This window comes from Bradyrhizobium sp. UFLA05-153, from assembly GCF_054185185.1.
Genome location: NZ_JBBIAM010000002.1, coordinates 57,388 through 115,058, shown reverse-complemented (window position 1 = coordinate 115,058; position 57,671 = coordinate 57,388). Strand labels below are relative to the sequence as shown.

51 protein-coding genes and 3 pseudogenes (2 of these 54 only partly in view) are annotated in these 57,671 nt (G+C 60.6%); 34 read left to right on the top strand and 20 right to left on the bottom strand.

Annotated elements, in window-relative coordinates; translation table 11 throughout:
• Positions 1–1,383, bottom strand: the beginning of a protein-coding gene (locus Q2941_RS01855; RefSeq protein ID WP_458191423.1) for a response regulator. The gene continues 3,036 nt to the left of window position 1, outside the view; the window shows 1,383 of its 4,419 coding nt (coding positions 1–1,383); its start codon is at positions 1,381–1,383; the stop codon falls past the left edge of the window.
• Positions 1,384–1,709: 326 nt separating this feature from the next.
• Here Q2941_RS01855 and Q2941_RS01850 point away from each other — a divergent pair, with 326 nt between their 5' ends.
• The 13 genes and pseudogenes from Q2941_RS01850 to Q2941_RS01790 all read left to right on the top strand — a co-directional run bounded on the left by Q2941_RS01850 (position 1,710) and on the right by Q2941_RS01790 (position 13,552).
• On the top strand, positions 1,710–2,690 hold the full coding sequence (locus tag Q2941_RS01850) for a ribose-phosphate diphosphokinase (protein ID WP_458191422.1): 981 nt from the start codon (positions 1,710–1,712) through the stop codon (positions 2,688–2,690).
• Entirely contained in the window at positions 2,687–4,693 is a 2,007-nt protein-coding gene (locus Q2941_RS01845) for an erythromycin esterase family protein (RefSeq protein ID WP_458191421.1), read from the top strand. The genes Q2941_RS01850 and Q2941_RS01845 overlap by 4 nt, the downstream gene beginning before the upstream one ends.
• 36 nt (positions 4,694–4,729) lie before the next feature.
• Positions 4,730–5,407 (top strand): dienelactone hydrolase family protein, encoded by a 678-nt coding sequence (locus tag Q2941_RS01840; RefSeq protein WP_458191420.1) that lies wholly within the window; start codon positions 4,730–4,732, stop codon positions 5,405–5,407.
• 221 nt (positions 5,408–5,628) lie between these two features.
• A complete protein-coding gene (locus Q2941_RS01835; RefSeq protein ID WP_458191419.1) occupies positions 5,629–6,198 on the top strand; it encodes a hypothetical protein in 570 nt (189 codons plus the stop codon).
• A 344-nt stretch (positions 6,199–6,542) separates the two neighbouring features.
• Entirely contained in the window at positions 6,543–7,145 is a 603-nt protein-coding gene (fdh3B, locus tag Q2941_RS01830) for a formate dehydrogenase FDH3 subunit beta (RefSeq protein WP_458191418.1), read from the top strand.
• 57 nt (positions 7,146–7,202) lie between these two features.
• Positions 7,203–8,210, top strand: a complete 1,008-nt coding sequence (locus tag Q2941_RS01825) for a formate dehydrogenase subunit gamma (protein WP_458191417.1) — start codon at positions 7,203–7,205, stop codon at positions 8,208–8,210.
• Between the two features lie 105 nt (positions 8,211–8,315).
• A complete protein-coding gene (locus Q2941_RS01820) occupies positions 8,316–8,822 on the top strand; it encodes a DUF3305 domain-containing protein (RefSeq protein WP_458191416.1) in 507 nt (168 codons plus the stop codon).
• Positions 8,823–8,877: 55 nt separating this feature from the next.
• Positions 8,878–9,003: a hypothetical protein gene (locus Q2941_RS01815; RefSeq protein WP_458191415.1), complete on the top strand. Its 126-nt coding sequence runs from the start codon at positions 8,878–8,880 to the stop codon at positions 9,001–9,003.
• Between the two features lie 128 nt (positions 9,004–9,131).
• Positions 9,132–9,407, top strand: a pseudogene (locus tag Q2941_RS01810) (CYTH domain-containing protein); the annotation flags it as partial.
• An 8-nt stretch (positions 9,408–9,415) separates the two neighbouring features.
• Positions 9,416–10,630, top strand: coding sequence for a CYTH and CHAD domain-containing protein (locus tag Q2941_RS01805; RefSeq protein WP_458191414.1), 1,215 nt, complete (start codon positions 9,416–9,418; stop codon positions 10,628–10,630).
• A gap of 160 nt (positions 10,631–10,790) precedes the next feature.
• Positions 10,791–11,708, top strand: a complete 918-nt coding sequence (gene ligD / locus Q2941_RS01800; protein ID WP_458191413.1) for a non-homologous end-joining DNA ligase — start codon at positions 10,791–10,793, stop codon at positions 11,706–11,708.
• 63 nt (positions 11,709–11,771) lie between these two features.
• Positions 11,772–12,386: a DNA polymerase ligase N-terminal domain-containing protein gene (locus Q2941_RS01795; RefSeq protein ID WP_458191412.1), complete on the top strand. Its 615-nt coding sequence runs from the start codon at positions 11,772–11,774 to the stop codon at positions 12,384–12,386.
• A 377-nt stretch (positions 12,387–12,763) separates the two neighbouring features.
• Positions 12,764–13,552, top strand: a complete 789-nt coding sequence (locus tag Q2941_RS01790; RefSeq protein WP_458191411.1) for a TerC/Alx family metal homeostasis membrane protein — start codon at positions 12,764–12,766, stop codon at positions 13,550–13,552.
• Positions 13,553–13,656: 104 nt separating this feature from the next.
• On the opposite strand, the gene Q2941_RS01785 is transcribed toward Q2941_RS01790, so the two are convergent.
• Positions 13,657–15,369, bottom strand: a complete 1,713-nt coding sequence (locus Q2941_RS01785; protein WP_458191410.1) for a cation:proton antiporter domain-containing protein — start codon at positions 15,367–15,369, stop codon at positions 13,657–13,659.
• Between the two features lie 222 nt (positions 15,370–15,591).
• Between Q2941_RS01785 and Q2941_RS01780 the strand changes: the two genes are divergently transcribed.
• The 8 genes from Q2941_RS01780 to Q2941_RS01745 all read left to right on the top strand — a co-directional run bounded on the left by Q2941_RS01780 (position 15,592) and on the right by Q2941_RS01745 (position 21,161).
• Complete coding sequence (locus Q2941_RS01780; protein ID WP_458191409.1) at positions 15,592–15,831, top strand: hypothetical protein; 240 nt, start codon at positions 15,592–15,594, stop codon at positions 15,829–15,831.
• A 409-nt stretch (positions 15,832–16,240) separates the two neighbouring features.
• On the top strand, positions 16,241–16,771 hold the full coding sequence (locus Q2941_RS01775; protein ID WP_458191408.1) for a hypothetical protein: 531 nt from the start codon (positions 16,241–16,243) through the stop codon (positions 16,769–16,771).
• 66 nt (positions 16,772–16,837) lie between these two features.
• A complete protein-coding gene (locus Q2941_RS01770; protein WP_458191407.1) occupies positions 16,838–17,566 on the top strand; it encodes a Bax inhibitor-1/YccA family protein in 729 nt (242 codons plus the stop codon).
• A gap of 21 nt (positions 17,567–17,587) precedes the next feature.
• On the top strand, positions 17,588–17,788 hold the full coding sequence (locus Q2941_RS01765) for a DUF2905 domain-containing protein (RefSeq protein WP_458191406.1): 201 nt from the start codon (positions 17,588–17,590) through the stop codon (positions 17,786–17,788).
• A gap of 298 nt (positions 17,789–18,086) precedes the next feature.
• On the top strand, positions 18,087–18,377 hold the full coding sequence (locus tag Q2941_RS01760; RefSeq protein WP_458191405.1) for a hypothetical protein: 291 nt from the start codon (positions 18,087–18,089) through the stop codon (positions 18,375–18,377).
• 205 nt (positions 18,378–18,582) lie between these two features.
• On the top strand, positions 18,583–19,416 hold the full coding sequence (locus Q2941_RS01755) for a universal stress protein (RefSeq protein ID WP_458191404.1): 834 nt from the start codon (positions 18,583–18,585) through the stop codon (positions 19,414–19,416).
• Between the two features lie 33 nt (positions 19,417–19,449).
• The gene (locus Q2941_RS01750) at positions 19,450–19,887 is read left to right on the top strand and encodes an anthrone oxygenase family protein (RefSeq protein WP_458191403.1); all 438 of its coding nucleotides are present in this window, start codon (positions 19,450–19,452) and stop codon (positions 19,885–19,887) included.
• 47 nt (positions 19,888–19,934) lie between these two features.
• Complete coding sequence (locus Q2941_RS01745; protein ID WP_458191402.1) at positions 19,935–21,161, top strand: baeRF11 domain-containing protein; 1,227 nt, start codon at positions 19,935–19,937, stop codon at positions 21,159–21,161.
• Between the two features lie 230 nt (positions 21,162–21,391).
• Here Q2941_RS01745 and Q2941_RS01740 read toward each other — a convergent pair whose 3' ends face one another.
• Positions 21,392–21,838: an Hsp20/alpha crystallin family protein gene (locus tag Q2941_RS01740; RefSeq protein WP_458191401.1), complete on the bottom strand. Its 447-nt coding sequence runs from the start codon at positions 21,836–21,838 to the stop codon at positions 21,392–21,394.
• Between the two features lie 99 nt (positions 21,839–21,937).
• A complete protein-coding gene (locus Q2941_RS01735; RefSeq protein ID WP_458191400.1) occupies positions 21,938–22,591 on the bottom strand; it encodes a BON domain-containing protein in 654 nt (217 codons plus the stop codon).
• On the opposite strand from Q2941_RS01735, the gene Q2941_RS01730 reads away from it, so the two are divergent.
• Complete coding sequence (locus tag Q2941_RS01730; protein ID WP_458191399.1) at positions 22,590–22,775, top strand: hypothetical protein; 186 nt, start codon at positions 22,590–22,592, stop codon at positions 22,773–22,775. The genes Q2941_RS01735 and Q2941_RS01730 overlap by 2 nt on opposite strands.
• A gap of 530 nt (positions 22,776–23,305) precedes the next feature.
• Here Q2941_RS01730 and Q2941_RS01725 read toward each other — a convergent pair.
• A complete protein-coding gene (locus Q2941_RS01725; protein WP_458191398.1) occupies positions 23,306–23,923 on the bottom strand; it encodes an HdeD family acid-resistance protein in 618 nt (205 codons plus the stop codon).
• Between the two features lie 187 nt (positions 23,924–24,110).
• Between Q2941_RS01725 and Q2941_RS01720 the strand changes: the two genes are divergently transcribed.
• The gene (locus Q2941_RS01720; protein WP_458191397.1) at positions 24,111–24,326 is read left to right on the top strand and encodes a hypothetical protein; all 216 of its coding nucleotides are present in this window, start codon (positions 24,111–24,113) and stop codon (positions 24,324–24,326) included.
• A 181-nt stretch (positions 24,327–24,507) separates the two neighbouring features.
• On the opposite strand, the gene Q2941_RS01715 is transcribed toward Q2941_RS01720, so the two are convergent.
• Both Q2941_RS01715 and Q2941_RS01710 read right to left on the bottom strand, forming a co-directional pair.
• Positions 24,508–24,738, bottom strand: a complete 231-nt coding sequence (locus tag Q2941_RS01715) for a DUF6894 family protein (RefSeq protein ID WP_458191396.1) — start codon at positions 24,736–24,738, stop codon at positions 24,508–24,510.
• A gap of 163 nt (positions 24,739–24,901) precedes the next feature.
• On the bottom strand, positions 24,902–25,915 hold the full coding sequence (locus Q2941_RS01710) for an NADP-dependent oxidoreductase (protein WP_458191395.1): 1,014 nt from the start codon (positions 25,913–25,915) through the stop codon (positions 24,902–24,904).
• Between the two features lie 322 nt (positions 25,916–26,237).
• Here Q2941_RS01710 and Q2941_RS01705 point away from each other — a divergent pair, with 322 nt between their 5' ends.
• The 4 genes from Q2941_RS01705 to Q2941_RS01690 all read left to right on the top strand — a co-directional run bounded on the left by Q2941_RS01705 (position 26,238) and on the right by Q2941_RS01690 (position 30,892).
• Positions 26,238–27,347 carry an AI-2E family transporter gene (locus tag Q2941_RS01705; protein ID WP_458191394.1) on the top strand — a complete coding sequence of 370 codons (1,110 nt, stop codon included), beginning with the start codon at positions 26,238–26,240 and terminating at the stop codon, positions 27,345–27,347.
• 292 nt (positions 27,348–27,639) lie between these two features.
• On the top strand, positions 27,640–28,833 hold the full coding sequence (locus Q2941_RS01700) for an efflux RND transporter periplasmic adaptor subunit (RefSeq protein ID WP_458191393.1): 1,194 nt from the start codon (positions 27,640–27,642) through the stop codon (positions 28,831–28,833).
• A 31-nt stretch (positions 28,834–28,864) separates the two neighbouring features.
• Positions 28,865–30,379: a DHA2 family efflux MFS transporter permease subunit gene (locus Q2941_RS01695; protein WP_458191392.1), complete on the top strand. Its 1,515-nt coding sequence runs from the start codon at positions 28,865–28,867 to the stop codon at positions 30,377–30,379.
• Positions 30,380–30,418: 39 nt separating this feature from the next.
• Positions 30,419–30,892 carry a phosphate-starvation-inducible PsiE family protein gene (locus Q2941_RS01690; RefSeq protein ID WP_458191391.1) on the top strand — a complete coding sequence of 158 codons (474 nt, stop codon included), beginning with the start codon at positions 30,419–30,421 and terminating at the stop codon, positions 30,890–30,892.
• Between the two features lie 497 nt (positions 30,893–31,389).
• On the opposite strand, the gene Q2941_RS01685 is transcribed toward Q2941_RS01690, so the two are convergent.
• From Q2941_RS01685 to Q2941_RS01675, 3 genes are all read right to left on the bottom strand, one after another.
• On the bottom strand, positions 31,390–31,812 hold the full coding sequence (locus Q2941_RS01685; RefSeq protein WP_458191390.1) for a hypothetical protein: 423 nt from the start codon (positions 31,810–31,812) through the stop codon (positions 31,390–31,392).
• Between the two features lie 208 nt (positions 31,813–32,020).
• Positions 32,021–32,935 (bottom strand): SDH family Clp fold serine proteinase, encoded by a 915-nt coding sequence (locus Q2941_RS01680; protein ID WP_458191389.1) that lies wholly within the window; start codon positions 32,933–32,935, stop codon positions 32,021–32,023.
• 248 nt (positions 32,936–33,183) lie between these two features.
• Positions 33,184–33,411 (bottom strand): DUF2188 domain-containing protein, encoded by a 228-nt coding sequence (locus tag Q2941_RS01675; RefSeq protein ID WP_458191388.1) that lies wholly within the window; start codon positions 33,409–33,411, stop codon positions 33,184–33,186.
• 513 nt (positions 33,412–33,924) lie between these two features.
• Between Q2941_RS01675 and Q2941_RS01670 the strand changes: the two genes are divergently transcribed.
• Together Q2941_RS01670 and Q2941_RS01665 are read left to right on the top strand one after the other, a co-directional pair.
• Positions 33,925–34,617, top strand: coding sequence for a dienelactone hydrolase family protein (locus Q2941_RS01670; RefSeq protein WP_458191387.1), 693 nt, complete (start codon positions 33,925–33,927; stop codon positions 34,615–34,617).
• A 312-nt stretch (positions 34,618–34,929) separates the two neighbouring features.
• Positions 34,930–35,460: a DedA family protein gene (locus tag Q2941_RS01665; protein WP_458191567.1), complete on the top strand. Its 531-nt coding sequence runs from the start codon at positions 34,930–34,932 to the stop codon at positions 35,458–35,460.
• A 166-nt stretch (positions 35,461–35,626) separates the two neighbouring features.
• On the opposite strand, the gene Q2941_RS01660 is transcribed toward Q2941_RS01665, so the two are convergent.
• From Q2941_RS01660 to Q2941_RS01650, 3 genes are all read right to left on the bottom strand, one after another.
• Positions 35,627–36,652: a site-2 protease family protein gene (locus tag Q2941_RS01660; RefSeq protein WP_458191386.1), complete on the bottom strand. Its 1,026-nt coding sequence runs from the start codon at positions 36,650–36,652 to the stop codon at positions 35,627–35,629.
• A 501-nt stretch (positions 36,653–37,153) separates the two neighbouring features.
• Positions 37,154–37,828, bottom strand: coding sequence for an HAD family hydrolase (locus Q2941_RS01655; RefSeq protein WP_458191385.1), 675 nt, complete (start codon positions 37,826–37,828; stop codon positions 37,154–37,156).
• A 103-nt stretch (positions 37,829–37,931) separates the two neighbouring features.
• Positions 37,932–39,251 carry an MgtC/SapB family protein gene (locus Q2941_RS01650; RefSeq protein WP_458191384.1) on the bottom strand — a complete coding sequence of 440 codons (1,320 nt, stop codon included), beginning with the start codon at positions 39,249–39,251 and terminating at the stop codon, positions 37,932–37,934.
• A gap of 712 nt (positions 39,252–39,963) precedes the next feature.
• Here Q2941_RS01650 and Q2941_RS01645 point away from each other — a divergent pair.
• The 3 genes and pseudogenes from Q2941_RS01645 to Q2941_RS01635 all read left to right on the top strand — a co-directional run bounded on the left by Q2941_RS01645 (position 39,964) and on the right by Q2941_RS01635 (position 44,857).
• The gene (locus Q2941_RS01645) at positions 39,964–40,617 is read left to right on the top strand and encodes a hypothetical protein (protein WP_458191383.1); all 654 of its coding nucleotides are present in this window, start codon (positions 39,964–39,966) and stop codon (positions 40,615–40,617) included.
• Between the two features lie 480 nt (positions 40,618–41,097).
• Positions 41,098–43,737 (top strand): ATP-dependent chaperone ClpB, encoded by a 2,640-nt coding sequence (gene clpB, locus Q2941_RS01640; protein ID WP_458191382.1) that lies wholly within the window; start codon positions 41,098–41,100, stop codon positions 43,735–43,737.
• Between the two features lie 609 nt (positions 43,738–44,346).
• Positions 44,347–44,857: pseudogene (locus Q2941_RS01635) on the top strand (metallophosphoesterase family protein).
• An 856-nt stretch (positions 44,858–45,713) separates the two neighbouring features.
• Here Q2941_RS01635 and Q2941_RS01630 read toward each other — a convergent pair.
• The gene (locus Q2941_RS01630) at positions 45,714–46,931 is read right to left on the bottom strand and encodes a DUF1236 domain-containing protein (protein ID WP_458191381.1); all 1,218 of its coding nucleotides are present in this window, start codon (positions 46,929–46,931) and stop codon (positions 45,714–45,716) included.
• 563 nt (positions 46,932–47,494) lie between these two features.
• On the opposite strand from Q2941_RS01630, the pseudogene Q2941_RS01625 reads away from it, so the two are divergent.
• A pseudogene (locus Q2941_RS01625) lies at positions 47,495–47,629 on the top strand (DNA starvation/stationary phase protection protein); the annotation flags it as partial.
• A gap of 41 nt (positions 47,630–47,670) precedes the next feature.
• Here the strand turns inward: Q2941_RS01625 and ligD (Q2941_RS01620) are convergent.
• The 3 genes from ligD (Q2941_RS01620) to Q2941_RS01610 form a co-directional block, all read right to left on the bottom strand.
• Positions 47,671–48,606: a non-homologous end-joining DNA ligase gene (gene ligD, locus Q2941_RS01620; protein WP_458191380.1), complete on the bottom strand. Its 936-nt coding sequence runs from the start codon at positions 48,604–48,606 to the stop codon at positions 47,671–47,673.
• Positions 48,607–49,719: 1,113 nt separating this feature from the next.
• A complete protein-coding gene (locus Q2941_RS01615; protein ID WP_458191379.1) occupies positions 49,720–52,200 on the bottom strand; it encodes a response regulator in 2,481 nt (826 codons plus the stop codon).
• An 866-nt stretch (positions 52,201–53,066) separates the two neighbouring features.
• Positions 53,067–54,221 (bottom strand): tyrosine-type recombinase/integrase, encoded by a 1,155-nt coding sequence (locus tag Q2941_RS01610; protein WP_458191378.1) that lies wholly within the window; start codon positions 54,219–54,221, stop codon positions 53,067–53,069.
• A 134-nt stretch (positions 54,222–54,355) separates the two neighbouring features.
• Here Q2941_RS01610 and dusA point away from each other — a divergent pair, with 134 nt between their 5' ends.
• Complete coding sequence (gene dusA / locus Q2941_RS01605) at positions 54,356–55,366, top strand: tRNA dihydrouridine(20/20a) synthase DusA (protein ID WP_458191377.1); 1,011 nt, start codon at positions 54,356–54,358, stop codon at positions 55,364–55,366.
• A gap of 114 nt (positions 55,367–55,480) precedes the next feature.
• On the opposite strand, the gene Q2941_RS01600 is transcribed toward dusA, so the two are convergent.
• The 3 genes in view from Q2941_RS01600 to Q2941_RS01590 are tightly spaced (at most 43 nt apart) and all read right to left on the bottom strand, a layout consistent with a single transcriptional unit that may run on beyond the window.
• Complete coding sequence (locus tag Q2941_RS01600; RefSeq protein ID WP_283042172.1) at positions 55,481–55,993, bottom strand: TIGR02281 family clan AA aspartic protease; 513 nt, start codon at positions 55,991–55,993, stop codon at positions 55,481–55,483.
• A 22-nt stretch (positions 55,994–56,015) separates the two neighbouring features.
• Positions 56,016–56,219 (bottom strand): DUF1289 domain-containing protein, encoded by a 204-nt coding sequence (locus Q2941_RS01595; RefSeq protein ID WP_254112961.1) that lies wholly within the window; start codon positions 56,217–56,219, stop codon positions 56,016–56,018.
• A gap of 43 nt (positions 56,220–56,262) precedes the next feature.
• Positions 56,263–57,671 carry the 3' portion of a sensor histidine kinase gene (locus Q2941_RS01590; protein ID WP_458191376.1) on the bottom strand. Its footprint extends 187 nt past the window's final position, so only the last 1,409 of its 1,596 coding nucleotides appear in the window; the start codon falls outside the window, past its right edge; its stop codon occupies positions 56,263–56,265.

Genomic DNA, 57,671 nt, shown 5'->3' with positions numbered 1-57,671 from the left:
CCCCAGCGGCTGGCATTCTATGCCGAGCGCCAGTCCTGCTCGCTCACATGCGGACCGAAAGTTGGATGCCAGCTCCGCCGTCAAGTCAGAGAGCTCGACGGGCTGGTAGTTTGCCTGCATGCGCCCGGCTTCCACGCGCGAGAAGTCAAGTAGTGTATTGACCAATCGAAGGAGACGGAGGGAATTGCGATGAGCAACGTCCAACTGAGCGCGGTGCTCAGGCGAAAGCGCAGTATCAGGCTCCGCCAAAAGTTCTTCAATCGGACCCATCATGAGTGTTAGTGGCGTGCGAAACTCGTGACTGACATTGGAAAAGAACGCTGCCTTGGCGCGGTCGATTTCTGCCAGCGCCTCAGCACGCTTTCGTTCCACTTCGAACGCACGCGCATCCGCAATGCTCGTTGCGATGTGACCGGCGACAAGATCGAAAAAGCTGCGGTAGTCGGCATCCATAATGCGTCGCGGGCTTGCACCGACGATCAGGAAGCCTGCAGGTCGCGTCTGGGGCGGTGCGGCCAGCGGGAGGATGATGGCTGTCTCGACGGGTTCCGACCACTGCCCCGCGCGCAAGATACCGATAGTGCCAGGAAGATCAAATAATTCGCAAGGCCGGCCAGTCTCAGCGACGCGGCTCAGCGGCCAGGGCCCGTCTGTGGAACTGCCACCAATGACCGAAATGGTCTCGGGGAATATCGGCCAACCGCCGTCCAATCCAGTGCCAGCAAGACGACGCGCGTGCGTTCCCTCTTCTTCGAGCACATAGATCGCAGCAAATGGAATATCGAGAGGATTGCCTCGCAGAACATCGACCGCATCAACACAGGCGATCTCAGCAGTTCGCTGTCGCGACGAATGGGCGGCGAGATCGCGTAGCGTCGCTAGCCGCCTCTCTCCAATCACCTTTGCGGTAGTCTCGGTGCAGGCGCAAAAGACACCTTCGACCATGATCCCGTCCGGTGCCAGGATCGGGCTGTAGCCGAAGGTGACGTAGACCTCCTCTCGTGGCAGCTGGCGGGCGAAAAACATCTGCTGGTCTTCGACCGAGGTAGCCCGTCCAGCCGCGACCTCCTCGTGCATCGGGCCGATCGACGTCCAGATCTCTCCCCAGACCTCAAGTCCGGGAGCGCCGAGCGCCGCCGGATGTTTCGTCACTCCGAGGAACGGAATGTACGTGTCGTTGTAGAAAATTCTTAATTCGGGCCCAATCCAGAGCACGATGGGGAAGCGCGAGTTGAGACATATGCTGACCGCCGCTTGAACGCTTTGTGACCAAGTCTCGGGCGGCCCGAGCGGCGTCGCTGTCCAATCCTTAGCGCGCATCCGCGCGCCCATCTCGCCGCCGCCGGCGAGCCATGCCGGGCTTGTGGAAACACTGCCAACCATCGACGTCGGGCCCGTTTCAGCGTTGGGCAGACCTCATAGAACAAGTATGGCTTACCGGTCGTCCAGAGCAAGATGCCCGCAAGGGTCATTACGATAAGTTTGCCGCCAACTACCTCGCATTCGTCCAGCTTGCATCTATCACACTAGGGCTGCGCGCTAATTATTCCAAGCCCTAGTCATTTTGCCCCTGTGGCGTTGCGCGGAGTTGACGACCATCAAGGCGGTCGAAATCGGTTCGACGTTACCATAATGCTTACTTGTGGAATGCTTACTTGTGGAAAGAGGACTCGTGAGCCGGGTTCACACGCGAATTGGTCGAGGCTGCTGTGATCAACCGCTTCATTGTATTTAGCGGGACAGCCAATCCGGCGTTGGCCCATTTGATTGCGCGCGAGCTGGGTAGTCAGCCCGGCAACTGCGTCCTGAAACGATATCCGGGCGGCGAAGTTTCCGTGCAGATACGTGAGTCTGTGCGGCGCAAGGAGGTCTTCCTGGTACAACCGACGTCGCCGCCGGCCAACGATCATCTGATCGAATTGCTCGCCCTTGCAGATGCCTGTCGCCGCGCCGGGGCCGCACGCATTGCAGCAGTGGTGCCATTTTTCGGCTACGGCCGCTCAGACAAGCGGCATGGCCGGCGAGAGCCGATCATGGCGCGGATGGTCGCTGATCTTCTGGAAGCCGTTGGGGTCGATCAGGTCGTCACCGTCGATCCGCACACCCCGCAGATCGAAGGCTTTTTTCATGTGCCGGTGGAGAGTCTGACGGCTGTGCCGACGCTTTGCGGGGCATTGCGAGGCCGTCTGCCTGCAAGGATAGTTATCGTCGCGCCGGACGCGGGCCGTGTCGCGATGGCGAACCACTATGCGCGGTGCCTCGACGCGCCAGTTGTCGTGTTACACAAGCGTCGGATAGACGGCACTCAGACCGAAGTGACCCACATGGCCGGAGGGGTGTCCGGCAGGCTGTGCCTGATCGTTGACGATATGATCTCGACGGGAGGGACCGTCGCCGAGAGCATCCGGGCTCTTCTAGCGGCTGGCGCACAACCCGAATTCATCCTGGCGGCCACGCATGGACAGCTGGTTGCGAATGCGCGTGAGAAACTGAGCCATCCAGCCGTTCGCGAGGTATTGGTGACGGATTCGGTGGACGTGCACGAGGAGAACTGGCCTGAGCTGCGAATGGTCTCCATTGCGCCGCTGCTGGCCTCCGCCTTGGAGCGACTTGCGGCCGACGGCCCGCGCGGCGAGCTTCATTCGAAAAGCCTGCGCCGAATGGCTGCGCAGGCAAGGGAGGAGACATGATGCCAGGACTGTTTCTCGATCGTCGAGACGCGGGCAGACGGCTCGCCGAGAAAATTGCAGGCTACTCCCATCGCCCGGACGTGCTCGTGCTGGCGCTGCCGCGCGGCGGCGTGCCCGTCGCCTTTGAGGTAGCCCGCGCGCTCAACGCACCTCTGGACGTCTTTGTGGTTCGCAAGCTCGGCGTCCCCGGCTATGAGGAACTGGCGATGGGCGCGGTCGCGACAGGTGGCGTGCGCGTGCTCAACCACGAGATCGTCGAAGGCCTCGGCATTCCCGCGCCTATGATCGATGCGGTTGCGGCGCGCGAACGGCAGGCACTGGCACGGCGCGAGCGCCTTTACCGTGACGGCCGTCCGCAGCCCGACGTGCGGGGCCGCACGGTGATCCTGGTTGACGACGGGTTGGCTACGGGTGCCACCATGCACGCCGCGATCGAAGCGTTACGGCAACAGGAGCCTGCGCGCATTGTCGTTGCGGTTCCGACGGCATCGCCCGACACCTGCGAGGAAATGAAGAGAAGGGCCGACGAGGTCATTTGCGCAATCACGCCGGAGCCATTCCACGCGGTCGGTCGCTGGTATCGGGAGTTTACTCAGACGACGGACGAAGAGGTGCGCGAGCTGTTGGCAAGCCAAAACAGGTCCGACGGTCAAGCGGCACAATCTCCGGCACCAGATGATGTGGTAGTCAATGCCTTGCGCGAGACTGCGTATCCGTTGGTCGGATCCGTACGCGACTATGATCCGCTGATCGGGCGGATCGGTGAGGCGCGCTTTGCTCTGCTCGGTGAAGCGTCCCACGGTACCCATGAGTTCTACCGCGAGCGGGCCGAAATCACGAAGCGGCTCATCACCGAAAGGAAATTCACGGCGGTGGCGGTGGAGGCAGATTGGCCCGACGCTTATCGTCTCAATCGCTATGTGCGCGGCGCCGGCGACGACGTCGATGCGGTAGAGGCGCTAGCCGATTTTCGTCGTTTTCCGACCTGGATGTGGCGTAACGCGGTGGTGGTCGAGTTCATTGAGTGGCTTCGGGCGCACAATGATGGGCTTCCGCCGGGTGTCGAAAAGGTCGGTTTCTACGGGCTCGATCTCTACAGCCTGCACGCATCGATGAAAGCCGTGCTCCACTACCTGGAGAAGGTCGATCCCGGGGCGGCGATCCAGGCGCGCGAACGTTACGCCTGCTTCGATCATGTCGGCGAGGATACCCAGGCCTACGGCCTGATGACGCGCCTGAACCTTTCCAAATCGTGCGAGGAGGAGGTTGTCAACCAGTTGCTCGAGTTGCAGCGCCGGGCGGCCGACCGTATGCGCCGTGGCGGCGCCTTGGATGATCATCTCTTCTATGCCGAACAGAATGCCCGCCTGGTGAAGAACGCCGAGGCCTATTACCGCTCGGTGTTCCTCGAGGCAGTGTCATCGTGGAATTTGCGCGACCGACATATGGCTGAAACGCTCGACGCGCTGGTCGGCTACCTTGATCGAAAAGCCGGTTGCGCCAAAATTGCCGTCTGGGAGCACAATTCGCATCTCGGCGACGCTCGCGCGACGGAAATGGGTCGGCGCGGCGAACTGAATGTAGGCCAGCTCACACGTGAGAAATATGCCGACGACGCGGTTCTGATCGGCTTTACAACGAATCGAGGCACAGTAACGGCCGCTTCAGATTGGGGCGGTTCGGCCGAGCGCAAGCGCGTCCGGCCAGCGCTGGCCGGCAGCTACGAGGCGCTGTTCCATGCTTCGGGGCGCGACCGATTCCTGCTGATCATGGACGACAGTGGTGTAGTGGTGCGGCAATTGGGCGTGCCTCGGCTCGAGCGCGCGATCGGCGTGATCTACCGTCCCGAAACCGAGCGGCAGAGCCACTATTTCCAGGCGCGGCTACCGGACCAATTCGATGCAGTGGTGCATTTCGATGAGACCTGTGCGGTCAAGCCGCTCGAAATCACTGAAGCGTGGGAAGCCGGCGAACTTCCGGAAACATTCCCATTCGCGGTATGAGCGTCGTGCCATCGCAAGCGAAAAAGGAAGCATGCCATGAACAGTCTCGCAGCTCAAATGATTGAGGGGCAATTGGTCAGCGTCCCTGCTGGTTCCGTGACGCTTAACGGCAATCTGACCATCCCGGAGGACGCATGTGCGGCAGTGCTTTTCGCCCACGGGAGCGGCAGCAGCCGCCACAGCCCCCGCAACCGGTATGTGGCCCGTGTGCTCAACGACGCGAAACTGGCAACTCTGCTGATCGACCTGTTAACGGTGCACGAGGAGGTGGTCGATGCGCGCACGGCGCACTTGCGCTTCGACATCGACCTGCTCGCCGAAAGGCTCGTCGATATAACCGACTGGCTCATCCAGTTCCCCGATACCAAGAACTTTCCGATAGGCTATTTCGGCGCCAGCACCGGGGCCGCAGCCGCGCTGGCGGCCGCGGCGATCCGCCCCGATCCAGTAGGGGCAGTTGTTTCGCGCGGCGGCCGTCCAGACCTGGCCGGTGCGGCCTTGACGCGCGTTCGGGCTCCAACGCTATTGATCGTCGGAGAAGACGACAAGCAAGTCCTTGAGCTAAATCAGGCTGCACTCGCGCAACTCCGCTGCGAAAAGCAATTGGCGATCGTGACGCAAGCAACGCATTTGTTTGAAGAACCGGGAGCGTTGGATGAAGTGGCGCGCTTGGCGCGCGATTGGTTCAAGCGCAACCTCATCGTGGCGGCGTAAGCCACTGCGACCGGGTAGGCCGTCCCGACGTACTCCGTCGCAGGGGGATGGCGCTGACGGCCCTCAAGCCGAAGCTCCGAACAAGCGAACAGCGACGATGAACTAAAAATCGAAATCGATCGCCTAGGGCATGGATTTGATGCCCGTCGTGGTTGCGGCGCGGGCACGGTCGTAGACTTGAGAGCGTAACCGAAAACTCGCGGCAAAGCCCGGCTTGCCGCGTGGATGCTCATCTCGCAGGCGAAAGAACATGGATACGTCGCGATATATACAGCCTGAGCCCAAACTCGCGTCCATCCAGCGCCTCGCGAAGCATCGCATACGGTCTCGAGCGCATCGGTCGGGTCTCGCTACGGTTTCCATCGCTCGTTGGGCTTGCCACTGTCGTGCTGTTGGTAGTGGGAGCATTAGGGATAGCGCGTATCAAGGTCGATGATTCCCTGAGCCAGCTGTTCCGGTCCGAGACACCAGAGTTCAGGACGTTCGAAGAAGTGATGCGGCGCTTCCCGTCGAACGAATTCGACGTCCTCCTCGTGATCGAGGGCAAAGACCTGCTTGTGCACCATTCGGTCGAAAAGCTGCGCGATCCGGCCACCGACCTTCAACTGATTGAAGGCACGAGGGGCATTATCTCGTTGTTTTCGGCACGCGAGCCGCCAAAGGGCACCGAGTTGCCCGCGCCGCTGTTTCCGGATCAACTCCGCTTTGCTAACCGTCGCCGCTGCCAAAGTGGTCTCCGCCACATGCTATGCAACGGCCGTCGTCGTCGAGATCTGTTTGATCTTTCGTAATTGACGTCCGTCATTTTCAGACCCTTTGCCAAGACACTACACAAGACGGAAAGCCGAAACTCAGTTAACTTGGCGCTTCAATCTTTGGATAGGGTACTTACGTTATGACGACCGTGGACCGGCGCGATCTGCTTCGCTTTGCGATTGGCGGTGCGGGAGTCGCGGCCGGTTGCACTTGGTACGGGAGCCGGCGACCGCCAGGGCTGTTGAATGTCCCAAAGGCAGCGATCCAATCGCGCTCGGCGAGATCGTGAACACGACCTGCGGCTACGATCCAGCGACCGGCATGCAGGAGCCGAAGGCGACCCTTTGCCAGATCCGGGCGGAATGAAAGGACGAAAACGATGGTGCGCATGAAATTTCTTTGCGACGCGGATCGATGCATCGACTGCAACGCCTGCGTCACCGCATGCAAAAATGAGAACGAGGTGCCTTGGGGAATCAACCGCCGGCGGGTCGTCACCATCAACGATGGCAAGCCCGGCGAGCGCTCGGTGTCTATGGCCTGCATGCACTGCACCGATGCGCCTTGCGCGGCCGTCTGTCCGGTCAGCTGCATCTATCCGACCGAAGACGGCGTCGTGTTGCATTCGAAGGATCTGTGCATCGGCTGCGGTTATTGCTTCTATGCTTGCCCATTCGGCGCGCCGCAATATCCGCAGATCGGCAATTTCGGCTCGCGCGGCAAGATGGATAAATGCACCTACTGCGCCGGCGGCGGCGGACCGGAAGCGCCCGGCAGTGCCGAGGAGTTCGCAAAATACGGATCGAACCGGTTCGGCGAGGGCAAGCTGCCGATGTGCGCCGAGATGTGCTCGACCAAGTCGTTGCTGGCAGGCGACGGCGAAGTCATTGCTCAGATTTACAAGGAACGAGTATTCAAGCGGGGTTACGGCTCTGGCTCATGGGGTTGGATGACTGCTTATGGTGAGGGAGTTCGAGTTTGAACCGCAGCGCGGAGTGGCGATAAAGAGTTAGGTGGAAATGCGGAGAGGTTGATCATCATGGCGTTTCCCGTGCGTATTCGCCTTGTTGTCGTCGCGGTGGCGCTCCTTTCGATTGCCGCGGCGGTTCCGGCCCAAGCGCAAAAACGCGGCCCGGATGGCGCCCCTAACCCAACAGCCAGCGTCATCGATGAGCAAACGCTTCTGAAGCAGGCCCCCCGTGTCGAAGGGCGGGTAGATATTCCCGATCCCAAGGCCGGTGTTCTGATCGAACCGGCTGGACGAACGTGGCAGTATGTCCATGAGGTGCTGCTGCATCGGGCCAGCGCGGTCATAATCCTCGGCACCATCGTGATCCTCGGATTGGCGTACTTGATTGTGGGACAGATCCGGATTGCCGAGGGGCGCTCGGGAAAGACGATCCTCCGCTTCAAGGCGTTTGAGAGATTTGCACATTGGCTGACGGCGGTGTCGTTCGTCGTTCTTGCCCTGACCGGCCTTAACATCACGTTTGGCAAGGTTTTGCTGTTGCCGGTGATCGGCCCGGACGCGTTCACGCTCGTCTCTCAGGCGGCAAAATACGTGCACGACTTCACAGGCTTCTCGTTTGCGATCGGCCTCGTCCTCATTGTCGTGATCTTCTTCAGGGACAACCTTTTCGAAAAAATTGACCTCGACTGGATCAAGCAGGGAGGTGGTTTCATCAAGAACAAACATGCCCCGGCCGGACGCTTTAACTTTGGCGAGAAGCTTGTCTATTGGCTTTCGGTGGCGGCTGGCGCTGCGGTCTCCGTATCAGGGTTCCTGATGCTGTTTCCATTTTATGGTTTGAGCATCGCTGGGATGCAACTCGCGCAGATCGTTCATGCTGTCGTGGCCGTTCTGCTCATCGCCTTAATCCTGGCTCACATCTATATCGGTACGATCGGAATGGAGGGTGCATTCGAGGCCATGGGTACCGGCGAGGTCGATCTCAACTGGGCTAAAGAACACCACGATCATTGGATCGCTCAACAACTCGCAAACGAAGACCGGTTGAGACAGCCTTCGGCGACTGCGGCGGAATGAGCGTTGGCCGGACAGCGCGCTTCAATCCCAGCCGGCGCGCTGCATCTGGCGCATCGTTGCCCTGCATAAAGAGAAATTTCCGGCGGTCCGAAAGGAGACGCTTCATTGAGATCAACAGCTCTTGCGGTGATTCCGGTTGCCGTCCTGGTTGAACGGCGCAAGGCGAAAAGCGTCTGGGCCGACTTTCTGTGGGGGCCGGTTTCGGTGCTGCCCGGAACACCAACGGCCGCTCCTTGGACACCACTCGACACGCGAGAGGACACGACCTTGTTTTTTGTAGGTCAAGCCGTGATCGAACTGCACCGAACCGAAACTGCGAACTATCGCGACAATCTCGCGTCGGGAACACCGGCATTATGGACAGCCTTGCGTCCAGTTGCCTCGGAGCGAGGGCCGCATGAAATCCTCGCCGTAACGGCCGATCCAGCCGAGGGAGAGGCGTTCGCCAATGCCGGTACCAACCTTGTCGAAGCCGCGCCAATGCCGCCCGACGTCGTGGAAATTGTCGCTCAGTTCATCGCCGAGCATCATGTTGATCGGCCTTTCGCCAAGCGCCAACGTGATCAGCAGACGTCCTCGTATCGGAAAGTAAGACGAGAGCGCGAACAATAGCGGAACCGGATAGTGTCATCTAGCGTTCGATGTAACCGGAAACAGGAGAAATAGAATGCGCGCGTTCATCGTCGCATGCTTTGTCGCCGGCATTGTTGCTGCGGGGGCGGCTGCTGTTCTCGACAATTGTGTGCAGGAATCCTCTGCGGCAGCACTGACGGAACCGGGCGTGAGAATTTAGCGCGGGTTCTTCGGCCCCTTGGAGGCCCCGGTCCAAGTGCGCATGATCCCTAACTGCGTGCAAGGAGAAGTCCCATTTCAACCGAGTTCGAACTGAAACTCGCCGCACCGCCGGAGAAGTTGGAAGAGGTGAAGCGCGTGCTCCTCGGGATGCCCACCGCAAAATCGGAGGCCCGGTCGACGCTAGTCAGTACGTACTACGACACACCTACGCTTGCGCTCCATCGCGAGCGGTTATCGCTTCGGGTGCGCAAGCAGGGCTCGGAGTTCGTCCAGACCGTCAAGGTCGAAGGTCCAGCTCGGTTGGATATTGTGGAGAGGGGCGAGTGGGAAGACCATATCCGGGGCAAATGGCCGGTTCTCGATGCGCCGAAGACTGGCAGGTGGCTGCGCGATTTGGTCCGCGATGAAGAGTGGCGTCCCGTCTTCACGACGACAGTCACGCGAACAACGATCGAAATTGGTCGGGACCCGCGGATCGAGGCGGCATTGACGAGGGAGAGATCCGCACTTGCAACTGCGGCGCAGGCACGCCGATCAGCGAAATTGAACTCGAGCTCAAGGAGGGCGATCCGCCGGTGATCTTCGATGTAGCGTTGCAACTGCTCGAAATTGAGCCAATCCGCATCGAGCCGTGCAGCAAGGCCGAGCGAGGCTATCGACTGGTTGGGGCCGACAGGTTGATGCCGCAGGCGGTGCGTGTGGGACCCATCTCGCTCGATCCTGACATGAGCGTCGAGGCCGCGCTGCAACACATCGGGCGACGCTGCCTTACCCACGTTCTTAGCAACGAACAGGCCGTTCTCGCGGGTGATCCAGAAGGCATCAACCAGATGCGGGTCGCCGTTCGCCGTCTTCGCTCCGCGCTTTTGGCGTTGAAGCGGCTCCTACTGGAGAAGCATTACCATTGGGCCTCGGAGGAATTGAGATGGCTCGCTCACTCCCTCGCTCCGGTGCGCAATTTGGACAGTTTTGCCGCCTCCCTGGTCGGCGCGGTCACCCATGCATTCCCTGTCAGCTCTGACTTCGACCATCTCATCGACGCCACGGAGCGCCAGCGGGAGGCAGCGCTTGAGCATGTTAAGCAGGCGATCATGTTCGAAAGATACGCTGCGTCGATGTTGCGGCTGTTGCGATGGTTTGCGGCCAGTGGGTGGCGTGATCAGGAGATATCAGAACATGCGGTCGTTCTTTTAGCACCTAGCGTCGATGTTGCTCCCGACCTGATCGATCGGCATCACCGCAAGGCTTGCAAACGTAGCAAGAAGTGCGAAGAGTTGACGGCAGCTCAGCGGCACAGGCTGCGTATTGCGCTGAAGCATTTGCACTACATCGTTGAATTTCTGGGAAGCCTGTTTAGCAAGCCCAGAATTCGAACGTTCGTCAGGTGCTTGAAGTCTTTGCAGGACGATCTCGGCTATACAAATGACGTCCGCGTCGCCCACGATCTCGTTGATCAGATCGGCGACGCAACAAATCAGGATGTTCGCGCGATCAATCTTGCGGGAGGGATCGTGCTAGGTTGGCACGAGCGGGTTCTTGCGGAACGCTATCCGGGAATCAGAAAGCGTAGTCGTCGCTTTAGACGATTGGAGCCCTTCTGGGTGAGGCAAAACGATGGTGTCTAGCGACTTCTTGCGAGGTCCGAGTGGTACTGACGCCGGGGCTTTCGCTTGCGCTCCGGTTGGTAGGTGAGAGCCCATGTTTGGCCGCGATTTATTCGATCGACTACCCACTGACGCCAAGGCCCGGCTTCGAAGGCGCGCACAGCCAAAATGGATTGCGCCCATGCTGGCGACGCTCACGAATGACGTCTTCTCGCGACAGGGATGGATGTTTGAGCCTAAATGGGACGGGGAGCGCTGCCTCGCTTTTCGCCGCGGTCGCGATCTGGATCTCTTTTCGCGGAATCGAATTCGACTAAATGCAAAATATCCCGAAGTGGTCCAGGCGATGCATCAGCAGGAAGTCTCTTACTTTATTGCGGATGGCGAGATTGTCGCGTTCGACGGCCTGATCACCAGCTTCGCAAAGCTGCAAGCTCGCATGCAGGTGGAACGTCCGCCGACTGAACTGATTCGCAAGGTGCCGGTATGGTTCTATCTTTTCGACCTGCTCTACCTGGATTGTTACGACATCCGGCGGGTTCCGCTCCGGTACAGAAAGCAGGTACTTCGCAAGGTCTTTGGCTTCCATGACGCCTTGCGGTTCACGGAACATCGCACGACTGAAGGCGAGGACTACTACCGACAGACATGCAAGAGAGGAGGGGAAGGTATCATCGCAAAGAACGCGGACAGTGTGTACGTGTCCAGGCGAACGCGCGATTGGCTCAAATTCAAGTGCAAGCGACAACAGGAGTTCGTCATTGGCGGTTACACCGATCCACGAGGGATCCGCAGCGGGTTCGGAGCATTGCTGCTGGGTTACTACCGCGGTGGAAAGCTCGTGTACGCCGGGAAGGTAGGGACGGGGTTCGCCGGCGATCTGCTGCGGTGTCTCGGCAAAAAGCTCGCTCGGCTGGAGAAGCCGATTTCTCCCTTTGCCGAGGATGGGTTGCCGCGGCGCGGCGTGCATTGGGTGAAGCCGAAGCTCGTCGCGCAGATCGGATTCACCGAGTGGACGGCAGGAGGTAAGCTAAGACACCCTCGGTTTCTCGGCCTGCGGGATGACAAGCGGCCGGCGGATGTCGTGCGTGAGGGCTGATGTGCGATAACGCGAATCGCCAATACCGCCGGCGGAACTCTAAATAAGTCTAACGGACAACAGGTGTCGCTCGCAGCATACCGAAGCAAAAGAGCCTTTACGGAAACGCCCGAACCGGTCGGGCGAGTGCGGCGAAGCGGTCTTACGCGCGTCTTTGTGGTTCAAAAACACGATGCGAGCCGGCTTCACTATGATTTCCGGCTCGCCGTAAATGGGGTCTTGGCATCCTGGGCAGTACCAAAAGGCCCGTCAATGAACCCTGCGGACAAGCGCCTGGCCGTAAGGACGGAAGACCATCCGCTCGAATATGCGAAGTTCGAAGGCGTGATCCCGCCCGGCCAATACGGAGCAGGGATCGTGATGGTCTGGGACTTGGGAAAGTATGAGCCACTGGAAAATCAGCCGCCAGAGGAGCAACTGGCTCGCGGCAAAGTCCAAATTGTGCTGCAGGGAGAAAAACTGCGCGGCGGTTTCACGTTGATCCAAACCAAAAATCGATCCATGAATTCTGGCCGAAGAGACTATTGGTTGCTCGTCAAAAGTCGCGACGAGTACGCTGATCCGTCGTGGGACATCGAGAGCGCTCGATTCGATCGCTCTGTTGTTACCGGCCGCAGCATGAAGGAGATCAGGGAGAAAAAACCAGCAAAGCGTCGACCTGGCCGGCACCGTGTCTGAACGCAGCCGCGCATGCCGATCGGAGGAGCGGCACTGCCGCTGCGTCGATTTGTTAGCGTGGCGTGGGGCTGGCAATCTCATCCACAGAGTGTCTTCGCGACTTGGCCTCTGTCAATGCCGAGCGCAGGCGAACCGATAGGATTGGTCCAGTAACTGCAGTAAGTGCAAAAACGGACGCGCGGCACCAACCCTTAGGATCTTCGGAACCTGGAAGTCCCATGTGGCTGTGGGTGGCATTCATTCTGTTCGTATTCTTCTTGGTGGCATTGGATCTCGGGGTATTGAGACTCGCACAATAGCCTTCAAGCAGGCGCTGATATTGAGCGCGGGGTGGATCACCGTCGCTCTCGCTTTCAATGTCGTGATCTTTTTTCTCTATGAGAATCATTGGTTCGGGCTCGATCTTGCCAGACGGACGAACGGCCGCGGTTCTATTCTTTGCAGGCTTCCTGATCGAAAAATCGCTCGGCCTGGATAATCTCTTTTTCATCGCCTTGATTTTCTCGTACTTTCGCATTCCGATCGCGTCTCAGCATCGCGTACTATATTGGGGAATCTTGGGTGCAGTGATCATGCGCGCCGAGATGATCCTTGCCGGCACCGCGTTAATCGAGCGTGTCGACTGGATTCTCTACATTTTCGGCGCGTTCTTGATTGTCAGCGGTGTCAGGATGGGGCTGGTCGGACACCCCCCGGATATTGAAAAGAATCCGATCATTAGATGGATAAGGCGTTTCTTTCCTGTGTTTCCGAAATTCGCGGGTGAACGATTTGTCGTGAGGCGAAGAGGGCAGCTGGCCCTTACGCCACTTGCGTTGGCATTGATCATGATCGAGGCGTCTGATCTGATCTTTGCTCTGGATACCATCCCGGCGATTTTTTCCATCACGCGCGAGTCGTTCCTGGTGTTCACGAGCAATATCATGGCGTTGCTTGGCTTGCGCTCGCACTACTTCGCGCTGGCCGGAGCCGTCGACCAGTTTCGTTATCTGAGAACTTCGCTTGGGCTTCTCTTGGTGCTGGTCGGGATCAAGCTACTGCTGAAAGACGTTCTCGTTGAAGGGCCGACCAGCATGTTTTTTACGCTCGGCGCTGTAGCGATCTTTTTGGCAAGCGGGATCATCGCATCGTTACTCTTTGGGAGGCGTGCGCCAAATTGCACTTAGGAAATCGAGCGCGGCGGGCGCGTCAGACGGGGCTGTGGCGTTGCCCAAACGTTGCGGGCTGGACCTGTGCCTGGTCTAGCTTGCAATGGCGCGGGTCTCGCGGTTCAGCGGCCGACGTGCCCACGCAATTCCGGATGGAGTTCGGCTCGAACTGCAGTGATGATGCTTGCGGCATCATCCTGGGAGAAACCACAAACCAGCAGCACCTGATCAGCCAGCGCGAGAGCGGCCGCAATGTTCTCTGGAAACACGGTGCTGGCTCCCGCCCGTGCCAGCGATGAGATTTCCTGATCATCGGCTGCACTTACGATGGAGGATGCTGTTGGATTTTGCTGGCGCACATAGTGAAGAATGCGTTCAATCAAATGACGTCGATCGAAGGTTACAACGACGAGGCGCGCTCGGGCGACGCCGGCAGCCTCCATAACCCGCTTGCGGCCCGCGTCCCCGAAGACGACCTTGTGTCCGGACTGTTTTGCCCTGCGAAAGCGCATCAGGTCAGAATCGATCGCAATGTAAGGAGCCTTTGCGGCCTCCAGCACGAGCGCCACTGGGCGACCCACGCGTCCGCAGCCACACAGGATAACGTGATCGCTGAGATCTCGGCTTTCCTCGCGGATGGCAGCCTCTTCGGCATGTGTTTTGAGGCGATGTGAAGCACCGCGAACGAGTTCCGCAAATCGCGAGCTCGCTTGAATCAGCATTGGGCCGAGCGCCATGGACACCGCTAGGGCCAAGAGAGCGGGCTGCCCAACGCTCGCTTCCAGGGCATTCACTCGCATCGCCTGTGTGAGTAGAAGTAAACCAGCTTCTCCGCCGTGTGCCAGAATAAGGGCAACTCGCACTGCGACCGGTGCTGGCCAGCGCATGATTGCACCAACCTGGATCATGACGAAGGCCTTTCCTGGCAGGCATACGGCTATCCAGGCGAGGACGCTCATGGGCGCCACAACGACGGTTGAGGGATCCACCTCCATGCCGACGGTGACGAAGAATAGGCCCAACAGGATGTCGCGAAAGGGTCGGATATCATCCTCTACCTGATGACGGAAGTCGCTTTCGCCGACCACCATACCGGCGAGGAATGCTCCGATCGGCCCGGAAAGACCGGCGACATGTCCGACGAACGCCGTACCGAGCGCGAGCAACAGAACGGTGAGCAGAAATAGATCCGCCGAGTTCGTCCGGGCAACCCAGGTAAGCCAGGTGCGAAAGACCGGTTTGCCGACGAAAGCCGCCACGCCGAGTGCAATCGTCGCTGTTGCGAGCTGGCGCAGTGCTCCCAACGGTTCCGGCCCACCGCCTAGTTGCCACCCACCCAGGACAACGAGAAACGGAAGGACAGCAAGATCTTGAAAGAGAAGGATTCCCAGCACAAGGCGGCCTTGTTGGCTGCTGACCTCCCCCTGGTCGACCAATTGCTTGAGCGTGATTGCGGTCGATGACATCGCAACTGCACCACCGAGCAGCACCGCGCCGGATAAGCTCACACCCGAAAGCGCCGCAATTCCCGTCACGATAAAAACGGTAAACCCGACTTGCAGACTGCCGGCGCCGAAAACGTCGCGGCGTGCGGCAATCATTGCCGAGAGCGAAAACTCAAGGCCCACCATGAACATGAGAAAAATGATGCCGAGCTCGGCCAAAAACCTTGCTTCATCGCTCGCGGCGATCAGTTGCAAACCGTGCGGTCCGATCACCAAGCCGGCCAGCAGGTAACCCCCGGCCGCCGGAAATCTCAGACGCGCGACCAGGCTGATGGCGCAGACGGAGGCAAGGATCACGACTAGCGTCCTGATCAACAGGTCGTCGGCCATGCGCAGCTCCGATGCGCGTCGCACTCACTTCATTGTCCAAAGTTGTCAGCGCAGTGATGAGCATCAAGTTCCGCCAATCCGAGAAAAATATCAGCGCTCAGCGGCTGACAAACGTCAATGCGACGACGGCGGACGAAGGTTAAGCCTTTCGTTCCGAATGGCTATGACAGTTGCTCACGTAGCGGAAATCCGCGTGACGAGCGCAACTCGGAGTCGCCGGATATGGCCACGTTCAAAGCAACCGATACTATCACAGTGATTGAAGGCTATGACGCAATCCGCATCTTTCTCGAGGCCGTTTGGCGTCGCCATGGTCGGCCCGTCGAGCAGATCGCCTTTTTGCTCGGTAGCTTGAAGTGGGCCGACGGGGCGCCAGTCGATCCGACATCGTGGCAAGACTGGCAGGCAGCCGTCCAAATGGCGGTGTCAGCCGGATCCTGCAAGATCGCCGTAGGCAAATGATCGCGTTGCAGTAGCGTGAGCGCTGGGCACCGGAAACACGCCGTCAGGCAAGGCGAGACCGTTTTCGTGAGGTGGAGGGCAAAGCGGTACGACTGTTCCGCACAGGCGCACCGCTCATCTCTGGCCAACGCAATCCTCAGTGTCGCAAGCGAGGGCCAACCATCTGCACGCAACTCGACGAAATCCGCAATGATCCGTTGATACTCATCAAGGTGACTTTTCTTCGCAATAGAGAAGAATAGCGGCGCTAACGGTACCTGCCAATCCGCAATGGCCGTTCCGTGGCACTTTCACGCAACGGGAGCGCGTCATGCCAATCACTATCTGCCGTCTCTATGATTCATATGCTGACGCACGCCGGGTCATCGTCGCGCTTGAGGTCGCGGGCCTGCCGTCTTCGGAGACCAGCATGATTTCGAACAATTCCGACACCTGGTACAAGTCCACCGAGAGCACGAATATTGTGCCTTCGCGGAAACAGAATAAGAGCAGGGAGACCGCCCGCGATGGCAAGTTCGAGGGTGCGGCCGTTGGGGCTGCAATCGGCGCAACGGCGGCGACAGCTGCCAGTCTCATTACGATGCTAGCGCTTCCCGGGATCGGCGCCGTGGTGGGCGTGGGATGGCTTGCGGCGATGTTGGGTAGCATGGCGATCGGTGGCGTCACCGGCGGCCTGCTGGGAGTGCTGACCAATGCCGGCATCAGCGAAGAAGATGCGCACGTCATTGCCGAGGGCGTTCGCCGCGGAGGAACATTGGTCGCCGCGCGGGTGCCACCGGCCGAAGTGCCGCGAATAGAGCCGATTATGAACCGGTTAGCGGTAAGGCTTCAGGAACGTTGCGAGCTATACCGCAGGTCGGGCTGGCAGGCGTTCGATCCAAACGCTGTGCCCTATACCGCTGACCAGGTACGGAACGAGCGCGCATTGCATACTCATTAGCAGGCCAGCCGGCAGCCGACGTTCAAGGCTGCTCGGTCAGTCGAATGAACCGCACAGGAGTAAGCCATGAGCTATTACGATTTTGATGCTCGCAAGTCACGGCGCGCGGGCTTTCCGCCGTCGGTCGCCGAGATCGACGCCGGCTTGCGGGCCCATACGCAGCGCGTCTACGGTTATATGGCCGGCGGCCTCGCGCTGACCGGCCTCGTCGCCTACCTAGCCGCGGCTTCCGGCTTCTACCAGTCTATCGCGGCGACGCCACTGATTTGGCTTGTCATGCTGGCGCCCCTCGGCTTCGTGCTGGGCTTGAGCTTCGGTATCCAGCGCATGGCCGCAGGAACGGCAATGCTGCTGTTCTGGCTCTATGCTGCCGTCATGGGGCTCTCGCTTGGAGGCGTCTTCCTGGTGTTCACCGGGGAGTCGATTGCGCGTGTGTTCTTTATCACGGCGGCGACCTTCGGCGCGATGAGCCTCTACGGCTACACGACCAGATCCGATCTTTCTCGCTTTGGATCGTTCCTCATGATGGGCCTGATCGGTATCGTGATTGCGTCCCTCGTCAATATCTTCATCGGATCGAGCGCGCTTCAGTTCGCTATCTCGATCATCGGCGTCATCGTGTTCGTAGGCCTCACTGCCTACGATACACAGCGCATCAAGGAGATGTATCTTGAATCCGACACCGGCGAAATCGCCGGCAAGAAGGCCGTGCTTGGTGCGTTGGCGCTTTACCTTGATTTCATCAACCTCTTCATGATCCTGCTCCAATTGTTCGGCCAGCGCCGCGACAACTAGGCGGCGCACGGATTGATAGTGATGGCTCGTGTTCTGATCGTACTAGGCGCGCTGATCCTGGCGGTTGGCCTGCTTTGGCCCTATCTGAGCCAACTCGGATTGGGGCGGCTGCCCGGCGACATCGCCATCGAGCGGGGAAACACGACGCTCGATTTCCCGCTGATGACATGCTTACTTATCAGCGTGGTGTTCAGCCTCGTACTTTGGATCGCGAACCGCTGACGCGACGTCAGAGCTACCGCGCAGTACACCGGGCGCCACGCGACACCTGTGCTTGCAGCAGTCGCCTGTGCGAGCGTCGGCGACGACGTCTCGCGACCTGGCGCGCTGACGACGATCAATTTCCGATTTGTCTTTGTACAGAATTGCAGGACGAAGCGACACAGGCGGCAAGCGATTTTTGACAGACGCCAATGTGGACCATTTTCCATGCGGCTAGAGTCAGCGTGGCTGCGGGCTAGCGTCCGCGAACTTGGCACACCGGACGTTGATTGGTCATAAGTCAAGAAGTGGAGATCTCATGATGAGGAAAACAATGATTGCACTCGCGGTCGGCACGGCCGTGGTAGTCGGCTCGGTGGCAAGTTCAACCCCGGCGGACGCTCGATGGCGTCATGGATTTCCCGTCGCTCCGATAGTCGGTGGCCTGGCGGCTGGCGCACTCATTGGCGCCGCACTCGCAGCGCCGAAGCCATACTACTATAGCTACGCCTATGAGCCCGTCGATTTCGGACCGTACTGTCGGATTCGGCGTGAACGCTTCTGGGACGGTTGGACGTGGCGGATCCGCCGGATCGAGGATTGCTACTGATCCTCTCGCGTTCGGGAGGCGGTCCGGCAAGGGAAGCCTGGCGAGGGTGACGTCAGGTTTCCCCTTGGTCCGTCGGAATGAGTATCGGTCCGCCGCTATATTGCATCGCTCAAATTGCGGCTCGCTGGTCGATCGTCATCAATGCCCGTCGCGCCGTCTTGAAAGTGAGCCCAGGGCTGCATCGCATGTTTGCTGGAACGGTTCAATGATTAAGGACATTATCATCAATCTCGAGCATCAGGTCGCACGCGATCCAGCCCGCGATTTTGCCATTTCGATTGCGGCGATGTTTGACACCCACCTTGCCGGTGTTGCCTTCGCCTACGCCCCTGATTTTCCAGGTTACCCCGTGATGGAGCTTCCGCCTGACATCCTGGCCCAGATGGTCGCGAGCAGCGAAAGATCTGCGCTCGCCGCGATCGAACGCTTCGACGCGGCTGCCGAGCGTAGCCTGGTTTCATCGGAGCACCGGTTGCTGAGGACGATAGGCGCAGAGGCGCCCGCGATCTTTGCGACCCTCGCCCGGCGCTTCGATCTGAGCGTGTTCACGCAATCCGAGCCGTTTCGCGCGGTCAACGATGACATGATCGAAACGGGGCTGTTCCAATCAGGGCGTCCGCTCATCGTTGTGCCCTTCGTCCAGAAGGACGGGTTGAAGCTCGATCACGTGGTGTGCTGTTGGGATGGCAGCCGCGCGGCGGCGCGCGCCTTCAACGACGCGTTGCCGCTGCTCGCGAAGGCGACGACTGTGGATCTCTTGATCGTGCTGAACGGGAAGACCAACGCCGAGAACAAGGAAGTCCGCGGTGTCGAGATGGCGGCTCACCTCGTACGTCATGACGTCAAGGTCGAGATCGCGACTGTTCCGGCCCCTGACATCGATGTTACCAATGCCATCCTTTCCTATGTCGCAGAGAGTTCCGGGACCCTGATCGTGATGGGTGGTTACGGTCACGGGAGGCTGCGCGAAGTCATTCTGGGCGGCGTGACCCACGATATGATGAAGTCGATGACGGTGCCGGTCTTCATGTCGCATTGAAGAGTGCGACAACCTGCGCCAGGAGTGAGATCGATGCAGCTCGGTCTTTACGCATTTGCTGGCGCCGCCGCCTTCCTCGGCGCTACGGTTTACATCGGCCTTGTCGAGCAGCCAGCGCGGCTCAGGCTCAATACTCGTGCGATGATCCAGGAATGGAAACTGAGCAACCGGCGCGGCACGCTGGTGCTATCGGGCTTTGCCGTCCTGTCGGCCGCGATCGCTCTTGTACAGTTCAGGCAGAGTGGCGACGTTCGCTGGATCATTGGGGGCACTACGATTCTGGCAAGCTGGCCGTATGCCTATTTTGTAATGATGCCAGTGAACGTCTGGCTGTTCGCCATTCAGCTAGGAAAGCCGGTTTCGGCGGTGCGCAGGCTGATGCGGGACTGGGGGCTCTTGGAATGGGGGCACGCCCTGATCGGATTCGCAGCCTGTAGCGTCTTCGCGTGGGCGCTGGAATTGCCGCCTTGATTGATCGCCGTCAATGTCGGAGCGCTGCGCTTCGGCCAAGGTCGCTCATGCTACAGGCGAATGAAGGGTTCTGCCAGCGAGGGCCGATGCTGCATATCGATATTCCGACGTTGGAGGAGTTCAAGGCGCTGGCGCAGATCAAGGGCGAGACCTGCGTTTCCCTATATCTGCCGACATCCCCCTTGGGGAGTAACGCCCAGCTCAACCGTACTGCGTTCAAGGACTTGGCTAGGGACGCGCTCTCGCAGCTCGGGGTAGGCGGCGTCGACAACAGCAAGATCGCTGCCTTCGAGCGGCAGTTCGATCACCTCGCGGGCGTAGAGCACAATATCCAGGATGAAGACAAGCTCAGAAGGCTCCAGCGTCGAAAGCCGGATCCGGTCGATTCGTTCTGGCATTACCTGTCTGCTGGCCTGGCGGTGCTCACCACGTCTGCGACAATGCGAGCGTTCCGCCTGCCGGATTCGCCAAAGCCACTCGCCGAGGTCGCGGACCGCTTCCATCTAACTCCGCTGATCCGCGCCATGACGTCGCCGCACGATATCTTCGTGCTTGCACTGGCGGAGGAGAGCGTTCGGCTGATTCACGCCTTCGCCAATTTTCCGCCAGAACGGCTGCAGGTTCGTGGCCTGCCCAAGAACGCGGAGGAAGCGACCCGGCGGCCATCCTTTCACGTACGCGCCCCGCGCGGCAGACTGCAGAACCTCGAAGGCGAAAAGGTGCTGCTGCACCAGTATATCAGGAAAGTCGAGCACGCCATCCGCAGCCTGCTTGCGGAACACAATGCACCGCCTCTGGCTCTCGCGGCGGAGGAGCCTCTCGCGTCGATGTTCCGTTCGGTCACCAGGTATTCAAGGCTGGCCGACGAGACGATCGAAGGAAACCCAGGCCGGAAGACGGATGCCGAACTGGGAGATACAGCGATCCCGATTCTCGACCGTCTCTATTCCCGCGAACTGAGAGCGGTGATCGCGCGCTACGACGAGCTCAAGCCCCGACGTGCAACTACTGACGTTTCCTACGCCGCGCATGCTGCGACCGCAGGCGCCATTGATCAGCTCGTTGTCGATCTTGATGCAGTTGTGCCCGGCCTCGTCAGCGACTTCGATGGCACCGTGACATATTCAGCTTCTGACGATGCCGAAACCTACAGCGTTGTCGACGAAGTCGCGCGGCGGGCGCTGTCCACGGGCGCCAGGGTCATGGGCGCCAAGCAGCATGAACTACCGAACCGGGCTCCGCTCACCGCCATCCTCCGCTACGAATTCCATTGAAGCACGCAGCCATGGTGGTGTGTGTGCGCCTTCGGCATTTTCGATCAGCCTGGCCTTAATTCCCTCCATCACAGCGACGCAAGTGGTTCCGAGATCGATCCTTCGTGGCGACAGCATCTCTGCGGGAATGAGGGGGTGAGGGCCGCGATGGGCTAGCGGCGATCGTATGCGGGACGCATGGGCCGCCGAGGAGGAGGAGGCGGCTACCTACGCGTCCCGGCTCAGGCGGCCTACTTGGCCTCCGCCTGCGAGGCGTCCTTGACCTCGATCTTCTTCGGCGTGGACTTGGCCGGTTTCGGTATTGTGACCTTGAGGACGCCGTTGGACATGGTTGCCTGGATGCTGGACGGATCAATGCCGGGAGGCAACTGCAGCACACGCATGAACATGCCGTAGATGCGCTCGCTGTGCTGCACGTTCTTGTCTTTCTGATTTTCCTCGACCTTCTTCTCGTTCTCGCCCCGGATCGTGAGGGTATCATCCTCGATCGATATTTCGACGTCCTTTTCAAGGCCGGGCATCTCAGCGGTGACCTCAACGGCCTCGTCAGTCTCGGTGATTTCGATGTTAGGGGTGAGCGACTTCGTTCCGTCGTTTGAGGCTATTCCTTGCACCAACTCGTTGAACAGCCGGTCGATCGCCCGATGCAGGCCGAATGGTCCGAAATCCGGTCGCATCGGCGCGCCGCTCTACGGAACCAATGATCTTAACCTCATGGCGTTCTCCGTTTTGCCTCGACGAGACTTAACTAGCGTGCGGATAACAGGTCGCGGCCGTTATGGACTGACCACGATCTGGTCATCGACACGGGTGATGCCCGGTGCCGACCATGCGACACGCTCGGCTTCCTCGCGTTCGATCCACGAGCGAACGGTGCCTTTCAGGATGACCTCGCTGCCGTGGGTTTCGACGGCGATGCGATTGGCATCGACCTCCGCATTCCGCTTGAACGCCTCTTGGATCCTGCGCTGAATGTCGGTGGCCTCGACCCTGGGCTTTAGTGAGATGATGTTAGTCACGCCCTTGGTCCCTTTTACCTTTCGCACGGCATTTTCGGCCGTGGTTTTCTGGTATTGCCATTCCGCCGTGCCTTCGAGGGTCAGCCAGCCGTCTTTGACGATGACCTTGATATTTTCGTGCGAAATGGGCAGTTGAGCCTTCAGACTGGCAATCGCATCGCGCGCGATGTCCGGATCGGGCCTTTGATCGATCGACGGCAGGCGGACTTCGATGTCATTCGCGACGGCATGTACGCCAGCGACGCGCTTCGCCGCGTGCTCGGCTTCCAGCCGGTCACTGTAACTTCTGGTGAATCCGGCCAGTGTGACCACGCCATCCTTCACTGAGATGGCGATATCCTCGGCATCAAGATCGGGATCCCAGTTTAACTCTTCGCGGACGTCGCGTTCTATTTCACGGTCGGATCTCATGATTGGCTCCTGGTCTGTACAAAGCGGATTGTGGGATCGGCGGGTCATCACGCTACCGATCAACGCCATCCTAAAAGGCGTCACACGTCCAGCCATGATGCTCATCAACTTCCGCGGCGGTTTTCTCGATGCGGCGCTGTTACTGCGCTATGATAAGGCTGACGCGAACTTCGTGAGCCAGTAGGCGCTTTGCAGCATCGACCGAGTTGATGATTGCTGTGAGCGGTTGGGTAAGTTCGTGAGCGAGTGCAGCGCCATCTGGCCGTGAGGCGCGCCATATGAAACAGCCTCGTTGCGCAATTTTTCAATGCGGAGGCCGGCTTACGGGCGCTCGAGAGTCTCCGCCACGAGCGCGTCCTGTTTGTCTCCGCTAATTCGATCGGCAACGCCAAAAAGCGGCGATCGGCGACCGCAGAGCGAAAGGTAATTGGTCGCTACCCGACCTTGCCGGATTATCGAAGCCAATCGTCGAAAGATTGCACGGTCAGCAATGCCGTTTTCGGGCACGCTTAGAGTTGGTCCGCCGCTCAGGAACGCCAACTCGGACGAGAGGTATCCAGGCGGGAGGATCGCTTGCCGGAAACGTTTCGACCAGGCTCATCAGGACGAGTTCGTCGTCGACCGCGGTCGTTTCAATTTCACGGGCGAGCTGGGCTTTGGCCCGGCTCTTGCGACCTTGATGGCTCGATCGCCGTTGCGTCATCACAGGTCCGCCTAGACAGCCGTGCCCACGGCCGTAGGATTGGTCCCCTGCTGCTGCCGCGCTCGAAGTCGGAACGAGAATATGACCAGGGCGATGCCAAAGGCGATGGCATACGCGCCCATCCACCAAGTCAGGACGAGAGCTCCGATCAAGGGCGTGAAGAAAAGCAGCGAGCCATATGCCAGCGACAGAATGCCACCCAAAACCAACCACCACCGGCCATGCTCCAGGTTGAGGCGAAACCCCGCAGCCGTCATCAACCCACCGGTGACGACCGCCCATGAGGCGACCAGCAATACGAAGGCAAGCACGGTAAGGCCCGGCCAGAGGAGGGCTCCGATGCCCACGGCGATATTGACCAGCCCTTCGAAGATCAGGAATCCCCAACGGCCCCTGCGGCGCATCGCGCGGACCGCCGAGATGATGCCGGCCACGCCGTCGACCAGCATGTACGCGGAAAACAAGAGCACCAGCGACAGCATTGTCGGGCCGGGAAAGATCAATGCGAGACATCCGAAGACGATGCCGAGAATGCCTCGCAACAGGAACAGCCACCAGGTTGGAGCGAGCGCTGCCGTGGCATGATCGGTTTGGGCATCCGAGGGGCCAGTGAACGTCGTGCTGGTCATGACATGCTCCCGCAATCTGGCTTCGATTGATGTTTGGTGATGTTTAGCGCGTGCTGGATGGCGGGCGCATTGACGGCCGTCAGAATTGTTTCCTTCCACCTTTGAGCCGTATCGATCTTCGCGGGTGACCGCTCAGTCGAAATTTGTTGGAACTCTATCGGCCGGTTGCCGACTCCAAAGGTTGTCCATGGATCAGAAATCGTTTCCCATCGTTGGCATCGGTGCCTCCGCAGGCGGTGTTGAAGCGCTGGAGACTCTGTTCGAAGTCCTGCACAACGGTATGGCTTGGTCCACCACTTTCCAGCCGACGACGAGCGATACTCAGGCCGCCCAACTAACGAAATTGCGGCAGATCCTGCGCAACGACGGAGGTGTTAATCATGACCCAAGCTGCCGGCGATAAACGGCGTTGAAGCCGAAAAGTCCGATAAAGTCCGATGATGACACTTGCTCGGGCCGCGCGGCGTCCCCGGCGCGCCAGCTCCTGCAAAGATGACGTCCCAGCGCGCAAAGAAGAACCGAAGTACCTCGAGCCCGGCTTCAGTACCTGATCCCGGCTTCGCGGCAAAACGGGACGAGGCGCTCTAGCTTCGTTCGATGAGCACCTTGCCTCGAATCACGCAGAGGGTGCGCTCGCCGTCAGACACCTCGGTTGCGAGGTGGATGTTGGTCGCCGGACGCACGTTCTTCTGAAGAACCGCGGGCGTACAGTGAACGGCATGAGCGCAGGCTTCGTCCACGTTCTCGAACTGGAGGCCACGGCGGTCCTCCGCCAAGCGTCCATTAAGGTACCGATGGAAAAAGAAACGCTTCATCCCGCCCCAACTCGGTCCGACGCCCAACGTTCCAATATGAACGAACTGCCAATTTCTGATCGGCCAATTTCTGATCAATTGGCAGGCGCGATCGCCGGTAGGTGGAAATTGGCTCCTATCGGTGAGCTTGGGCGCGTGGACCTCCGGGACAGATATCTCGCGACTACGAAGCGTGGATCGAGAGGGTGATTTTACCGACTACATGACCCTCGGCTAGACGTTCGTGCGCCTTGTAGGCGTGGGCCAGGGAATAGCATTCCGCGATCGGAACTTTGAGTTTCGCTGCCTGGACCGCCGCGTTGAGGCGTTCGAACTCGCGAACGCCGGAAATGCCGTCGTAGCGGACCAATTCCGTGCCGCGCCGCTTCTTCGGGGCCGGCTCGATGCCGTTCGGGTGCGCCAGCCGGCCGCCGGGCCGCAGCACGTTCAGGCATTTCTCCAGCGCATCGCCGCCGGCTAGCGCCAGGATGGCGTCGACGCCGTCTGGCGCGAAGCGGCGCGCTTGGTCGTCGATGTCGATGCGCTTGCCGTCGACGACGACATGCGCGCCCATCTCCCGCACGAGCTCCACGCCTTCCTGGTCTGATGCTGTTGCGAACACCCGGGCGCCGCGAAATCTTGCGAATTGCACGGCAAGCGTTCCGACACCGCCGGAAGCGCCGTGAATGATGATGGTCTCGCCCTTCTTCAGCTTCAGTGCCTCGTCAATCCCCTGCAGTGCCGTCAATCCCGTAATCGGGATCGCACCGGCATGTCGCAGGTCGAGCCGTTTTGGGATCGCCGCGACCTTGTCGGCGGGCACGGCGACGTATTCGGCGTAGAAACCGCCTTTCGGGTTCTCCCAATTGTAGGAATAGACCTCGTCACCGACTTTCAACCGTCGCACCCGCGAGCCGACGGCGGCGACGATTCCGGAGCCGTCATAGCCGAGCACCAATGGAAAATGCGGCTTGCGGGGCGCATAAAACCCTTCCCGGACGTCGGCATCCCACCGGCCGACGCCGGCGGTGTCGACGGCAATCATGACTTCGTCAACGTCCAGCGGCGGCACCGGTAAAGCATGACCGGTGATAACCTCCGGGCCGCCGAAGCGGTCGATGGCCGCCGCGAACATGGTGCGGGGGACATGCATCGTGTGATGCCGGAGAAGCGAAGCATTGCGGGGACGATCGAGCATGGTGGCTATCTCGCGTGGGCTTTCCGCTTGCATGGACGAGATTGCCGGCCGCGACGCTGACGTCGGTCAATTTCGGAAAGCAAATACGAGGGCAGCGGCCCGCCTGTTTAGCGCGACGCGCCGCCCTGTCGTTCCGCCGCGCGGACTAACTGACGGCCCTCAATCGAGGGTTCGGGATGGAAGAACGCGCCCCCCCCCCGCGAAAGAGCCTCGGTATGGAACGGCGCTGCGACTTCGGCAAGTTGATGCCCATCAACGTATAGGGTGGCGAGCGGTGTAGCCTGCGAGCAAACGGATCGATGTCAGCACGATGGGGTCGCCAATGCAGCGCCACGGCTTCGTGCGAAGCGACGACGGTAGCGAACTGCGCACGCCACCGCCGCTGTTCGAATCGCACATGCGGGCGAACATCCAGGCCGTTATCGCAGTCGCAGTGGTGTTGCTTGCGCTTTGGGTCGCGCACGATTTCCTGGTAGCATTGATCTGGGCAGGCGTGATTGCCATCACCACTTGGCCGATCTACGTTAGGTTTGCGCAGCTGATCTCTGGCCGTCCCTCATCATTCCTGGCATCGTTGCTGTTTACTTGCATAATCGGCCTCGTTCTTCTCATACCCATTGTCTTGACCGTGCGTCAGGTCGCCCAGGGGAGCAATGCTTTTGTGCACGTGCTCAATCGCCTGCGTGAGAGCGGAGTTGTTGTCCCGGCCTGGCTTGCGCAGCTACCGATCGCCGGCGAATACCTCGATCTCTGGTGGCGTGCCAACCTCAGCAATCCTGAGGCTCTCACGGAATGGCTTCGCGGCGTAAACATCGAAAATCTGACGAACTGGACTGGCACGCTCGGCGGCGCACTTCTGCATCGTCTCCTCCTCTTCGCCATTACGCTGATCGCGCTTTCCTTGATGCTGCGTGACGGAACATGGCTTGCGGACCGATCGGTCGTCACCGCTCGGCGCCTGCTCGGCAATCCCGGCACTCGCCTGATCGGCAAGATCGCCGACGCAACCCGCGCCACCGTGAACGGAACGATCGCAGCGGCGATTGTGAAGGGCGCTGTCGTCGGTATCGCCTACGTCATGATGGGCGTGCCTCATCCGCTGCTATTTTCAGTGCTGACAATTGTATTGGCAATGGTGCCGCTCGGCGCCTGGGTCGCGCTTGCGGCGGCTTCTCTGACTTTGGTTGTTCAAGACGGCACCTTGTTGGCGCCTGTCGGACTGTTTGTCTTTGGCGCGGCGGTCCTGCTGATCGGCGACAACTTCATTCAGCCGGCTCTTATCGGAGGCGGCGCTGAGCTGCCCTTCCTGCTGGTGCTGATCGGAATTCTGGGCGGGATGCAGTCGTTCGGATTAGTCGGTCTCTTTCTTGGGCCGGTAATCATGGCGGCGCTCCTGACCGTATGGCGCGAATGGATCGGCATCCGGGAGTGACGGTCGGGCTGTTCGTCACGATATCCTGCTGCTTGTAACTCTCATCGTTCACCGGGCGTGAAAAAAAGGACCGCGCGGCTTTCGCCGGCGGTCCAAGTCTCGGGAGGAACGCCCACGGAGGGCAAGCGACGCGGGGGTCGCCAAGTTCAATTCGCAGATCGAACGGCCTTATGCATTGACGAGACTCAATTCTCTGCCTGGATTTTGTATTTCGCGGGGGCTGATACCCGTCAAGGTGCCGACGATCGATTGACGCAACATTGCGACTAACCGGGACGGCGAGTATCGCGCCATGCCAGACAGCGGCTTCGAAACATTTGCGAAAGTTGGCGAACCCAACACAGCCCGCGCACTCCCGAGGCGTTCTCCTTACCTGGATCGGGATCTTCACGGTTCGACGGAGACGCCTGGTGAAGAAGGCGCGTCTGCGCCGTGGCGAAGCCGCTGGCGCCGGCCACTGCTGGCCCTTGGTCCGGTCGCGCTGGTCGCCGGCGCGCTCGCCCTCAATCTGATGACCGGCCGCTACGTGTCGGAGGAAGACGCTTATGTTCAGGCGGTGAGCGCGTCGATCAGCCCGCAGATCTCGGGCCAGGTCGTCGGCATCGCAGCAAAGTCGAACGCGCCGGTGAAGAAGGACGACCTGCTCTTCAACATCGATTCGCAGCCCTATCGGATTGCGCTGGCCAATGCCGAAGCGCAGCTCGGCGTTGCGCGCGACCAGGCGCACACGCTGATCGAGACCTATCGCGCACGCCAGAAGCAAATCGATGAGGCAAGGGCCACGGTCGACTACACGCAGGCCAATTATGAGCGCCAGCAGCAGCTCTACAACACTGGCGCCGCGCCTCGCGCGACGCTCGATGCCGCAATACGCGACTATCAGGCGGCGAAAGCCAATCTGGCAAGCTTGGAGCGGGAGGCGGCGGCAGCGCTCGCCCAGGTCGGCGGCAACCTGGATTTGCCGGTCGACCAGCAATCCGCGGTCAAACAGGCACAGGCGGCCGTCGATCTCGCGGCGCGTAACCTGCGGCTCACCTCCATCGTCGCACCTTTCGACGGCATTCCGCACAATGCCGAGAACATCGCGATCGGGGTTTTTCTGAATGCCGGGCAATCCGCGTTTCCGCTGGTATCGACGCGCGATCTCTATATCGAAGCCAATATTAAGGAGACGGATCTCACCTACGTTAGGGAAGGCAATTCGGCGCGCGTCATCGTCGATGCCTATCCGGACACGCCGATTACATCACGGGTGACGTCACTGGCGCCGGCGAGTGGATCGGTCTTCGCACTATTGCCGCCGCAAAATGCCACAGGCAACTGGGTGAAAGTCGTGCAGCGCATATCGGTTCGCCTTTTTTTCGATCAACCCGCGAACCACCCGCCACTGCGCGCAGGCATGAGTGTCAAGATATCGATCGATACCGGCCACCAGCGATCGCTCCGCGAGCTGTGGCGCGACTTCACCGCGATCTTCGGGGCCTGACGTGGCGCGCGGGGCCTTAGAGAGCGGCGTCATGAACCGCGGAATGATCACAGCAACCGTGATGCTTGCGACCCTGATGCAGGCGCTCGACATCACGATCGCCAATGTCTCACTACCCTATATGCAGGGCAGCCTGTCGGCAACGAGCGACCAGATCAACTGGGTCCTGACTTCCTATATCGTGGCGGCGGCGATTGCTATGCCGGCTACCGGCTGGCTTGAGGCCAGGCTCGGCCGCAAGCCATTATTCCTGACGGCGGTGATCGGCTTCATAGTAACGTCGATGCTCTGTGGGACGGCCGTGTCGCTGGGGCAGATGGTCGTCTTTCGCCTGCTTCAGGGTATCTTTGGCGCGCCACTGGTGCCGCTCTCGCAATCCGTGCTGCTCGACGCCTATCCGCCGGAGCAGCAGGGCCAGGCGACGGCGATATTCGGCCTCGGCGTGATGTTGGGCCCGATTCTCGGGCCGACACTCGGCGGCTGGCTGACCGATTCCTATAGCTGGCGCTGGGTATTTTATGTCAACCTGCCCTTTGGCGTGGCGTGCGCGTTCGGCATTTTGCTGTTTCTCCGACGGCGCGCCGAGCGGCCCCCGGCGCGGCGGCTCGACTGGCTTGGGTTCGTGACACTCAGCCTTGGCATTGGCACATTGCAGCTTTTCCTCGACCGCGGCGAGCGCCTCGACTGGTTTACCTCTCGCGAGATTCAGTTGGAGGCCGCGCTTTGCGTGCTCGGCCTCTATCTCTTCACGGTCCACTCCCTGTCAGCGCACGATCCCTTCGTCGACCTTGCGCTCTTCCGCGATCGGAATTTTGTGATCGGTATCATCCTGATTTTCATCGTCGGTGTCGTGCTGCTGGCGACGCTGTCGATGCTGACGCCCTATCTCGAGAAGCTCATGAACTATCCGGTGCTGACGGCTGGCCTCGTACTCGCTCCACGCGGTGTCGGGACCATGATCGCGATGCTGGCGGTCGGGCAGCTCGTCCGCTACATCGACGGGCGGATCTTGATCGCGACGGGTTTCGGACTGACGGCGCTGTCGCTCTATTTCATGACCGGCTTTACTCCTGATGTATCGCAGGGCACTCTGGTCCGCACCGGTCTGCTGCAGGGTTTCGGCCTCGGATTCGTCTTCGTGCCGCTCGGCACGGTGGCGTTCGGAACGCTTCCGCCGGCGTTGCGGACGCAGGGAACCGGGCTCTTCAATTTAATGCGAAATATCGGGGCGAGCATCGGCATTTCCTTGATGAGCTATCTGCTGGTGCGCAATTCAGCCACCACCCAGGCCGGGCTGGTCGAGCACATCACCTCCTACCGGCAGGTGATACGCGACCACGCCCAACATTTCGGTCTCGCCACCGTTCAGGGGCGGGCCGCACTTACCCAACTCGTTTCCGCACAGGCAGAAGCTGTCGCGTTCATCGACAATTTCAAGCTGATGATGTTCGTATCCCTGCTGGCGATCCCCCTGGTAATGCTGATACAACGTCCACGCCGATCTGCTGGAAAAGAGGGTCCGCCAGGAAGGCTTGCAGAAGCGTGAGACGCCAGAAGCGTGAGACGCGTCGTGTCGGAGGCCTTGATGTCGATCAAGCAGGAGTTGAGGGAGGCAAGGGAACGATTGGGGCTGCTGTCGCTGTATCAGCGCTTCGAGTACGTCGTCGTCATGTTCCTCACGGCGTTGATCGCCGTCATCGTCGTCGCCGGGCTGTGGACGCTGACCCTGAAGATTTTGTTTGGGCTGGTTCTCGCTGGAGGATTCGATCCATCCGACTACTCGGCGTTCCAGGCTGCATTCGGCATGATCCTTACGGTGATCATTGCACTTGAATTCAAGAAAACGCTTCTGGTGATGGCTGAGCGCCGTGATACTGTTGTCCAGACACGCTCGGTCGTGATGATCGCGTTATTGGCCATCTGCCGGAAGGTCATCATCCTCGATCTCACAGAAACGGACGCGCTGCACATCTTGTCACTGGCGGCGGCGATCCTCACGCTCGGCGTCATTTATTGGCTGATAGGTGGTCGCGATCCGGCGGAGGAAGAGATGGCCTGACGATAGGGAGTACGAAGCGCTATCGACTGCCGACGAAAACTGGCAGTTTTTGGAGCGCACTATGGCTGACGCCGGCAACACAATGTAGCCGGAAGAATCGAGCTTAAGGCTACGGTAGCGAATAGCGACAAGTCCGGTGAAATCGCCGACGGCAAGGACGGCATAGATGTTACCGTCCTAGCCGAAGATGAAATCATTGATCCGTCCGATCGTCTCGCTCTTTTCGTTGACGACGGGTTTTTGCTTCAGGCTTTCGGCATGGTAGCCCGGGGCAACCTCGTTAGTCTCGGGCCGCGTGAGCCGATTTCCTGTCCCGCGGCTCCCGCGGCGCGATTCATCCACGGAGCGAGACCGTCGTCAAGACGACCGCCGCTGGCGATGGCCACGAGAAGCGGGATCTGATCATCACGTCACCCCGGTTGCCGCCCGCGGACACGCCATGCCGAGCCCGGCGCGTCGCCGGTATCACCCGCCGAGATCAATCTAGCTGCGGATCGTTACCGAGAAGGCCGGTCCGAGGTATTGGTCGTCGATCCGCCAGCGTTCGATCCCGTGGTACTCGAACCCGTCGTGGTGTTATCCATGACGATCTGCGTAACGAGCTTGTTGTCAGGATCGATCAGCAGGATCCGGTCCGGCAGTTTGACGAAGAGAAGGTTCTTCGTCTGGGGAACCTGGTCGGTAACGTTGCCTGGCATCGACTGCGCTGACATGGAATCGGGAAGTTTATTGCCAACCTGCGGTTGCCCGTCGGAAGGCGCGGGCTGTGAAGGCGAAGACGCGAGCCCCTGGCTGACGGCCTGTTGCTGATTTACCGTCAAGTCGGAGTGAACGTCGCCGGGCGCACGCTGGGCGGCGGCGAAGCTTACGCTGCCAAGAAGCGCAATGGCGATCGCGCCTCCGCGAATTAGCTGGTGCATGGTCGTCTCCTGAATAGACAGAGGGATTGGATCAACCCAGGCGGTCGGGGATACCACGACACTCGAGCCGCATGGTGATCAAACATTTATACAAGTGACAAAGCCGGAGCACGTTGATTGCCGTCAAGATCACACGAGCTTTCGTGGCTTGATAGATTGATAGGATGAGTTGATCGTCCGAGTTGGCTGCCGAGCAGGACGGCCAGCATTACGGAACCCGCGGCCATCCGGGAGCGTCCATGTTTGACCCTTCCGATCCGCGCCGCTTGACCGGCAGGTACTCCACGCCGCCGCCGCTTTGCATTCGGACGGGCTGCGGATAGAGCTTGAGCAGCTCAAGGACGTTGTGCGGCATGTCGGTGCTCACGGGCAGGCCGAGCGACGTCGCGACCGAGGCCCATATCGGATAGTCGTGGGTCCATGTGCCGGACGTTAGGGTCTCCGCGACGGTGCCGGCTTTCTCCGCGGATAGTCGACGGGTCAGCAGATCGCATGCGGCCTGTTTGACCTGCGTGATTGCCTTGCGGCCAACGTCGGCCATGATCAACGTCCGGTCGTCGACCTTTGCAATCGGCTTGTCTGCCGCGACCTTGATCAGCGAGGCGGCCGGTGAGTCTCCGAGTTGCGGATCGATCGGGCCCAGCACGGAATGTTTGCTCATGACGATTTCGTCGGCGGCGAGTGCAATCAGTGTACCGCCCGACATGGCGTAGTGCGGCACAAAGACGGTGACCTTCGCCTTGTGCTCCCGTACCGCTTTGGCGATCTGCAGTGCGGCCAGGACCAGTCCGCCCGGAGTATGCAGCACGAGGTCAATCGGCACATCGGCGTCCGTTAACTGGATGGCGCGCATCACGTCCTCGGAATCGTTGATGTCGATGTAGCGCGCAAGCGGAAAGCCGAGAAACCGCATCGTCTCCTGCCGGTGCACTAGCAGGATCACCCGCGACTTTCGCTCGCGCTCGATCTGCGAAATCTTGCGCACCCGCAAGGCTTCGAGAAAATGCTGCCTAAGCATCGGCTGGAGCGCCGAGAATATGAAGAACATCCAGATAATATCGCCTATCGACAAGGTGTCCTCCTCAGCGGGCCGAACGTTGGTTGGATCGTAACGGCGAGACACAAGGCAAAATGCGGTTCCGCGTGCCGAGCAGCATAGAGATGTCATCTTCATCGGAACTGGCGCCGAGAACATTGAACGCCGCCGTGCCGTGCACCATGATCGTTGTCAATATTCGTGGCTCAACGGCGCCAATTGACCGTCGTGTCGTATTGTAATTGATGCTCGTCAGGCCTCTCCCAACAGAGGCGCTATCATTTTTATTAAGCCGACGCCATCAAGGCCTGACCGACGATGGCCGAGCCAGCGGCTCACGAGCCGAACAATCTGGCAAGCCACCCCCTCGCAAAATTGGTGCAATTCGTTCTTCCATCAGGGAGATGAACGACGAGCCTGGTCCCCAATTCCCGCGCAACTGGTTGCGCGGCAAGTTCGGCGTCTTCCCTGGTCGCATGGTGGCCGAGCTCGCACCCCTTGTCGTCGCGAACGACCCAGTCGTCGAAATTGTCGTCCGGAACAACGTGAATGGCCGCAACCATAGAGAGAACTCCGCACACGTACCAAGATGTTGCAACATCGAAGAAGGCGCCGTGATAAAGATCAATTTCGTGCCCTGCGAGAGAATTGCGCGAAACTGACGATCATCAAGGGAAGGCCGACCTGGCCGTCGAGTTTCCGATCACTGCAGGAATGCCGACTCGCGGATCCTGTCCGCGCGATGTTTCTCGCTGCAAAAGGGCTTATTGCGAGCTTCGCAAAAGTTCGCGTTCTCCTGCTTCAGCGCGAAGCTGTTCTGGCTGTTCCCGCAACGGGTGCCGCCTCAAAATAGTTTCGTGATTATGCTTCGCAGAGAAGCGACGCGATCATCCCTACATTGACGGACGTCATGGTCAGGCGAGACTTTGTTGGGCAAAGTTCTTTCAAAAGCTTGCTGCGAACCAAGGTGTGTTGCTCGCATCTGTGCCAATTCGCAAGGCAGGTGGCGTTTTCGTTCGCAGCGGCAGGCGGCAGAGATAGCGGTCGCCGTAGCGCACCCCGGGAAGGAAAAGACGATGCGCAATCCTGCCGCTCAGGCCGCTCTAGCGATTGAAGAACAATTGGTAGCCATCCCAGCCGGCTCGCAATCGCTCTACGGTAAGCTGACGGTGCCGCTAGAATCCAGCGGTCTCATTCTGTTCGTGCAAGGTAGCGGCAGTGGCCTTCACAATCCTCGCAATCGCTACGTGGATCGCTACGTGGCGCGTCTGCTCAACGAGTCCAATCTTGCGACCCTCCTTACTGATTTGCTGACGGTCGAGGAGCAAGAGATTGACCTACGGACGAAGCAGTTGCGGCTCAATATTGCGCTGCTCGCCGAACGGCTGATTGGAGTGGCCGACTGGTTCACGCAGTATCCGGATACGAAGGGCCTACGGCTCGGCTATTTCGGAACTGACACCGGCACAGCGGCAGTATTGGAAGCGGCGGCGTTGCGTTCTGATCAAGTTGGTGCGATCACCTCGCGAGGAGGCCGTCCTGACTTCGCCGGTTCTGCCTTGGTGCGCGTCAGCGCACCGACGCTGCTCATTGTAGGTGGAAAAGACCTTGAGGCGGTTAAGCTGAACCAGGAAGCGTTCATGCAGCTGAAATGCGAAAAGCAGTTTGCCCTCGTGCCAGGCGCAACACGTCTGTTCGAAGAGCCCGGTGCGCTGGACGAAGTGGCATCACTGGCGCGTCGGTGGTATCACAGTCACCTCGTTGGGTGAACGCGGTCCGCGAAGACGCGGCGAGGGATCAGTTGGGCTACCGCTTCGTCCGCTCAATTTCGTTGGACAGGAGCTGAAGTAGGAGCGCGCTGCGCGAACCGTGGACGCGAAACGTCTAGAGGCGGATGTCTCGCAGGCTCGCGATGTCAAGGACCCCAAGAAGGTCATCGAGTTATCCGGCCACTCACCAGCGCGTGCAGCCAAGTCGCACAAAGCGAGGGCGGACCGCATGCGGAACAATTTGTTACTCTAAATAACTGCCATCCAATTAGCACCTTCCTACATTTCTGTAGCGCTGCTTGGTTGATGCGAATGTCGATCGAATCGTACGCCCAGCAAATTGTCGACTTCGTGCGTCAGAACGAGGCCTGGGCGCCGCCGATTGTTTTCGCGCTCGCTTTCGGCGAGTCTCTAGCATTCATCTCGATGTTGGTTCCGGCTTGGGCTGCGCTGATCGCGATTGGCGGGCTGGTCGGCGTGAGCGAGATCAAGTTCTGGCCGATCTGGGGCGCCGCCTCGATGGGCGCGGGGCTCGGCGATTGGGTATCCTACTGGATCGGCTTGAAACTGGGGAAGGCCATCTACCGCAGGTGGCCTTTCTCCCGTCATCCGGATCTCATTTCGAAGGGGGAGGCTTTCGTGAAGAAATGGGGCGTGTCCGGCGTCTTCATCGGTCGTTTCTTCGGCCCGTTGCGCGCAGTCGTTCCCCTTGTCGCCGGCATCTTCGCGATGCCCTTTTGGCCCTTTCAAGTCGCCAATTTCGCTTCGGCATTCCTGTGGGCAGCCGTGGTGCTGCAAATTGGCAAACTCGGATCGGACGCCCTGACTTGGCTCTGGGAGTAGGCGGCACCAATTTCGGTGCTCATTGGCGCAAGTGCCAGCTCCAAACAGACTCAGATCAGATAAAGCGGGTCCGTTCAGGCTGCCGCGCGCCGGTGGCCGCTGCCCAGGCGGTATCCAGGCGGCATGGCGCCCACGATCATCAGCATTTCGCCTAGCGTTTCGGAGCTCACGAGTCCAACCAGCCGGCCCGCACCATCAAGTACGCGACAGCGGGCGCACCTTCTTCCTGTAGGAGTTTGAGCGCGTCTTCCAGCGTGCAGCGACGGTTGCAGGTCGGGAAGGGCGACAATGTCGCGTCCTTCATGCGGGCGTCGGGGCCGAGCTCTTTCAGAGCGCGGATAAGGTCGGCGCGGGACAGGATCCCGACCGGTCGCTGCGCATGATCGACGATCGGGAATTCGCTCTGGCTGGTGCGCAGCAGGAGCTCGATCGCCTCGTCGAGGCGCGATTCTGGCGCGAGCGTTGCGAATTGCGTCATCGTCGCGGCGTCGACCGGCACGCCTTGAGACAAGGAGCGGAGGGCGACCATATGGGCCTCCGAGGAGGCCGCCAGATAAACGAAGATCGCGATGAAGATCAGCATCGGGCTCCCGAACAGACCGATGAAGCCGAGCGCGAATGCGACCCATTGACCGATCATTGCAGCGATCTCGGTGGCGCGCACGAAGCCGAGCCGCGCTGAGAGGAGCGCGCGCAGGATGCGTCCGCCATCCATCGGGAAGGCGGGGACCAGATTGAAGAGCGCGAGGAACAGATTCACCGATGCGAGTCGGTCGACCATCGAGACCCTGGCGCTCTCGACCGCCGCGAGTGAGCCGCCGTCCAGTGTCGCGCTCGTGACGAGGACGAGACCGAACGCGATCACGACATTGACCAGTGGGCCCGCGATCGCGATGAGGAATTCCTCAAGCGGCTTTTCCGGAATGCGCTCCAGCCGCGCGACGCCGCCGATTGGAAGCAGAATGACATCGGGTGTCAGAACGCCGAAGGCGCGCGCCGTCAGGATGTGGCCGAGCTCATGCGCCAGCACGCAGAGGAACAGAAGCACCATGAAGAGAAGGCTGCTCCAGGCCGCATTGGGCCCGCCCGAGACGTAGCTCGCGCCGAAAATCCAGGCGAGGAAGAGGATGAACGTGATGTGGATTCGGACGGCTGTTCCGGCGATGGAGCCGAGCTTCAGGGACCAAGACATGGATGGCCTCGCAACGGTGGAGCTTCGGGGCAGAGGTAGGATGAAGCGGCTCTCCTGCTGCCGCACTGACAAACCGCAAGCCCAACGGTGTCAATCCGCTTGCGTATTTTCGAGGCCGATCCCCCGGCTCAGGATCAGGTCGCCGCAGGTCGTAACACGCCAAAAATCTCGAAGTTCCCCGAATGCCCGTGATCACGCAAAAGTCGCACTTGTCTCTTGGCCCGATCGCCGCTTCGTGACAAGAGCAATCCCCTCATCAAAGGCGCCTCTTGTGAGCAGGCCAGAGGAGGTGACGTCGTTAGACATTTGAGAGGATCACACGCGACTCGTGCACCGACGATAAGGACTAAGGGAGCCAGAAATCGTCCCACAAAGCCGTTGTGCGAACGAGAGTTCCTCTCAGCGCGCCTGATTGCGCCCGCAAAATGTTGGTTCCGCGGCTATGCCAGGAAGTTTGCGTGCGTATCTTCACGTGTGGCCGCGTCACTGCGCGTGCAGGCATCATCGCCGGCCTCCAACCTCGTCGACATGCCTCAACAGATCGGCCGGATCATCGTAAACGCGGATTGCACCGGATTGCCTCAACTCGTCTTGCCCATAGCCACCGCTCAAAAAACCGACACCCAAGGCCCGGCATCGTATTGCCGCCAGCATGTCCCAGAGGCTATCGCCGACAACCACTGCTGCTTCGATAGGTGCTCCCAGTCGGGCGGCGGCCGCGAGAAACAGGTCCGGATCGGCTTTGGCATATTTGACATGATCGCGCGTCACCACCAGGATCCTATCAGCATCGACGCTGAGCGCGGCCAGATTGACGGCTGCGGTTTCCATGCGGCCGCTGGTCGCAATCGTCCACGGAATACCGGCCTCCGACAACCACGACAGCAATTCTCGAGCTCCCGGCAGAGGCCGAATGTATCTTGCCTGCTGACGGTACGCGGCGGCGCGGCCCTCGCGCAGCCGTTCCGCGCGCTCATCGCTAATCTCGAACCCCGTCTCGCGCAGAAGCTGGTCGGTGAACAAGCCGCCGCTCATGCCGATCTTGCGATGGATGCGCCAGACCGAAAGCTCAATACCTTCGGCGTCAAGCGCGTGCTTCCAGGCAAGGACGTGTTGGTACACGCTGTCCACCAGCGTTCCATCAAGGTCAAATATAAACACGGGCTCAATACGCATCCGATTTCTCCTTGCTCGATAGCATTGTCATCTGCAATGGCAGAGCACCTTTGATTTGGCGGTGCCAGCGCGGCAATCCTCGGCCTTGGCGATCAACGGCCGTTCAGGCGGCGAAGACAAAGGTCAACCATAGCGCCACCGCTCCGACGAGAAGGCAAAGCAATGCCATGGCCCCGATCTCAACGGCAAATGGGCCGCGGCCGATCACCGCCCCGATAGCGATCTTGCTGACGGTATTGCTGGCGACGGCGCCGAGAATGGCCGCCGCCGCATCCGAAGTGCTCAGGATTTCAGGCGTGAGGCGCGCCATGGAGACGGTGATCGCATCAATGTCGGCAATTCCCACGAAGATCGCGCCGGCCAACGCGCCCGTAGCGCCAAACGTTTCTCCCACCGCTCGACTTAGCATGACGATCAATCCCAGAAAAAACGCAAATCCCACCACTGACCAAAAATCAAACGGATTGCGAAAATCTACACTCTGATGGCCACCGGTGTCAGTCTTTGGCCAGTACACCCAGATGATGGCGAACCCGGCTGCCACGAGCGAGGCAGCAACGAGGGTCGGCGCGAGAAGCACGAGAAGACCAGGCTTGAGCGCTGCCACGATGGCGGCCACGCGGAGGAACATGATAACGGACGCGACCGCGACGCCGGCCGCGAGCAGACGGGGTGAGCCTTCACCCGCGGCAGCATGGCGTGCGTTGGCGATGGTCACTGCTGTGGAAGACGCGAGCGCGCCGGCCGCGGCCGCCAACAGCAGCCCACGGCGCGCGCCGAAAATCTTCACCGCGGCATAGCCGAGGAACGAGACGCCGGCGAGGACGATGGCGATGATCCACACGTCGCGCGGATTGACCCCGCCGAAGGGGCCGACCGGATGATCGGGCATGATCGGCAGCCCGAGGAAGGTCATGACGAGCAAGACCAGTCCTGACTGCAACTCAGGCCAGGTGATATTCTCCAGCCAGCCGTGAAGCTCTTCTCGAAAGGCGAGCAGGCCCGCGGCCGCGACTGCTGTGCCGGCGGCTACCCGCAGATCGCCGAGCACCGCATAAGCGCCAAGAGCAAAAGTCAGCATGCCAGCGATCGCAGTGGTGGCCGAGAAAGTTCCAACCGCCCTGTTCTCATCGCGGGTGAAGAGAGTAACGACCGCCGCATAGGCGGCGAAGCCAAGGCCGAGAACGATACCGCCGACGGCGCTGGCGACACCTGCTGACGATTGTGACGACAAGGCCAGCGCTAGTGCCGCGATTACGCCGCCGAGCAGACCCGAAATGGCAAAGGTGCGGATTCCCGCCGCACGACTTCCAGGGCTCGCTTGACGTCGGCGCCAACCTCGTTCGAGGCCGATCAATAAACCGATGCCGAGCGCGACCGCGAGACGAGAGATCAGCTCTTGGAGGTCCTTGGACGGGTCCATGTCCAGACCGTTCTAGGCGCGATCGGGTCCAGTTTCAGATCAAACAACAACAAAGGGATCAGGCGCGGCCTCGTCAGCCAAACGCGGAGCACCTATGCGACCATTGCGCCGCTCGGCAATGACTGCCAGCCAGCGTTCGAAACGGCCTCGGGTCTTCCTGATTGCATGCGCGCAAAATCCATCATTTACATTTACGAAATCTAGGGGCTCCCGCGCTCGCGAGCGCCTTGACTGGCGTCAGCTTTCTTGAGGGTTTTCAGCGGCCAATAATCTTTGTCGGCCGCTCCGTGAACGCGGCCTCTTTGGCGCGGCACCACAGGTGATAACCCGCGTCATGGAGGCCTGCCGCGTCCGGCGGCCTCGCCGACGCGAGCGAATGCTTCGCTTTCTGCGTCGCCACTTCTTTGACTATTTCGGACGTCGTTAGCATCCGGTGGGATCGGAGTCGTTTGCTGGATATTACTCCTTTGAATCAAGACTCCGGCGCCCGCGATAGTCGCTACTAGGACTCCGTCAACCGTCGAGACTCCGCCGAAAGACGCATTGTGCATCTGGATGCCCGTGGTCGCGGGAGGACCGGTTGACTCACTCGGAAGAGAGGCGCTTAGTCATGATAGAACATGCTCGGTGTGAGGAGCGGGTTCCGGTGTCTGGAAGTCTGAACGGTCACTGCGCCAGGCGACATGTTCCCCCGTCGATGACATGACGCCCGATGATGCTGTACAGCGCTGAGATGCGGTGGTTCTTCGTGGGTCCCGCGCCAGAATGGGTTCCGGAGTGGTTCGACGCCGGAGAAGGACGGCTACTGGAGCGGCTGGAAAAGCTACGGACCGACTCCTACCTAGTCTTCTTCGGGTCCTCAGGTGTCGGCGTGAAGCTGCGCGAAGCGCCTGGGAAAGGTCATCTCAATTTCGAAATCAAGGCACTTCGGTCAGCACCTAGAACCGTCGAGCCTCGCCCGGGCATTCTGGGAAAGGCGGATGCCTGGGTGAAATGGTCCGTCGAGTTGCCCGTGGCGGAGGATCTTCGGCAGACCATGCGGGAGGGATCGCGCTGGATCGACGTCGAGAAAAAGCGCTGGCTGCTCAAGTATGAGCTCAAAGCTGACGCCGCACCGAAAGAGGTCTTGAAGGAGGCAAGGCCCGACGAGGGATGCAACGTGGAGTTAACGGAACTGGTGGTGGTGGGAGGCCATTGGTGGACGATTGGATTCGAAGCGTTCGGTCTGCCGGAAAGGGTCGACCGCCATCTGCTGGCAAGCCTTGAGACGTTCTTTTCTGGCTCCAGGGCGAAGATTCCGTGCCCGCTCCTGGAGGCAAATTCGCTGTCGTACCCGAATTGGTTTGCCAACATCGGCGTGGTTTGAATTACATCGGCACCGGTCATCAAGGGCCGCCGCAACCGCATTGGGATTTGAACACGCGTGCAGGCGCCCCGTCCAGCGATCCGGGGCAAGCCGCTTGAAAGGGTGAGCATGGTAACCGGAAGACGCGAGAAAAGGCCGCCACCGGCGAGATATCCCGTATTCGAATTCCGTCCCCACACTCTCGTTTCGCCGTTTTAGACGGCCGAACTGCCGAGCGCCTCCGGGCAGACTGGTCCCGCTTTCCCGAGACTGCCATTGGAGACTAGGTTGCGAGTGCCGTCGGAGAGCGGCAGCGCCGCGGGGGGCGCCCGGCTATATGGCAGGCGTGGAGATCGTCTCGCGGGCTTCTTGAGCCGCGCCTGAAATGAGGGCGACGACCACCGGCTAGTTGACTGATATCAACGCGGCCGGGCGGAAACCCAACGATGATGCCACGGGAGTGCCTTTGGGGCTGAGCGGCAGGCTGAGGGAAGCAAACCGATGAATATCGAGAAATACACCGAGCGCGCGCGCGGATTCATCCAGTCCGCGCAATCGCTGGCCATGCGAGAGGGGCACCAGCAGTTTTCACCGCTGCATCTCCTCAAAGTGCTGCTGGATGATGCCGAGGGGCTGGCCGGCGGTCTGATCGACCGCGCTGGCGGCAACTCCCGGGCGATCCTGAAAGCGACCGAGGACGCACTGAAGAAGCTGCCGAAGGTTTCGGGAAGCGGTGCCGGGCAGATCTATCTTGCGCCCGAACTGGCGCGCGCGTTCGACGCGGCGGAAAAGGCTGCCGATAAGGCCGGCGACAGCTTTGTCACGGTCGAGCGGTTGCTACTCGGCCTGACGCTCGAGAAGGGCAGCGAGGCCGGTGCCATTCTGAGCAAGGGCGGCGTTACCCCGCAAAACCTCAACACGGCGATCGAGGCGCTGCGCAAGGGCCGCACGGCCGACAGTGCGACCGCCGAGAACGCCTATGACGCCCTGAAGAAATACGCCCGCGATCTCACGCAGGCCGCGCGCGACGGCAAGCTCGATCCGGTCATCGGCCGCGACGAGGAGATCCGCCGCACCATCCAGGTGCTGTCCCGTCGTACCAAGAACAATCCCGTGCTGATCGGCGAGCCCGGCGTCGGCAAGACCGCCATCGTCGAGGGGCTGGCGCAGCGCATCGTCAATGGCGACGTGCCGGAAAGCCTCAAGGACAAGAAGCTGCTCTCGCTCGACCTCGGCGCGCTGATTGCCGGCGCAAAATACCGCGGCGAGTTCGAGGAGCGGCTGAAGGCCGTGCTCCAGGAGGTGACCGCGACCGAAGGCACCTTCATTCTGTTCATCGACGAGATGCACACGCTGATCGGCGCCGGCAAGGCCGACGGCGCGATGGATGCGTCGAACCTGCTCAAGCCGGCGCTCGCCCGCGGCGAGCTGCACTGCATCGGCGCCACCACGCTCGACGAGTACCAGAAGCACGTCGAGAAGGACGCGGCGCTGGCGCGGCGGTTCCAGCCGATCTTCGTCAGCGAGCCCTCGGTCGAGGACACCATCTCGATCCTGCGCGGGCTGAAGGACAAGTACGAGCAGCACCACGGCGTGCGGATCACCGATTCCGCGCTGGTGGCGGCGACGACGCTGTCCAACCGCTACATCACCGATCGCTTCCTGCCGGACAAGGCGATCGACCTCATGGACGAGGCCGCCGCGCGGCTGAAGATGCAGGTCGATTCCAAGCCCGAGGAACTGGATTCGCTGGATCGCGAGATCATCCGGCTCAAGATCGAGCAGGAGGCGCTGAAGAAGGAAAGCGATCTCGGCTCCAAGAGCCGCCTCCAGGCGCTGGAGAAGGAGCTCGCCGATCTCGAGGAGAAATCGGCGGCGCTGACGGCGCGCTGGAGCGCGGAGAAGAACAAGCTCTCCAACGCCCAGAAGCTCAAGGCCGAGCTCGATGCCCTGCGCGTCGAGCTTGCCAATGCGCAGCGGCGCGGCGAATTCCAGCGCGCCGGCGAGCTGGCCTATGGCCGGATCCCGGAGCTGGAGAAGAAGCTCGCCGATATCGAGGCGCGCGAGGGCTCAGGCGAGATGATGGAAGAGGCGGTCACCGCCAACCACATCGCGCAGGTGGTCTCGCGCTGGACCGGTGTGCCCGTCGACAAGATGCTGGAGGGCGAGAAGGAAAAGCTCCTCAAGATGGAGGAGGCGCTCGGCAAGCGCGTCGTCGGCCAGAGCGAGGCCGTGCATGCGGTCGCAACCGCCGTGCGCCGCTCGCGCGCGGGCTTGCAGGACCCGAACCGGCCGACCGGCTCGTTCATGTTCTTAGGCCCCACCGGCGTCGGCAAGACCGAGCTGACCAAGGCGCTCGCGGAATATCTGTTCAACGACGAGACTGCGATGGTCCGCCTCGACATGTCCGAATACATGGAGAAGCACTCGGTCTCGCGGCTGATCGGCGCGCCTCCGGGCTATGTCGGCTATGACGAGGGCGGTGCGCTCACCGAAGCGGTGCGGCGCCGGCCTTACCAGGTCGTGCTGTTCGACGAGATCGAGAAGGCGCATCCCGATGTCTTCAACGTGCTGCTGCAGGTGCTCGACGACGGCCGCCTGACCGATGGCCAGGGCCGCACCGTCGACTTCCGCAACACGCTGATCATCATGACCTCGAACCTCGGTTCGGAATTCCTGGTAAACCAGCCGGAAGGCGAGGATACGTCCGAAGTGCGCGATCAGGTGATGGGGATGGTGCGGGCGCATTTCCGGCCCGAATTCCTCAACCGCGTCGATGAGATCATCCTGTTCCACAGGTTGCAGAAGAGCGAGATGGGCCGGATCGTCGAGATCCAGTTCGCGCGCCTGCAGAAGCTGCTGGAAGATCGCAAGATCACGCTGACGCTCGATGCCGCGGCGCGCGACTGGCTGGCGGCCAAGGGCTGGGATCCTGCCTATGGCGCGAGGCCCCTGAAGCGGGTGATCCAGCGCAACCTGCAGGACCCGCTGGCCGAGATGATCCTCGCCGGTGAAATCAAGGACGGCGATCACGTCGTGATCTCGGCCGAGGGCAATGTCCTGACCTTCAACGGCAAGGCGCCGCAGACCGCCGAGGTAGCCCAGTTCGAGGCGCCGCAGGCCAAGCGCAAGCTGCATTAAGGGGAATGACGTCGTGCTGATCGACGACGCCCCACAGTCGGCCAGCCATCTGCGCGGGCGATCAAGCTGAAGTATCCCAAGGATAGAAGCGAGTGCAGGCGCAGGGTGGCCAGCACACCTACGCCGAGCAATGGCAGATAGCTCTGGAAGTCGACGCCAGTCGTTCGGCTATCGTTCCAAATAAGCCCGAGGCGGAACCCGGGGAGGGTGCCCGGGTCCCTAGCCTGCCGGAACAGCATCCCTCCCTCTAGGGACCGCTCGGCATGGCTGCCCTGTTATGTTCACAAGCCAGCTGAACCGTCAGTGAACTTTTGCACTTCGCACGAGCAATGTGGTTCGGCAGATCGGGAGGAACTATCACCCGCGTATGGTGGCCGCCTATGCGACGATAAGCGATTGCCGCCAGCCGCCAAGTCGACAATCGTCTCGAGCACCCCGGCTATCACAGAACTACGTTTTTGAGGCCGGACCATTGCGGTTATGACCACGTTCTGCCCAGAACGCCGCAACGAAATCGCAGCATGCGACGCCCCGGGGGAATTGGCTAATTGAACGATTGCAACAATTGGATGTTGCGTTCCCCATAAGGCGCCCGTTCAGTCTGTCGGGATGCGGCTCACGCCCCGCCGTTCGGTCCTTGAGGAATACTGCGTAGTGTTGAGGATTGGCATCATCTCAGACACCATAGCCTGCTGCGGCCCGAAGCTGAGCGATGGCTGGCCGGAGTGGCGCATATCATCCACGCCGGTGATGTTGGTCGTGTGGACGTTCTCGAGGGACTGCGTCGGATTGCACCCGTCACTGCGATCAGAGGAAACATCGATACCGGCGAGTGGGCAAAAAATTATCCGGATACCCAGATCGTACGGCTGGGCGGCGAAGCTTCTTCGTCTTGCACAATCTTCAGGAACTGCAACTCGACCCGGCAAGGCGCGGATTTGACGTGGTCATTTCAGGCCACTCGCATCGACCGCGGATCGAAACTATTCACAGGGTCCTCTACCTGAATCCCGGAAGCGCCGCGCCACGGCGTTTCAAGCTGCCCGTCACATTGGCGGCTCTGGAACTGACCGCAAGCGGGCTTCAGCCCATCATTCACGAGCCTAGTTGCGCCAACTGATCGCACAAACGCGCGACCAACATTTTGGGAGCCTGTCGAACACCAGCTCACTTCGGCGGAGGTGGAGCAGAGGCATTCGGCGGGCAAGCTCGTGCCCGTCGCTGACTGAATATTTCCGCCGCGCACCTCGCAGCGTTCGCCCCCCACTCTGATGCAGCGATCTACGAGCGAGACGAGCCGAGGCACCCTGGGTCCAAGGACAGGGACGGGTATCTCAAGGTGATGGTGCCGGATGAAAGATCTTCACGTGAGTCTAACTGAGATGCGAGGCCATTCGGGGTTCTTGTCGAGCAACGACAAAAATGCGCGTCTTCCTTTAAGGAAAGATGCTCTCCCTATGGATTCGCGAACACGGACGGCCACGCGAGCGTCACTCACCACGCTTGTAGCGATTTCCGCGCTTTGGGTTGCCCGTGATTTTCTGTCGGCACTGAGCTGGGCCGGGGTAATTGCAATCAGCACCTGGCAGATCTAGGTTCGCTTCAAGCTCGTTGTCTTTGGCGGGCGTTCATCACCCTCAGAGATGCCGCCGAGTACATCGCCGAGCTTCCCGAGGCGGAACATACCCTGCCGGAATGGCAAGCCGCCATGGAAGCGCTTATCCTGGTGGCGGAGAGCGCTGGCGCGCATCGGCGTCATGCGGCATTGAACCGCAACCACGTCCGCGAGTTCAATCCGACGCGAAAGGATCCGCACTGGGGCCGGCGCAAGCTCAAGAGGGATCAGCCACGACCGTTTTCGTACGTCGGCGAGGTTAACCAGCAGGGTGTCTGCAAACCAGGATGCCGCGGAAACGTGCAGCCCCTCCGCCCGACCCTCTCCCCGTGAAGAACGGGGAGAGGGAGAACAGCCAGCCTCAGTCGATCACCTGGACGATCTTCTGCTGCTGCGGGTCAACCAGCACCGCCTCGTCGCCGATGGCGAGATAGCGGTAGTTGGCGAGCTCCGGATGGTTGCGCGCCAGCTCTTCCGGCACCGGCTGCAGCGACAGACAGTTCGACGCTGAGGTTCCGCCTCCGCCGGCCGAAGGCGAGGTGGAGCCGACCGTCGTCGAAGAGCTCCGCACCAATTCCCTGAACCGCCTGCGTGTGTCGTCGCTGATGACGACACGGTCGCGGCCGTAAGCGGCCGCCCTGCTGTAACCCGGTCCGTCGTCGAGAATATCGACGACCTCGCGCCGCCGCGGATCGATAATGGCAACGCGGTTGTCGATCACCGTGTACTCATAGTCCCGGTATTGCGGCATGATCCGCACGATATGGGGCGGCAACCGGCGCGCCTGCACGCCCCGCGGCAACCGCGTGCCGACATTGACCTGGACATTGAGATTCTGGCTGGTGGCCGTCCTGTCGCGCCGCAGCTGATCGACGACTTGCCTGCGCTGATCGTCGTTGACCGCGGTCGAGGAAGTCTGGCGGTTCGATTGATCCGGCGCCCGGCCGGTCTTCTGGCTCTGTGTGTTGTCGGCCGGCCGCGCGCTCTGCTGCGGCGAGGAGTTGGAGGGCTGGGCGGCCTGATCGCGCTGCTCCTTGCGATCGCGATCGATCTGCTGCTGGGTCTGCTGTTGCTTGGTATCGGCCGGCCTGGTGGCGTCCTGCTTGGGCTGACCCTCGCGGCCCCGCAGCTTTTCCTCGGCCTGTTGCTTCTGGTCGGCAGCCGGCTTGGCATCGCGGCCCTGCTGCAGGTCTTTCTGCTGGGCCGTGCTCGAGGGCGCGCGCTCGCCCCGGCCGGGCTGATCCTGGCTCTGCCGGGTTGGCTCCTTGGATTCGCGGCCTTGCGGCTCCTGCGCCTGCTTGCTGCGCTCGGCCGGCGACGGGGCCTCACCGCGCTGCATGTCCTTGGCGCCGCCCTTCGGCTCGGACTGCGCGCGCTCCTTGATGCGATCGGCCGCGCCGCCGCGATCCATCTCCTTCGACTGGGCGGCTGGACGGTCCATTTCCCTAGACTGAGACGCCGGTGATTGGGCGCGGGGGCTCTCCTCGCGCTTCTGCGAACCTTCCGGCGATTGCGCAATGGCGGCACCGGCGCCAATCACCAACGCCATCGCCGTCGTGTAAAGCCAATTAATCCTCATGGGAGAACCTCCTGTTGGTTCCCCCCGCCCGTCTCGGATTGGGCAAACTAGGTTGCCGCGTTTGGTTCCACCATGACGACGGTCAACCGGCGGCGAGGCGGTCCAGCGCAGCTTGGTCAAAAGCGCGATCAGTGCCTGACACTCCTTTGCGTCCAGTGGCGCCAGCGTCTGCCGTGAGATCGCGATCGCATTCGGCGCGGCCTTCTCGACCGGCCTGCTGGCCGGCGCGCGGCAAGCTGACCAGCAAGCGACGGCCAACCAAAGCTGCCAGCAGTTCTGATCCTTCTGGGTCTTCGATCGACTCGTCTCGCCATCTCGGTGCGTTCCCGATATCGCTTCGGACTAAGCGGGCCTTCATCGACGTCATTCGCGAGATTGAACCGCCCTCAGACGATGATCACCGACCAGCCAGAGGTTTCGTCGGTCTGGAATGAACCGTGCTCTTGATGGCCGCTCGCGTCATTCCGCTGCCATGGCATCAGCGCGTCGATTATGGCGACGCGGCCATTGCTTGGCTAACACTGCCAGGTTTGTGTTTACATGGCCTAGAAGACGGCGTCCGCGTATTTGCCTTGTACATCAAGACGAAGAACTTCCATTGGCACGTGTCTGGTCCACGCTTCCGCGACTATCACCTCTTACTTGATGAGCAAGGTGAACAACTCTTTGCCATGACGCAGCGAGAGGCTAGTAAATCGCTGAACCTATCGGAAGTGAGAAGGCCGCCGGCTCTCCTCCGTCAGCGCGAGTCTGGCAATGTCTGCTGCACGCGGCTGATGTCGCTCCAAGGATCCCGCTTCAGGCGGCCGAGCCGCTTCATTAGGTTGCGCACGGTGTACTGATCGCCACCATTGGTGCGTCCCAGCTCCTCCCACGCAATCGGCGTGGACACAGGTGCGCCCGGCCGCGCCCGCGTCGAATAGGCGGCGATCGAGGTCTGCTCCAGCGAATTACGCAGATAATCAACAAAGATCCTTTCCCTTCGGATTGATTTCGCCACCTTCGCGACGTAGCGCTCTGGGTGGTCAATGGCCATCTTCCGTGCGAAGGCCTGTACGAAAGCTTTCACCCTGTCCCATTCGGTGCGTACGATCGGCACGACCACATGCAGACCCTTGCCGCCGGACAGTTTGACGAAGCTCTCAAGCTTTAGCGTGTTTAGTCGCTCGCGCATGTCGCGCGCCGCCGCCACGACAGCGCTCCAGGAAAGCCCATCCCCTGGGTCAAGATCAAAGACGATGCGATCGCACAGGTCGAGTCGATTGATCGTCGAACCGCGCACATGCACTTCGAGCACGCCGGCCTGCACCAATGTCAGCAAACCAGATAGATGGTCGACTGCAATGACCTGACGTCCCTTGCTGTCGGTGACGATCCGCAGAGTCTGTTCGGCGAGGCCGGCCGACAGGTGCTTCTGAAAGAAGCACTCGCCCTTGGTGCCATCAGGGCAGCGCACCAGCGCGAGCGGCCGGCCCGCCAGATGTGGCGCCATCCAATCCCACACAGATCGATAGTAATCGGCTAGATCCCGCTTGGTAATGCCCACGTCCACCCAATAGACGCGATCTGGGTGCGTGAAGCGGACGCCATCATTTATCGCCAGCTTGGTGCGGCTACGTGTGCCGGGTCTCGAACGCAGCGATTCTCTCGCAACGATCTGCTCGCCTTGGTGCAATCTTCGCAATCTGAAGCCTGTTGGCTGTAGTCCGTTTTCCGGCAGCGACCATCTTGTCGGTGCTGTCGGATCGAATCTCCTAATCAACGAGCGTTTGTTCTCACGTATTCGGCGGCTTCGAGCGCGAACCTTGCTTCGTGGGTAAACGTTTTCCCGCCGCTTGCAGGACCTCTTTTGCGTGCTCTGGTCGTGCTCCGCGACGTCAACGTCCGGCCATATATCAGCGCTGCAAATGCGCTCATTTTGCCGGAAGCTGAAAATAAGCCAAGCGGCACGGCGCCCCGCGCTGCCGCCTCAACCTCGTCTTGCGTCGGCATTTCGTCCTCCGTTCCGCGACTCCGTCCGTGTGCGCGTCAACTTTCCTCGGCACCAAATACAAAATTGCTGCGCGCACGCGTGGCGCCTTGACAGCCGTCAATAAGCGGGTTCGCGCCGCAGGATCTGTGCTTCTTCTCGCCGTGGGCCCGCAGCTCAGGTCTTGATGTTGAATTCGATCCACCCCGCGAAGGACCGCATGAAGCCTTGCAGGAACTTGCGTGTTGCTTCATTCGCAGTTTGCCGCCGGCGTCAAAGAGCTTGTCTACCCCGCCAATATACGCTTCCGGCTGCGCATCGCCGGAATATTCAGAAATACAAGTGACTGCCGCAAATGATGATTGGCGCCGAACCCGCCAATTGCTTTGGGGGGAGGCGCTGACGATGACCCGGGCTTCGCATCCCATGGCCGGCTTTACCGTCCGGGAGGCGAGGGATCGACAATGGACTTGGACCCGCCGCCAGGCGCAGGCTGCATACCCGGCGGCGCGCCTCCCTGTGGAGTTGCCGCAGGCGCGCCGCCCGAGCCGGTCGAGAGCGGTCCGGTTCATCCCTGGGGCTGAAGCTGGCCCTTGCAGGCACTAGCAGTGCTGTGAACCAACTGCCGAAGAGCGTAGTGCGGTAAATCCGCACGCTACGTTCTGTGGGAGCGGGAGGCGGGCGACCGCCTCCCGCGACCCGGTGGGTGTTCAGCAATGGGCATCCCTACCGCGAACCTGGGCCAACAGCAGACCTCGTCAGACCGCCCGGGCAGATCAGCTAGGTGCCACAGGCGGGAGTCGAACTACGCAGATCACCCTAGGTTAGGGCCGTTAGAATCGCCTTCATCAGTCCGTCTTCATCATAAGGCTTCCGAAGTATTTGCGCTTCTCGAAACTCCTCTAAAGTCTCGCGATCTCCATAACCGGTGACGAGGATCACGGGCAAGTTGGGATCGGTCGCGCAGATCGCTTTCGCGAGCTCGACTCCCGTCATTTCCGGCATGGCGAAATCCGCAAGAACAAGCTCTATCTTCAGACCGTTTGCAATCAGCTCAAGGGCTTCTTGTCCGCTGGCAGCGGGCACCGCCGCGTATCCGAGGGCCTCAAGTACTCTAACGGTTGACCTGAGAACTGCCCGATCATCATCAACGACTAGAATACACGGCTTTAGCTCCACTGTTGAAATTTGCTCGGCACCAGATTCTCTTTCGCGCACTCGTGGGACCACTTCGGCACAAGGTAAGAACACCGTCACCGAGGTGCCTTCGCCGACGTGCGTCTTAAGCGCGATGCCTCCACCCGACTGCTTGGCGAAACCAAGAACTTGGGCGAGTCCGAGACCCGATCCTTTTCCTGGTCCTTTCGTAGTGAAGAAAGGCTCGAAGACGCGGGGGAGCACATCGTCGGGGATACCCATGCCTGTATCTCGGATGGCCAGTCCCACGTACTTTCCCGGAGCAGGAGCTGCCGGGCCGGAGAGCTCTTTACCGATGATGGTATTGAAAGTTTCGACGGTCAGAGTACCCCCTGACGGCATGGCGTCTCGGGCGTTAATAACCAGATTGAGGATCACCGACTGAATTTGAATTGGATCTACCAAGGCTGGGCAAAGGTCCATGGCGAGGTTCGTGCGGAGTTGGATCGCTCCACAAAGCGAGGCATTGAGTAGGCCACCCATATTCACGATGGTGCTGTTGAGATCGACCACTTGAGGCTCAAGCCGCTGTTGGCGCGAGAACGCGAGCAGTTGCGAGGTGAGATTCGCGCCCCGTTCCGCCGCTCCGAGAACCAGTTCGATACCTTCCTGATCACCGGGATCATCCCGCAGATTGCGCGACAACATACGCGCGTTAGTGAGCACGATGCTCAGAAGATTGTTGAAGTCGTGCGCGACGCCTGACGTAATCTGCCCTATCTCGTCGAGGCGTTGCAGTTGCTGGGACTCGGCCTGGGCGATTTCCCGTTGCTCCATTTGAGCACGTAGCTGCTGGTTGGTCTCCTCCAGTTCGCGCGTCCGCTCTTCAACGCGGCGCTCGAGCCTTCTTTCAATACGTTTGCGATCAGTGATCTCCAGGGCGACTCCGAAAACCGAAACCGGCACGTCATTCTCGAAGTTGGTCTGACCGCGGGTGGCGATCCAGCGTTCCACGCCGTCCTCGATTCCCAGCACACGGTACTCGGCCACGAAAACGCCATCGCTGGCGGGGTCGAGTGAGGCTTCCCACGCCGCTGCGACCCGAGCCTGGTCGTCAGGGTGTATGGCCGCGACAGCCATCGGTGCGTCGACGATGGTGTCGGCGGGCAATCCCCACATTGCCTTAAGGCGTGCATCCCAGTCGAGAGCGCCGGTCCTAGGATCGCCAGAATAAGACGATAAGCCGACTAGTTCGACTGCCGCCTTTAGCCGCGCTTCGCTGGCCCGCAGCAACGCTTCTGCGTGTTTCCGCCGGTGGATGTCTCGGAACGCAACAGAAACGCCGGTCGAGGTTGGATAGATGTCGACCTCGAACCAATGCCCAATCAAAGGCGAGAGGCTCTCAAAATGCTGGGCCGTGCCTGCCTCAAATGCGCGCCGGTGCGCCTCATAGTCCGGCGTGCCGACAGCGTTCGGGAACGCTGAGAGAAACGGGAGGCCTATCAAATCGTCGGGCTTCTTGTCCCAGATCTCGAGTGCCTTGCGGCTTGCGAAAAGAAAACGTTGATTCTGATCAAGCGTATAAAAGGCTTCGCCGATTCCTTCGAGTACCTCGCGCAGTCTGGCTTCGTTCTTGCGCAAGGCCCGTTCGGCCCGGTCCCGCTCCGCCTTTTCCCTTACGGCGTTGGTGGTCTCGAAAGCAATGGCAAGATTGGCGACGACCGCGCCCGTCTCATCGTGGATGGGCGTAAAATACGACGTGAAAAACGCTTCCTCAGGACCGCCGTTGCGCAGGAGCGTCCAGGGACGGTCTTCCAGCGTAACGGTCTCGCCCGCGAAAACACGGCGGTGGATCGCTGCTTCGGCCGCCTCCCATACCTCGCCCCAGACTTCGCGCCCGGGTCGGCCGAAGGCACGAGGATGCTTCGTCCCCATGAACGCCCGATGGATCTCATTGTAGATTAGGATGCGCTCGGGACCCCAGATCAGATTCATCGCAAGTTGCGATGCCATCATGAGGTCAATGGTGGTCTTGAGGCTCTGGGGCCAACTGGAAATCGGCCCAAGCGGAGTCTTCTCCCAATCGAACGCGCGAACGCGCGCGCCCATCTCCCCGCCGCCCGCGGGCCAAGCTGATGGTCCTGGGTGAAGGTCCTTGCCCACTGAGCCTCTCGCGGGCGCTGGGGAACAGGCCAACATTGTCCTGAACTACGATAGATTAGCCCAAGCAATCAGCATCAAAAAGCATCTTCGTGCAGGTGGGCTGGCTTGGTGCCCCTTAATTCCGCTCCGGGTCGTGTGTCAGGAGCATCGCCATGAGTACCGGCGATGCGCAACTGTACGAGGGATGAAGGAGGGCCCTTCGGGTTCGGCAATCAGGTGCTGATCTCAAGCCACCGCAAGCTGCTGCGGTCAAAAGCCGTGGTGGTGAGCGTTGCGGAAACGCCGGGACGAGATTCCGGCAGGCATGGTCGAGAGAGGCGAGCGCAAGCGAACCGCTGCAGAAGTGTCGAAAGCGGATTAGGCGATGTCAGAACCGGGGGGTGACCCTTCCTCCGGGATTAGCTCGGGGGATGCCTGAGACTGCCCGAGCGACATCCGGCATGTAGGCGGCGCGAAGTTCGACCAGGCTTTCGTATGGAACGTGAGAACCTGCCAAGGGAAAAGACACAAGCGGCTACAACCGCAAGGTCGAAAGTACCGATGCGCCGGAGAGGGGCGGACTGTCGTTGCTCGTCGTGGGAGCCAGCGCGTTGGGCGGAAGTGCTGTTTTGCTAATACAGGCGCTACCGCCAATACTTCACGGGCTTCCGTAGGGTCAGAAGCGACTTTCGAGCGGCACCGAGACAAGTTTGAGCCGCGAAGAAGTGTCCAATAAAACGTCCAACAAAGCGCCCACAAGATAATTGGCCAACCGCTGTAAGTAATTGGATTTACAAAGAAAAGTCGTCAGAAATATCTACGTCGGAGCGCTTCACCCGCTCCAACTTGGTCTACCAAACACTGGTAGGCCCGCAATCGCCCGGCCGTCACCCCGCCGTCGGATCCAACCACCTGGTTGCCAAATCCTCAGTAGAGACGTGCTTCGGTGAAGCGCGGACAGTATTGGTTGAGCTTGTCAGCACTGAGAACCACTTCCACCCCGCATATTTGTCACCGGTTTGACGCAAGTGTGTGTAGCGCTTGAGACTTGACCAAGAACGATGACCCGACACCGCAGCTACCTGCGGAATATTCCGGCCGATTTCGAATAGCCTCGAAATACCATCGTGACGAAGATCATGCAGATGCAAGTCAATAATTTCCAGGAATTGGCACGCGCGCGTGAAATTACTTCCGATGGTGTCACCGCAATACGGAAAGATTTCTTCGCGCCTCTTCGGCATTGAGAGAATGATCTGAAGCGCTTCGGGCGGAAGATCGCACCATACGTCATTCCCGAACTTTTCACCGGGGTTCTTCATATCTCGGACCAAAACACGGCTTCCTTCCGCATCAAGATTCTTCCAGGAGATCCGCGTAATCTCCTCTAGGCGGCGCGTTGAAAACATTGCAACGCCAATGATCTTCTGCATCGGAATGGAGGACGGTCGGCGCTTCAGCCGCTCGCCGAAATATTCGAGGATCTTGTCGAGCTCTTCGAGCGTTGGACGCCGATCACGCTCACGACTCTTGCTCGCAATACCAAGACGCTTCGCGACTACAAAGGCATCCTTCATTGCGGTTTGATCGAGTGGATATGCCCATGCCGGCTTTGCCACGGCAAAGACAGCGCCCAAATGTGAAAGATAGTTGCCGACCGTTGACGGAGCGACATTGACTATCAGTTCATTGGCAAACGCCACGACGTCGGTACTTGTGATTTCGGAGCATCTCTTGTTCGCTATGTCGTAGTTCTTGATCGCTCGCAGAACTTGCGCCTTCGTGCGTCCAATCTTCCTTATTGATTCATCTGTGTAGCGGTCGATAACAGCAGTTAGCGTAAGGTCCGGCGCTTCGAGACGTTCGAGCGCGCCGGGCTTGGCAAGTTCCTTCTCCCGTTTTTCGAGCCAGGCAGAGGCAGCCTGCCGCCGGTCAAAGGTCCGATTTTCCCGATGTACGATCTTGCCAGCTCGCTTGATAAGGAGTTGGGCTTGATATCCTGTAGAGCCATCGCTTCGTTTGCGTGGGATGACTGTTCCCATCTCGAGAGCTCCCTTTTCGGTACTGCATGGGCGTCTTCGGTACTGCGCGGCCGTACCAGAGGTATCAAAATGGGGGAAAATGGCATAAAAATGAGCTGCAATAGAAAGTTCAAAACTTTTGTTAAGTAACTGAAATGACCGAAAAAACTACGAAACCTTACGATTTTCCTTTCTCCGTCGCTCCGATGATGGACTGGACCGACCGGCATTGCCGGGTGTTCCATCGTCATCTGACCCGGCGTGCGCTGCTTTATACGGAGATGGTGACGACCGGCGCGGTCATTCATGGCGACCGGGCGCGGTTGCTTGGCTTCGACGCTAGCGAGCATCCGGTGGCGCTCCAGCTTGGCGGATCGGATCCGCGCGAGCTTGCGCTCGCGGCACAGATCGGCGCCGATTTCGGCTATGACGAGATCAACCTCAATGTCGGCTGCCCGTCCGACCGGGTACAGGACGGCCGCTTCGGTGCGTGCCTGATGGCCGAGCCCGCGCTGGTGGCCTCGTGCGTGGATGCGATGAAACGCGCCGTGCGCGTGCCCGTGACGGTGAAGTGCCGTATCGGCATCGACGATCAGGATCCGGAAGTCGCGCTCGATGCCCTGGCGCGCGCGGTGGTCGCGGCGGGCTCTGACGCGCTGATCGTGCATGCCCGAAAAGCCTGGCTGAACGGCCTGTCGCCGAAAGAGAACCGCGACATCCCGCCGCTCGATTACGATCGTGTCTATCGGCTCAAGCGGGCGATGCCCGACGTGCCCATCATCATCAACGGAGGGATCTCCGGTATCGAGGAGGCGAATGCCCATCTCGCCCACGTTGATGGCGTGATGCTTGGGCGCGCGGCCTATCACGATCCGTGGCGGCTGCTCGCGGTCGATCCGGAGTTCTTCGGTGAAGCCGCACCGCATGCGACGATGCAGGCCGCGTTTGAAGCCATGACGCCCTACATTGCCGAGCAGCTTGCGCGCGGCACGCGGCTGCACGCCATCACCAGGCATTTCGTCGGCGCGTTCCATGCCGTGCCCGGCGCGCGTGCCTTCCGCCGCCATCTTGCCGAGCGTGGCACAAGGCCAGGCGCCGGGCTCGATGTTCTTCGCGATGCGATCGCGCGCGTTAGCGATCGCGCGGTGGCGGAAGCCGCGGAATAGCGACACCTCTGGATGTTGAAAGCGAAGAGCCGGATCGGCGATCCGCTCTTCGTTGTTCGGCGGATTGAAAGCCACACCGGCGATCTTTCGGGGCGCCGGCCATGTCGCTCGTGTCTAGGGGTAGCCGTGCAGCATCAGGCGGTCGGCGCGGACTTCCCAGCGCTCGAGGCGGTCGAGGAAGGTCATGCCGAGCAGGTTGGTCTTCATCGTGCCGTGCGGCACCACCAGCGCCGGCACCGAGCGCTCGACGAGCTTGCCGATCGCGAGCCGGTCCAGCGTCAGGCGCGCCGCCTTGGTGCGGCCGCCGGCTGTCTCGACGTCGACGTCATAGTCGAGCAGCTCCAGCGGCAGGCCCGCTGCCTTGGCCGTCTCATAGGTGAGCACGACGGAGGTCGCGCCGGTGTCGACCACCATGGGCGCGGGCACGCCGTTGATCCGTGCCTGCAGCGCGAATTCACCGCCGCGGCCGCGCTGGACCTCCACGGCGCGCGTCTTCAGGCTGGTGCGGTGGCGCATGAGATCGGAGACAGTGTCGCTGGCGCGAGCGACCTGCTCGGGGTCCCTGTAAGCGACCACAGCGCCCGCGGTCGCGGTCAACAGTAACAGCACCAGGAAGAGGCGGCTCATCGCGCGCCTCCGTTCGTCAGCGTCAGGCGGATTTCGATGCCGAACTGATCGGCGAAAGTCCTGCATCCGCCATGCGCGCCGGAAGCTGCGCCATGAGGGCGAGCCGTTCGGCTCGCTCCATGGCGTGCCAGCGCGCAATTTCCGGCAGCGTGCGGCCGCAGCCGAAGCACAGCTTGGTCTTGGGGTCGATCATGCAGACGGCGACGCACGGCGTATCTTTGCTCATTCCCGCATAGTGAAGGATCGCTGGGCAGTTCTGCAAGCATCTCTCAGGAACCCGTGCCCGCGCTCATGATCGGCTTGTGGCGCGGCCGGCGTTTCTCGTCCGTGACACCGGCACCATCGGGCTGCAGCGGCGGAGCTTCTTCCGTCATGGGCGCAAGGGCGCTCATCACGCGCTCCGGCGGGAAGGTGACGATCACCTCGGTGCCGATGCGCAGTTTCGATTTCAGCGTGAACGTGCCGCCGTGCAGGTCGATGAGGTTTTTGGCGATGGGAAGGCCAAGGCCTGCGCCCTGTTCGGCCGATTTGATCGAGTTGGAGCCCTGGCCGAAGGAGGCGAGCACGACCGGGATCTCGTCTTCGGGGATGCCCGAGCCGGTGTCCTTCACCGAGAGATATTGCCCGCCCGAGGCGGTCCAGCCGACCTTCAACCAGATATCGCCACCCTGCGGGGTGAACTTGATGGAGTTGGACAACAAATTGAGCACGACCTGGCGGATCGCGCGCTCGTCGGCCCACAGCCGCGGCATCGCCTGCTCATAGACTTCGTGGATGGTGATGCCGCGGCTCGAGGCGCGCAGCTTCATCAGATGATGGCAGTCGGCGACGATGCCCACCAGCGACACCGCTTCCTCGTTCAGCTCGTAACGGCCGGCCTCGATCCGGGACAGGTCGAGGATCTCGTTGATGAGATTTAGCAGATGTACGCCGGAATTATGGATGTCGGCGGAATACTCCTTGTAGACCGGCACTGCGTGCGCACCAAAGATCTCGCTCTTCATCACCTCGGAGAAACCGAGGATCGCGTTCAGCGGCGTGCGCAGCTCGTGGCTCATCTGCGCGAGGAAGCGCGATTTGGCGACGTTGGCGGATTCGGCGCGGTGCCGCGCCTCGTCCGAGATCGCCTTGGCCTGTTCCAGTTCGCCGATCAGCGCGTCCTTCTCCGCGCGCGCCTCCAGCGTTGCGAAGGTCGAGGAGTGCAGCCGGTGCGCCAGAAGCACGAAATAGCCTTCGGCGGCGAGCGACAGCGCCGCCAGGATGTAATTGTCCAGCGAGCCACTCATCGCAAAGCTCAGCGCCATCGCGACCGCAACGGGCGCGGTGGCCGCAAGCGCGGCGATCGGCAGATTGGCCGCCAGCATGCTCGATACTGCGATCACCAGCAGCATCAGGAACATCATCAGCGTTTCCGTGACGACGTCGAGCACGGGATGGATCAGGATCGCCATCCAGCACAGGCCATAGAGGAGGTCGAGCACGACGAAGCGCGTGCGCCATTTGCGCGTGACGGCGGGCAACGCCGGCTCGGCGAGATAGCGGCGGCAGCTCCGGATCATCGCGGCGTGGATGCAGAGCATGCCGACGGTCCAGAGCGCCGCCGGAACCGGTTGCATCCAGAGCCCGAACAAGAGGCCGGTCGCGACCACCAGCAGCATCACGACGTAAGATGCCGACA

Coding starts and splice junctions, on each gene's coding strand:
- Q2941_RS01690 (WP_458191391.1), top strand. CDS start 30,419: ATGTCGATCAAGCAGGAGTTGAGGGAGGCAAGGGAACGATTGGGGCTG.
- Q2941_RS01745 (WP_458191402.1), top strand. CDS start 19,935: ATGCTACAGGCGAATGAAGGGTTCTGCCAGCGAGGGCCGATGCTGCAT.
- Q2941_RS01670 (WP_458191387.1), top strand. CDS start 33,925: ATGCGCAATCCTGCCGCTCAGGCCGCTCTAGCGATTGAAGAACAATTG.
- Q2941_RS01720 (WP_458191397.1), top strand. CDS start 24,111: ATGGATCAGAAATCGTTTCCCATCGTTGGCATCGGTGCCTCCGCAGGC.
- Q2941_RS01740 (WP_458191401.1), bottom strand. CDS start 21,838: ATGCGACCGGATTTCGGACCATTCGGCCTGCATCGGGCGATCGACCGG.
- Q2941_RS01790 (WP_458191411.1), top strand. CDS start 12,764: ATGAGAATCATTGGTTCGGGCTCGATCTTGCCAGACGGACGAACGGCC.
- Q2941_RS01665 (WP_458191567.1), top strand. CDS start 34,930: ATGTCGATCGAATCGTACGCCCAGCAAATTGTCGACTTCGTGCGTCAG.
- Q2941_RS01630 (WP_458191381.1), bottom strand. CDS start 46,931: ATGAGGATTAATTGGCTTTACACGACGGCGATGGCGTTGGTGATTGGC.
- fdh3B (WP_458191418.1), top strand. CDS start 6,543: ATGGTGCGCATGAAATTTCTTTGCGACGCGGATCGATGCATCGACTGC.
- Q2941_RS01650 (WP_458191384.1), bottom strand. CDS start 39,251: ATGGACCCGTCCAAGGACCTCCAAGAGCTGATCTCTCGTCTCGCGGTC.
- Q2941_RS01725 (WP_458191398.1), bottom strand. CDS start 23,923: ATGACCAGCACGACGTTCACTGGCCCCTCGGATGCCCAAACCGATCAT.
- Q2941_RS01765 (WP_458191406.1), top strand. CDS start 17,588: ATGGCTCGTGTTCTGATCGTACTAGGCGCGCTGATCCTGGCGGTTGGC.
- Q2941_RS01775 (WP_458191408.1), top strand. CDS start 16,241: ATGATTTCGAACAATTCCGACACCTGGTACAAGTCCACCGAGAGCACG.
- Q2941_RS01780 (WP_458191409.1), top strand. CDS start 15,592: ATGGCCACGTTCAAAGCAACCGATACTATCACAGTGATTGAAGGCTAT.
- Q2941_RS01675 (WP_458191388.1), bottom strand. CDS start 33,411: ATGGTTGCGGCCATTCACGTTGTTCCGGACGACAATTTCGACGACTGG.
- Q2941_RS01715 (WP_458191396.1), bottom strand. CDS start 24,738: ATGAAGCGTTTCTTTTTCCATCGGTACCTTAATGGACGCTTGGCGGAG.
- Q2941_RS01645 (WP_458191383.1), top strand. CDS start 39,964: ATGATGCTGTACAGCGCTGAGATGCGGTGGTTCTTCGTGGGTCCCGCG.
- Q2941_RS01730 (WP_458191399.1), top strand. CDS start 22,590: ATGATTGGCTCCTGGTCTGTACAAAGCGGATTGTGGGATCGGCGGGTC.
- Q2941_RS01785 (WP_458191410.1), bottom strand. CDS start 15,369: ATGGCCGACGACCTGTTGATCAGGACGCTAGTCGTGATCCTTGCCTCC.
- Q2941_RS01755 (WP_458191404.1), top strand. CDS start 18,583: ATGATTAAGGACATTATCATCAATCTCGAGCATCAGGTCGCACGCGAT.
- Q2941_RS01700 (WP_458191393.1), top strand. CDS start 27,640: ATGCCAGACAGCGGCTTCGAAACATTTGCGAAAGTTGGCGAACCCAAC.
- Q2941_RS01655 (WP_458191385.1), bottom strand. CDS start 37,828: ATGCGTATTGAGCCCGTGTTTATATTTGACCTTGATGGAACGCTGGTG.
- Q2941_RS01660 (WP_458191386.1), bottom strand. CDS start 36,652: ATGTCTTGGTCCCTGAAGCTCGGCTCCATCGCCGGAACAGCCGTCCGA.
- clpB (WP_458191382.1), top strand. CDS start 41,098: ATGAATATCGAGAAATACACCGAGCGCGCGCGCGGATTCATCCAGTCC.
- Q2941_RS01600 (WP_283042172.1), bottom strand. CDS start 55,993: ATGAGCCGCCTCTTCCTGGTGCTGTTACTGTTGACCGCGACCGCGGGC.
- Q2941_RS01760 (WP_458191405.1), top strand. CDS start 18,087: ATGATGAGGAAAACAATGATTGCACTCGCGGTCGGCACGGCCGTGGTA.
- Q2941_RS01710 (WP_458191395.1), bottom strand. CDS start 25,915: ATGCTCGATCGTCCCCGCAATGCTTCGCTTCTCCGGCATCACACGATG.
- Q2941_RS01610 (WP_458191378.1), bottom strand. CDS start 54,221: ATGGGAACAGTCATCCCACGCAAACGAAGCGATGGCTCTACAGGATAT.
- Q2941_RS01685 (WP_458191390.1), bottom strand. CDS start 31,812: ATGCACCAGCTAATTCGCGGAGGCGCGATCGCCATTGCGCTTCTTGGC.
- Q2941_RS01735 (WP_458191400.1), bottom strand. CDS start 22,591: ATGAGATCCGACCGTGAAATAGAACGCGACGTCCGCGAAGAGTTAAAC.
- Q2941_RS01750 (WP_458191403.1), top strand. CDS start 19,450: ATGCAGCTCGGTCTTTACGCATTTGCTGGCGCCGCCGCCTTCCTCGGC.
- Q2941_RS01695 (WP_458191392.1), top strand. CDS start 28,865: ATGAACCGCGGAATGATCACAGCAACCGTGATGCTTGCGACCCTGATG.
- Q2941_RS01770 (WP_458191407.1), top strand. CDS start 16,838: ATGAGCTATTACGATTTTGATGCTCGCAAGTCACGGCGCGCGGGCTTT.
- Q2941_RS01825 (WP_458191417.1), top strand. CDS start 7,203: ATGGCGTTTCCCGTGCGTATTCGCCTTGTTGTCGTCGCGGTGGCGCTC.
- Q2941_RS01840 (WP_458191420.1), top strand. CDS start 4,730: ATGAACAGTCTCGCAGCTCAAATGATTGAGGGGCAATTGGTCAGCGTC.
- ligD (WP_458191413.1), top strand. CDS start 10,791: ATGCTGGCGACGCTCACGAATGACGTCTTCTCGCGACAGGGATGGATG.
- Q2941_RS01845 (WP_458191421.1), top strand. CDS start 2,687: ATGATGCCAGGACTGTTTCTCGATCGTCGAGACGCGGGCAGACGGCTC.
- dusA (WP_458191377.1), top strand. CDS start 54,356: ATGACCGAAAAAACTACGAAACCTTACGATTTTCCTTTCTCCGTCGCT.
- Q2941_RS01595 (WP_254112961.1), bottom strand. CDS start 56,219: ATGAGCAAAGATACGCCGTGCGTCGCCGTCTGCATGATCGACCCCAAG.
- Q2941_RS01815 (WP_458191415.1), top strand. CDS start 8,878: ATGCGCGCGTTCATCGTCGCATGCTTTGTCGCCGGCATTGTTGCTGCG.
- Q2941_RS01705 (WP_458191394.1), top strand. CDS start 26,238: ATGCAGCGCCACGGCTTCGTGCGAAGCGACGACGGTAGCGAACTGCGC.